The sequence below is a fragment of the Maribacter sp. Asnod1-A12 genome, assembly GCF_045063735.1.
Lineage (GTDB): Bacteria > Bacteroidota > Bacteroidia > Flavobacteriales > Flavobacteriaceae > Maribacter.
This window is the reverse complement of sequence record NZ_JBEFNZ010000006.1, coordinates 3,426,104-3,483,774: the sequence shown is the minus strand read 5'-3', so window position 1 is coordinate 3,483,774 and position 57,671 is coordinate 3,426,104. Positions and strand designations below refer to the sequence as shown.

Sequence of the window (57,671 nt, the reverse complement as noted above, 5' to 3'; positions counted from 1 at the left end):
TGCTTGTTCTATATTACTAACCGAAAGTCCAATAATTTTATTATCACCCAATAATCTTCTAGCGATGTGATAAGGCATATCGGACTGACCAATATGTACCCCGTCTGCACCTATGGCTAGCGCAATATCTAATCTGTCATTTATTAATAATGGAACTTTATACGCATCGCATAATTCTTTACATCGTAATGCACGCTGACAAAAAGTTAAGGTGTCAACCGTTTTTTCTCGTAATTGAATGATGGTTGCACCACCTTTTAAAGCCTCTTTTAAAATAATAAAAAACTTGTTGTCATCTTTTATGCTATCATCGGTTACAAACATTAAAGCATAGTCTATTTTAAGCATTTATTTTCACTTTTGCTTCTAAAATTTCGGGTGTAATCTCAAATAAGCCATCATAGAAATTCATTTGAAAACTACCAGGTCCGGCGCTCTTTCCATTTGCTAATTCTCCAGCTACGCCCATAATGGCCATGGCTGTTGTAGCTGCCAAATGTGAATTTTCTTCAACACCTAAACATGCACCGACCATTGCAGTTGCTGTACAGCCCATACCTGTTATTTTTGCCATAAGCGGACTCCCATTTTCTATCTTGCTAACAGTATCTCCTGTAATAATATAATCGGTTTCACCACTGATGACAACAGTGTTATTGAATTTTTTTGATAAAAGGGTAGCGCCTTCGATTGCATCTTGAGTATCTATTGTACTATCTACCCCTTTTGTTGAATTGGTCAACTTTGCCAACGCCATAATCTCTGAAGCATTGCCACGAATAACATTTGGTATAGCCGCATTGAGAATCATTTGTGAAACTTCTGTTCTATATTGAGATGCACCAACACCAACAGGGTCAAATACAAAAGGTGTATTTGTTGCCTTTGCTTTCTCGACCGCCAATAACATACTTTCTACCCATTTCTCGCTTAACGTACCCATATTAATAACTAGTGAAGATGAGATTGTAACTATATCTTCTATTTCTTCAATAGCGTGTGCCATAACGGGCGATGCACCAACCGCTAACAATGCATTCGCGGTATTATTCATTACCACATAATTAGTAATGTTATGCACTAACGGACTCCTTTTCCTAATTTCTTGTAATACGGATGTTATACTGTTCATGTAATTGTTGAATTCAATTATTTAAGAATTCAACTAAGTTCGTCATTTTCCAAAAAACAGGAAACAGTATTAAATTACTATTGTATTAAGTTATTAACGGAAATGCTTTTGAAATATCAAAGCCGAAACCATTAATTCTTTCTAGAACATTAGTTTCGGCTTTTCACTATAACTTCATACTATTAAAATGAAATTATGTATTTTTCTATTTAATTAAATCGTTCTTAGAGAAATACCCTTCATTAGATACAGCAGCATCACTAACAGATATACTCGCTGTTTTAAACCATACTTCTGCATAGTTACCATCTGCGTATTGTTTTTGAATATCACCGCCATGAGTTTCTGCACCTGAACACCAATTTTTATTAACCTCAGGAGATTTACCATTCGTTTGATTGTAAGCACCTAGTTTAAAAAAACAACCTTCACCGGTATATGCTTCTTTTCGCTCTACACCATCTTGACCGACAGGAAAAAACATTTCTTTGGTCTGTGAAGGAACATCGGCTATCGTAGTATATTCAGATTGTAATAAATTCTTTGTAAATGTTTTAGTCTCATGACCATCACTCATAAATTTCAAGCTCATAATGCCATCTTTAACAACTACTTCATAACTAAATTCTTCCCCAAAGGCTATACCGTCTTCTGGCTCTTCTGGATATGTATTTTCACCTGTTCCAATTACAGAAAAATCATCGCCCCATACTGCGTTCGAATAGTCCCACCTTTTGGCATTGTCATCTCCAGCAGTATTAATTTCGTAATGCCAAAAAACAGATCCTTTTGTATGACCGGGATACTTTTTATAGAAAATTTTAAGCGGTTCATTTTCAAATGCATCTGCACTATGAATTTGCCCAACGACTACAGCGTGAGATGCTGCAACACGGGCATCACCAGTAGCAGATACATTCATAACTTTAAGTGTAGCTGTCAATTTATCATCGGCAGTCTTTGGATACCATTTTTTTATTTGAGCTAACTCTGTTCTTGTGTTATTTGAAGTACCATGTGTACTACCAGCATTAGGCGCTTTAAAAACAACCCATTCTTCACCGTCTTCATTTTCTGTGTAAAAAAAGTCTTTATTCTCAAAATCATTGGCAATACCGACATTTGTACCATCGCCCAAGATTAATTTCCAATCATCGAAAAACGAAATTACATCACTTGCAAAAACAGTTTCTTTTTGCATTGCTACATCTGTAGCAGTCTTTTTGTTAGCATCTTTGCAACTTGTAAGAGTAATTCCTAAAAGTAGTAGTGTTGATAGTAAGCTGATTCTTTTATTGGTCATTTTAATCTTCTTTGTTTATATAAAAGATTAAGATAGCAATAGTTTGTAAATTTTCCGGATTTATTTGTTAAATTATTAATTTAACAGGTGTAAAATTGAAAATATAACAAATATTTTACGAATCTATAAATACACATTCAAATAACTTAATGCGGTACTATTATCTTACATTCTGTTTCACTTATAAATGCAAAATATAATTACATGCAGTTGCTTAATTTCTCATCTATTTGAGACATTAAAGCCCATAAGTAAATATGGTAATCTTTAGGGTGGTAGCCCCAATTATCATAATTAGGATTGCTCTGTTCACTCTCTAAATCGTTAGGTCGTTGGTCTCCTGCTAATGGATTGTAAGCTACACTTAATGCTAATTTTTGCTTGTTTACTCTACGTTGTCTAACCGTATACATTTCATTAAAAGCGATAAAGTTTGCGCCGTTTCCTAAATCATAACTAGAATTTGGTGAAATGTAATTATCTAATAGAGTAGTGGTTTCGCCATAATAACTAGCATCTTGCACAAACCAATCTTGATCTTCATTAAAGGCTCTGTAAACCAATCCGCTATTAATTAAATAAGGGTTGAATTCTGGTAAACCGTAGTTTATATCAATAATAGTCTGCTGTTCATCAAAAGTAGCCCAGTTGTTAATACAACCACATTCACTAGTAGTTGTACATAAAGGTATGTTCTGCCACCATCCGCCAGCATATGTTCCTTCTTCAGCATATACGTAACCCATGCCACCTAAGGCAGCGGTTACCAACTTACTTCTTAAACTTGCATCATCGTCAAATACATCTCTTAAAAGCATACCTAATAAATATGAACCTTGTGAGTGCCCAGCTAGAATAATTTTATTACCGTTATTATAATTTTCCAAGTAATCTAAGAAAGCCGCTTTTACATCGCTATACGATGTTGCAATAACATTTGCCTGCAATTCTTTTTCTACTGTGTCTTGATAGGTTACCCCTGTAGATTGTCTATACCTAGGCGCATACATTCTACCATATTTAGATAACAAACCACCCTGAGCCAAAATAGTTAAGGCTATTAAAGTACTTGGTTGGTCTTCAATAGCTATAACTTCAACAGCAGAATTATCGGTTATTTGAGTTGGGTGAACCCAAAAAACATCTATACCTGTATCGGTAGTGGAGTTGTTGATAATTTCTATGGTTTGGTCTACCTGTAGGTTTTCATCAATAACCTCTATATCTAAATTGTAATTATTTAAGATTGATAGTTTATTAGGATGATAGGCCCAATTATCCATAGCGCTATAATCCACCGTAGATATCGGTATTTCTATAGTTTCAAGATTTTCTTCTTCAACTTCATCTTCCTCAGTAGGGTCTGAATCATCAACAATTTCTTCATCATCAATAATTACTTGAGCTTCTTCATTATCACTTGAAGAACAGGAAAACAATAGTATAACAACCGAAAGTAGTAGTATATTTTTCATTAGAAGATAAATTTAATACCGATTTATATTTCAACGTAATATATTTACTGTTAGTACTTTAGGTTGATTTTTTTTTTACAACAACCTATCAACTATATAATTAAGCAAGTACATAAACTTTCTAAAAAATAAAGCACCTATAACTTAAAGTCATAGATGCTTTTAAATGATAATATTCGTAATTTATTTTGCCTTTACTGGACAACCAATAGCTTTAGTGAAATTAAGTTCAGGACTTTCCCCTTTCTGTAATGAATGAATGGCATTTTCAACGTACTTAACATTTGCTTCATCTGCTGATCTAGGGTTGTTATCTATAGTGCCAATATATTGTACTTTTCTTTCTTGATCTAATAAAAACACATGTGGAGTACGAACCGCACCGTACTTAGGAAAAACATCATGATTTTCATCGGCTAAATAAACATAAGGAAATTGCTTTTCTTCAGCTCTCTTTTGCATAGAAGCTAAATTCTCACGGTCATTATCTTCACTCACATTAGGATTAATGGTTACAACCGAGTAACCCATTGGAGCATAGGTGTTATGAAGTTCAATCAAGCGATCTTCATACATTTTTGCAAACGGACATTCGTTACATGTAAATACTACAATATAGCCTTTTGCATCTTTTATATCCGCTAAAGAGAACATGCTACCATCAACATTTTTAAGTTCGAAGTCAGCGGCAACATCACCAATTTTGTAACCACCTATTTCCTCTAAAGTCTTTGTTTGTTCTGGACTATGTGCACCTCCAGGAGGTCCTTTGCGTTCACCATTTTGCGGTGGACCTTTTCTGTCTTGTGCCGTAACTACACCCGAAAACAAAAAGGTTCCTAAAAATAGAACTGTTGTAACTATTAGATTCAACTTTCTCATATGAATTAATTATTAATGGATTTATGTATTGCGTTTTTAAAATCTTCCATATTGCTAAAAGCACGTTCATGGTACGTGCGCTTTTCCTTATTGAAAATGATTGTAAAAGGTATGGCTCCAGACCAATTCGGGTCTACCTTATCAATCCAACTATTTGCATCGGGGTCATCTAATAAAACTACTTTAGAACTTATTCCTTTTCTTTTCAGAAATGGTTTCAATTTAGTTTCTATATCCTCAGGGAAGTCAAGACTTACTAGTATGACTTTGCTTTCTGGATTATTTTTTTGATATTCTTCTAAAATAGGAAGTTCTTTTATACAAGGTGCACACCACATTGCCCAAAAATTAATGATATGAATGGTATCATCATCTGTGTATAATAGCGGTTCTAAGGAATCAAAATTATAAACCGGAATATCTAAATCATATCTTTCAAAAGTATTATCCTTTGAAAAACTAAACACTAATAAAGATAATATTACAACTAAAAAACTTCTTTGTACTTGCATAAATTTTACTATAGTCAATATATAAGACATCCTATAAACAAAAAGGTTTAATACAATTCGAAGAAATTAAAACCACTTCTTTTTTGAGCCTATGTAAAACTAAGACTTCTTCAATTTATCCATTAAAAAATCATTGTTAAACAATGTATAAAATGATGAATAGTTTGCTATTTCAAAAGTGCAATTATTGCTGTATTTCCTTGCATTTGAGCGTGTTTCAATGCTGTGTTTCCTCTATTATCCATAATTGAAGTATCTGCTTTATTTTTAAGCAGGTAATCAGCTATTTCAGTATGACCAAAAGTACTTGCATAAATAAGTGCTGTAGCATCATTGTAGTTTTGTAGATTCACTTCTGACCCATGATCAATAAGCATTTTAGCGATTTCAAAATTTCCTTTAAAACAAACCCCCATTAAAGCGGTATTACCCGATGCATCTTGTGCATTTACATTACTCCCTTTTTCTAATAAGTATGCGACAACCTCTTTTTGATTATTATAAGCTGAAAGAATTAAAGGGGTAAATCCTTTATTGTCAACCGCGTTTATAGCATCTTTATTTAAGTCATATATTTTTTCAAGAGAATCGATATCTCCACTACGTGATACTTCAAAAATATCTTGAGCGCTACTTGTAATTGTACTGATCATAATTAATAGTATTAGTATATTTTTCATAATTTTTAAATATTAAAGAGGGGATGCTACTAAGCATCCCCTTAGTTAATTGTTACTTCTATTCTAGTGCATAAAATCTTTTTGAGAAAAGCCTAGTTCTTTTGCTATTCTCATGCCAAAATCGCTATCTGCTTGATAGAAATAACCTATCATTTTCATTTGAATGTTTCTATCTGTAACCTGACCTAAATCACCCTTCAAATTTTTAATTAAATTGTCCTGCTCTTGTTTTGATAATGATCTGTAGAAATCACCTGCTTGTGCAAAATCGTTAGTCTTTGTGATTTTCTTTTGAGTAATGGTCACATTTTTCAAAGTAGTTTCTGACTGTTTATACTGAGGGTCTTCTTTTAATGTAGCCTTAGAACTTGGCTGATAATTTACATCCGGATTTTCAAATCGTTTATTTCCGGCACTGTTCCAACTATCAGAATTATAATTCTTTGGATCTTCTAATGGTTTGTTTATCTCCAATTGCAAGAAATTAGGACCTAAACGATGTCTTTGTGTATCAAAATAAGAGAATAATCTACCTTGTAATAACTTGTCTTCTGATGGTTCTACACCCGGAATCAATGCACCAGGAGAAAAGGCTATACTTTCTACTTGTTCAAAATAATTTATAGGGTTCTGATTTAAAGTCATAGTACCAATCTTTATTTTCTCAATCTTATCCTCTGGCCAATCTTTGGTGGCATCTAAAGGCCAAAAATCAAAAGAATGTAAATCTTCTGGTTTAATCAATTGAACATAAAGGTCCCATTGCGGAAAATTCTTATCATTAATATCTTTTCTTAAGCTTACCGTAGCATGTTGCCAATCTTTACCTTGTTGCGTTGCAGCTTCTTCAATTGTTAAGTTTTTTTCACCCTGTTTAGATACCCAAGCATATTTTACATAGGTTACTTTTCCTTCACTATTAATCCATTTATAACCATGAACACTACTACCGTTCATAAATTGATATCCTTTAGGAATGCCTAAATCAGTATATAACCTAGTAAGCATATGTGTAGCTTCGGGTACATGTGAAAAGAAATCGAAAAATCTGTTAGGATCTTGCTTGTTGGTTTCTGGAGATGGTTTTAAGGAATGTACCATGTCAGGAAATTTGATAGCATCTCTAATAAAGAAAATTGGTAAATTGTTACCTACAATATCATAGTTTCCTTGTTCGGTGTAGAATTTAACAGCAAAACCACGTGGGTCTCTTGCTGTTTCTGGAGATCCTTTGCCATGTATAACTGTAGAAAAACGTGCTGCTAATTCTGTCTTTTTACCTACATTGGAAAATGGAACTGCTTTAGTATAAGCTGACATATCTTTTGTCGCTTCAAAATATCCTGAAGCTCCCGCACCTCTTGGGTGAACTACTCTTTCTGGAATTCTTTCCCTATCAAACGCAGCTAATTTTTCAACTAAATAGATGTCTTCTAATAAAACCGGACCATATTCGCCTACGGTTTTAGAGTTTTGATTATCACCAACAGGTACACCACCATTAGTGGTAATAGTTTCGTTGGTTTGGGAGAAACCCATTATACCAATTGAAAGCACGATAAGTGATGCTAATTTTTTCTTCATTTTAAATAGATTTAATTTATATGGTTGGTGCAAAATTCAATTACATACCCTTATTAATCAAATTAATACTTTATATACTTGTATTGATAAAATTAATATCTGCTATAAATGACCATTCAACAATTAGAATATGTAATTGCATTAGATACTTATAGACACTTTGTTACAGCTGCAGAAAAGTGTTTTGTTACACAGCCCACTATTACAATACAGGTGAAAAAATTAGAAGAGGAAATAGGTTTTTTAATTTTTGACAAAAGTAAATCACCATTTAAACCGACAGATTTAGGAGAAGTTTTCATTTTGAAGGCAAAAGTGATTCTTCATGAAGTCAAGGAATTGAAAAATATGGTGAACGTTGAGCGCGATAATCTTGAAGGAGAATTTAAAATGGCTGTTATACCAACAATTTCATCTTATCTTATTCCAATAATTTCGGGTACGTTCTCTAGAAAATACCCAAATACTATTTTGAAAATTCAAGAAATGGAGAGCGACCAAATAATTTTGGCGCTGCATAAAAAAGAAATAGACTTAGGTATATTAGTAACACCATTGAACGAACCCTTTATTAGAGAAATTAATCTATACAATGAACCATTCATTTTCTACGGACAGGAAGATAGTTTTGAAACCGATAAGAATTCTATTAATGTTGAAGAAATAGAGCATCTTGATAATATTTGGCTGCTAGAAAACGGGCATTGTTTTAGAAACCAAGTTTTAAATATTTGTGGTCATAGCGATAATAACAAAAATATCCAATTTCAAAGTGGGTCGATCGAAGCACTTAAAAGAATGGTAGACAATTACGGTGGATATACCCTTGTGCCGGAAATGGCCGTAAGTGCTACAGATAAAGGACGTATACTACATTTTAACGAACCAAAACCTATTCGCGAAGTAAGCTTGGTGACACATCATACTTTCTCTAAAGACGTTTTAATCGATGCCCTTCGCCGAGAGATTTTGGATAAGACACCAAAAGAATTTAAAAAAAACGAACGCTTTATTAAAATTAATTGGAGATAATTTTCACTTCTACTTTACTTCATTTTTTAATTCTTTACCATTCTTATAAGCGGCAACATTATCTAATGTCGTTAGAGTTATTTGATTCATTGCTTCTTTAGTGAAATATGCTTGATGAGATGTAATTAGTACATTAGGAAAGCTTAATAACCTCAATATCATATCATCTTGAATAATATGCTCAGATAAATCTTCAAAAAATAGATTTTCTTCTTGTTCATATACGTCAATACCTAAATATCCTATTTTTCTATTTTTAAGTCCCTCAATAGCATCTTGAGTTTTAATCAAAGCGCCTCTACTGGTGTTGATTATCATAACTCCATCTTTCATCTTAGCAATCGATGCTTTATTGACAATATGTTTGGTATGTTTGTTTAAAGGGCAATGCAGTGAAATAATTTCCGATTGCCTGAATACGTCTTCTAAAGATAAAAATTCTACTCCTCCGGCTACTAGTTCATCATTCTCAGCGATATCAAAAGCAATAATTCTACAGCCGAATCCTTTTAAAATGGAACAAAATGTTTCTCCTATTTTTCCTGTTCCGATAACTCCAATTGTCTTATTACTTAGGTTAAAACCAATAAGGTTCTTTAATGAAAAATTACCTTCTCTAACTCTATTATAGGCTTTGTGGGTTTTACGGTTAAGGGTTAAAATTAATGCTAAGGCATGTTCGGCAACAGCCTCTGGTGAATATGCGGGTACTCGAACAACTTTTATATCAGCTTTCTCGGCAGCTTCTAAATCAATATTGTTATAGCCTGCACAGCGTAGCGCTATAAGTTGAATACCATTTGAGGATAGTATTTTAATGGTTTCTTCATTGACCACATCATTTACGAAAACACATACCACATCGCAATCTGCGGAAAGTTTCGCAGTATCAACATTTAATGCCGTCTCATAAAATGAAAAGTCATAATCGTAATCGGTATTATACTTTTCAAAATACTCTTGGTCATAAGATTTGGTACTGAAAACAGCTATTTTCATAAAATGTGTGTAGTAAATTAATTATCATTCAAAGTTACTTTTAGATACTTAAAGCTATATGATATCCATCAGTTTTGGATACGTATTATGAATTCTTAAAAAACCAGTGGAAGTAACTTTTAGTAGCTAATGGGTAATTCAACCCTATCCATATCCCAAGCTATATACATTAATGCAACACCTTTCGCTGAATCTTCAAATTGTATCGAAAATTCTTCAACTGGCTTTTTATTATGTAAAACATGCGCTTCTACTCTTAATACATCGTTATGTTCATCGTAACTGTAATGTCCCCATTGATCTACATCATTACTAAAAATTATTGTCCAAATATCCGCTGTAGGTATTGCATACATGGTATACGTGCCTTTTCGCAGTAATTTCCCTTCGATCTTTACATCTTTATAGACCTTGATTTCTGTTGCCTCATTGGCACCTAATCTCCAAATTTCATTGTATTTGACTATACCATCAAAAACCACACGACCATTTTTTTGAGGTCTACTATAATCTACTCTAAGAATGGGAGAATCGGGTAGGTTCCTTTCAGGAGCAAATTTTATATCGTGGGCAAAATGATCTGGTAAATAGACTCTATCTAAAGGGCTTTTATCAAGACCTCTAAAGTTTTGAGAAAAACTAATAGAAGTAAAGAGACTAAAACATGCACAAAAGAGCGTAATTTTTTTCATAATAAAAGATGCTTATATGGTTAGTCATTTAACTCTTAAATTTAATAATTATAAGAACTAAATACTCATCAATAGTGCAGAATAATTATTAATAGAAAGATTTATAGCATTAACCCTCCAGTTGCTTCTATACGCTGACCATTAATCCAACCGGCATCTTCCGTACATAAAAAAGCAACAATTCCACCAATATCTTCTGGTTCACCAACTCGACCAAGTGCTGTGTTACTGCTAATTTTTTTACGTCTTTCCTCATTGTCCTTATTTGCCCCACCACCAAAGTCTGTTCCTACAGCACCAGGAGCTACTACATTTGCACGTATTTTTTTATCACTTAATTCCTTTGCCAAAAATCTTGTTAATACATCTATACCACCTTTCATACTTGCATAAGCAGAAGAGCCAGGTATCGTTACCCTTACCAAGCCAGATGATATATTAATGATTCCGCCACCATCATTTATTTGTTCAACGGCATGCTGAGTTAAGAAATAAACGCCTTTTAAATGAATGTTCATCATAGCATCAAAATCGGCTTCGGTAGTTTCTAGAAATGGCTTGTAAATTCCCGTTCCTGCATTATTTATTAAGTAATCAAATTTAGCGGTACGGTAATTTTCATTCAAATACATGGAAACCGTTTTAAAGAAACTAGAAAAATTGGAGGTGTCACTGGTATCTAATTGAAACGCTACTGCCTTTTGACCTAGTTTTTCAATTTCTTTTACAACCTTCTCAGCAGCATCTTTTTTAGAGTGATAGGTTAAAATTACATTTAAACCTTTTTCTGCGATTTTTAATGCTATATTTTTTCCAATTCCTCGACTACCACCGGTTACCAATGCTATTTTCGTTCTTGACATAATTTATTGTTGTTTGTAGTTCTTTTAGCTATTGTCTTACTCTAAAGTATCAAAATCAACACTGATTATAAACCTAACTACATTATATTAACATTAAAGATATATTCATTATGTTTTTGGATCACGCCTAAACAATTGTATCAAATCAAAGACAAGTACACAGAAAACTACCCAAATAAATCCGGCTATAAAACCACCTGCTATATCCGAAGGAAAATGGACTCCCAAATAAATTCTACTTATTCCAATGCTTAAAATAATAACTATTAAGGCGATAATCAATACATATTTCATCACTTTCTGAACATTGAACTTAGTGACCAGAAAAATTAGAAATCCGTAGAATGCCATCGCGCTCATTGCATGACCGCTAGGATAACTCAACGTTTCTACAGAAACTAAATGTTCAATACCTGGTCTTGAACGGTCAATAAATCTTTTCAATACCATATTAGAAATGGTAGCCAAAGCTAATATCAATGTTGCCTGTACCACGTATTTCCAACGTTTAAAGACTAAAAGTGAGATTAAGAGAAATACCACTAGTACTATTAAATATCCATACACATCACCAACAAAGGTCATAAATTTAAAGTAAGATGTTAAACTGGGTGTACGATAAGAAATTACATAATCTGTAATTGCCGTGTCATAAGTGGCAAGGGTTTCTGTCTTTAAGGTTTCTGTCAATTCTACAAATAAATTAATTCCGCCAACGACGATGACCAAAGCAATTATTACTGTAATAACATAGGGTAGTGTTGTGTTGTATTGGTTTAATTTATTCGCTAAAAATTCACGAAGCGATTTTATAAAAGTAAAAAGGGATTGTTTCATGAAATGTACTGTTGTTTGTGCTGTAAACATAGCAGTAATTGGGCATATCTACTGTTTCAAAGAAATCGATAACTAACTCGATTGAGTTAATTACTATATGTTAGGTTCTTTAACAGCATCTTCAAATTTGGACAGGTATACTTTGAACCCTTATCTTTATACGATAATAGAATTGTTAGAAATTATGAAATCACCCAATTGGAAAACAGCTATAGAATTTGATGATATTACATATAAAAAATGTGACGGCGTAGCGCGTATTGCATTTAACCGTCCTAATGTGCGAAATGCTTTTAGACCACATACTACAAGTGAGTTAATTAAAGCTTTTTACGATGCTCAAGAAGATACTTCTATTGGAGTAGTTTTGCTTTCTGCGGAAGGTCCTTCTACTAAAGACGGAATATGGTCTTTTTGTTCTGGAGGTGATCAAAAGGCTAGGGGAGAAAAAGGCTATGTTGGTCAAGATGGTCAGCACCGTTTGAATATACTTGAAGTACAACGTATGATTCGTTTTATGCCGAAAGTGGTTATTTGCGTGGTACCTGGTTGGGCCGTTGGTGGCGGACATAGTCTGCATGTGGTTTGTGACATGACTTTAGCTAGTAAAGAACATGCTATTTTTAAACAAACGGATGCGGATGTTACCAGTTTTGATGGTGGATATGGTTCAGCTTACTTAGCTAAAATGGTGGGACAGAAAAAAGCACGTGAGATATTCTTTTTAGGCAGAAACTATTCTGCACAAGATGCTTTTGATATGGGTATGGTAAATGCCGTAATACCTTATGATGAGCTAGAAAACACTGCTTTTCAATGGGCACAAGAGGTTTTGGAGAAATCACCAACTTCTATAAAAATGTTGAAGTTCTCTATGAACCTAACAGATGATGGAATGGTGGGTCAACAAGTATTTGCAGGTGAAGCAACAAGACTAGCCTATATGACCGAAGAAGCAAAAGAAGGTAGAAACGCTTTCTTAGAGAAACGTAAACCTAATTTTGGTAAGGATAATTGGCTACCGTAAATTGGTTGTTCGTTGATGGTTGATGGTTGATGGTTGATGGTTGATGGTTGATGGTTGATGGTTGATGGTTGATGGTTGATGGTTGATGGTTGATGGTTGATGGTTGTATTAAAAAAGTTCATTTTTTCAAAAGAAAAAATGAACTTTTTTAGGCTAAAGGCTTAAAGAGATTGTTTGAACGCGAAGCGTTTCCGAATTAATTAAGTAGTACTTAATACTTAGTACTTTTTTACCTGAAAACTGATACCGCCAACTGAATACTAAAAAATGCCCTAAACTAAAAAGAGTCCGATCAGTGAAGATCAGACTCTTTTACGAGAACACTATATGAAAATGAAAAATTTTTAATTCGTTTTTAATAACACTGTAAATGTATTTATCATTTAGGGTTCTTTGAAACTATTGTTGCCACACAAGAGAATTTTGTTGTGAATTGCTTAAAAAATGTGGTATTGTATTGAAAAGGTTAAAATTTCGCTCCTTTTATCGAATTGAAGCTATTATTTCTTTCAATAGTGTGTTGAATTGTTCATCGGTCTGTTCTTTTAGTCCGGTTCTGACGACCACAAGATCTTTTGAGGGTATTATGAAAATGCGTTGCCCTTGAAATCCGTTTACAGAATACAAGTCTTTAGGAATGTCTTCGTACTTTCCTTCGGCATTTAGCCAAAAATGTGCACCATAAGTTCCGTTAGAATGGATTGTAGGTTTTGCTACATAGTCTGACCAGGATTCTGAAAATATACGGTTACCATTCCAATCTCCCTTATTCAGATATAACAGTCCAAATTTTGCCCAATCTCTGGTAGTTGCCCAACCGTATGAAGACAAAATATAGTTGCCAGATAAATCGGTCTCCAAGAGCATGGAATTCATTCCTATTTTATCGATTAATTCTTTATATGGAAAATCTAAATATTCTTGATGGGAGCTGAATTGCTCTCTTAGAATACCAGAAAGCAAATTTGTGGTACCAGAAGAGTAGTTCCAAATTTCTGTTGGCTGTGCAATTATACTTTTATTACGTTGAGACAAGGTCATGTCAGAATCTAAGAATAGCATTCGAGTAACATCGGAGATTTTGAAATAGTTCTCGTCCCATTCCAATCCACTTTGCATACGTAAAAGGTGATTCAATGTTATATTCATTTTCGGATTCTTCATGCTGATTTCTCCAGAAAACGGCTTGTACACCATGTCAATTTTATCTTGATATTCTAAAATACCATAAAGCGTAGATAAAATACTTTTGGTCATTGACCATCCAAGAATTTTTGTGTCTTTAGAAAATCCGCGAATGTAACGCTCCCCAATAATTTGATTTTTATGAACAACTAAAAGAGATCTTGTTTTTTGTTCTGGATCCTTAAAAGCATTTTCAAAGGCAACCTCTAATTTATCATAAGCTACATTTTCTAAAATAGTATCGATTACTCCGTCATTTCCATAAGGGAAAGGCAATGTATCTTTCACAATAAATCTATTGGGAATAATATCGAAATTATGTTTAGAATACTCCTTGTTGGTCAGTACTGCACCAAGCCCTTCTTTATACACCGTTGTTCTTGGCATTAACCCGTATACTTCGGAAGTTGCATATTTATTTTCATCTGACACCTCAGAATCCGCTAATTTTATCAACGGCATATTATTATCGTTTAGAGAAATATCATCAGCATCTCTACCCGCAATAAAAACACTAGATACCATATTTTTAGAAGCATAGCCAGATATTAGATTTAGTTTTGGGTAGTTAAAATATGCAGCGGCAATTATACCTACTAAGACAACGCCTAAAAGCAGTTTTGTTTTCTTCATTCTTATTGTGTTCTTTATAAAATTAAAATGTGTTCAAATTCTACTTTGACATATACCGCTCAAATTATCTGAATTACTTCAATTTCTCCCATGTTTTATTTGATGTAAGCTTAAAACTACCAACATAGTTGAAGTTACATTCTTGAGGTAAAATCAATGATAGAAATGTGCTTTCATCTTTTGCTTTATACAAATGATATTCTTTACCAACAATAGGCTCAAAACTGAATTTAGCACTATATACAAGATTGTTGTATTCAAAATTGTCCATCAGTTTTTTAAACGATTCTTGTAATGCTTCATATTCTGCCTTAAATTGATTATTGGCACTAACAATATGTGTGTTTTTCCAAGAGGTTACATCCGGCGGAGTAATTTTTGGAGCCGATACTTCTGTTGCAAAAGGTGATAGTTTACCATGATACTCTTGGGTATCTTCATTGAAAACTACATTATCAGGTTTTTTGTCTTTTTTCATAGCACTACAAATTTAAAGAAAAGCCTGCATTTATCACTTGCAAGATTATATGGGTATAGGTATCTTCCATTCTTTAATTCCGTATTCAATAATACTATCTAATTTTAATGGATTTTAAATCATTTCTTTACTCTATTTTATTCTGTTTGTTTTTATCATGTAATACAGATAAGCCTTCTAAAGAAGTTGTTCTTTACAATAGCTATTGCGCTAGTTGCCATGTAGCTCCAGATATTCAATCATTACCTAAAAATATTTGGCAAGATTATGTTTTACCAGAAATGGGAGCTAGAATGGGTATTATTACTCCAGAAAAACACCCCTACTATAAATTACCTTTTCGTGAACAAATGGCGGTTATCAAAACTGGTGTTTATCCATTAAAACCTTTAATATCTTTAGAAGATTGGAATTTATTGCAAAAATATATTATTGAACTTGCACCAGATAGTTTAAATAATGACAATGCCATTGCAGAAAGTACACCGTTATCTCAATTTAAAACCATGCCCATTAGTCTTGATAGTTTAGGAGGTAGCTTAATTACCTACATAAAAATAGAAGACGATTCAAAAAATATAATTACGGGTACTCGTAACGGACAGTTAAACGAGTTTAACCTTAATACAAAGACTTCTAAGTTATTAGGAGATTTTAATTCTGCCATAATTGATGCTAGAATACTTAAGGATAGTATTTATGTCACAAATATGGGTAAGATGGACCCTAATGAAATCCCTAGAGGGCAATCTGTATTAAGGCATGGTAACGCTACCGCTGTTCTGCAAGATTCATTACACAGACCTGTACATACCATCTATTCTGATTTGAACAATGACGGAAATGAAGAAATTGTTATTAGCGAATTTGGAGATTTAAAAGGGAAACTGACTTTACTGGAAAAAGATAATTATGGTTTTTATAAAGAAAGTACACTATTAGATTTACCAGGTGCATTAAGGGTTATACCTAAAGATATGAATAAAGATGGCAAAGATGATTTAGTGGTCATGGTGTCGCAAGGTGATGAGGCTGTTTATATTTTATATCAAGAGGATAACTTAGAATTTACAGCAGAGAAGGTAATACGCTTTAGTCCGGTTTATGGGTCTAGCTGGTTTGAATTAGTAGATTACGATGGTGACGGATTTGATGATATCATTACCGTAAACGGCGATAACGCTGATAAGTCATTTGTAAACAAACCTTACCACGGTATGCGTATTCATTTAAACGACGGTAAAAATAATTTTACAGAAACCTATTTTCATCCTTTAAATGGCGCAACACGAGTAATAGCAAATGATTTTGATCAAGATGGCGATTTAGATTTGGCTCTTTTAGCTACTTTTCCTGACTATCAGCAACATCCTGAATATAATTTTGTGTATTTAGAGAATATAAACAGTTCGCAATATGAATTTAAGCAGCAACATTTTAACGACGTAAAAATGGGGAGGTTGTTCTTAATGGATGCTGCGGATATTGATAGTGATGGGGATCAAGATATCGTTTTAAGCTCACTTACTTTTTCTTTTACACCCGTACCAGAATATTTAGAAGAAGCCTGGAAAGAAAGCAAGACCGATCTTTTAATTTTAGAAAATAAACTACATTAGTAGGTATGATAAAAAGATTATCCATCGTGTTTATTCTTGTTACAACTTTCAGTTGTAAAGATAAACCCATGGATGATAAATATAATTGGGTACCGTTACAAGTGACAGCTACAGCTTATAATTCGCTTCCATATCAAACATCTTATGAGCACCCTGCAATTGCCGCTTGGGGAGATTCTATTAAACCCGGTCAAAAATGGATTGCAGTATCTAGAGATTTACTAAAAAAGGGATTAGTATATAATACTATGGTTAAAATCGACACCTTTAAAGGGGTTTATATTGTAAAAGATAAAATGCATTCTCGTTGGCGTAACAGAATAGATATTTATATGGGCGAAAATGTTAAAGAGGCTAAGGAGTGGGGAAGACGGAAAATTACCATTTCGTACGCCGTAGAAAAAGATAGTTTAGAAATTATTGAATGAAGAAAAGTAGTATAATTTATTTTATTTCGGGTTTGATATTAGTATCATGTACTTCTACAAAAACAATTGTGGAATACCCTATAACCTTTAATGAAGAACGCAAAATATTGACCTTAGCGTATCTTCAAAACAGATACGGATTAGAGCAAGATACTCCAAAAATCGAACCTAAAATGATTGTTTTACATTGGACGGTCATTCCCACTTTCGAAAAATCATTTGAAGCCTTTGACCCGGTAACCTTACCTAATTGGAGACCAGATATTAAAAATGTAAGCGGCTTAAATGTATCTTCTCAATTTATGGTAGATAGAGATGGTACTATATATCAGTTGCTACCAGAAACTACCATGGCGCGCCATGTCATTGGTTTAAATCATTGCGCCATAGGAGTGGAGAATGTTGGTGGTACTGAAGAGCTACCTTTGACAAAAGCACAGTTGAATTCTAATATTTGGTTGGTAAAGTATTTGAAAGATAAGTATGATATCGATTATTTAATCGGACATTATGAATACACCCTTTTTGAAAATCACTCACTTTGGTTAGAAATAGATGAAGGTTATAGAACTGTGAAAACCGATCCGGGAACTGAGTTCATGGGCAAGGTCAGGAATGCGGTCAAGAAATTGAATTTTAAAGAGTTACCAAAAACAAAATAACATTAAAATAGAAGAACTATAAATGAAAAAATTATTACTCTCCATACTAAGCTTATGCACGTTTTCTGCAATTGGTCAATCAGATAATATTACCACTCAGTTGTATGACACTTATGAGAATTACAAAGAAAGTACCATCGGTAAAAGACGAATTAAAAGAAACGACATACAACCCCTTATAGATAAGTTTTCTGGCAATAATAAATTTGAAGTAAATACAGTAGGTAAATCTATTGGTGGTAAAGATTTAAGCTTGATCAGTATAGGATCTGGCGATACCAATGTTTTTCTTTGGTCTCAAATGCATGGGAATGAACCAACGGCAACACAAGCTATTTTTGATATTCTTAATTTCTTTGATAGTGCAGATTTCAAAAATGAGAAGGAAGCTATTCTTGCTAACTTAACCGTACATTTTTTACCAATGCTCAACCCTGATGGAGCAGAGCTTTATCAAAGAAGAAACCTTTTGGGTATTGATATAAATAGAGATGCACTACGTTTACAGTCTCCTGAATCTCAAACCTTGAAAAGAGTTAGAGATAGTCTTGATGTCGATTTCGGATTCAATCTTCATGATCAAAGCACTTATTATAATGCGGAACGCACGGAAAAACCAGCTACAATCTCTTATCTAGCTCCTGCTTATAATTATGAAAAAGATATTAATGAAACTCGTGGTAATGCCATGAAGATTATTGTTTTTATGAACGATATTCTTCAAAAATATGCTCCCGGGCAAGTAGGTAGATATAATGATGATTTTGAGCCAAGAGCTTTTGGGGATAATATTCAAAAATGGGGGACAAGTACCATTCTTATTGAATCTGGCGGATTTCCAGAGGATGTTGAAAAGCAAGAAATTAGAAAACTGAATTACACCTCTATTTTATCTGCCATTTATACTATCGCTCAAAAGTCTTATGAAGCTATCGATATTGATGAATACGAGAAAATTCCGGAGAACGATAGAAAGCTGTTCGATTTAAAAATTGTTGGAGCTAATTACGAACTTATGGGTAATACCTATAAAATAGATATAGGTATGAACCAGATTGAAGTTGATTACCCTGACCATAACTCTTTCTGGTATAGTAGTAGAATTTTAGATCAAGGTGATTTATCAACGTATTATGGTTACGAAACGTTAGATGCTAGTGGTTATACAATCAAACAAGCAAAAGTGTACCCAAAGACTTTAAATAACTTTAACGATGTACAAGGATTAAATTTTACCGATGTATTAAAACAAGGTTACGGTTACTTACGTTTATCATCGTTCCCTGCTAAAAATATTAACTCACCTTACCCTGTTCATTTAATTGGAGAAAAATATACAGTTCCAGAATTGAATTTAATGCCGGGAATCAACCCGACTTTCTTTTTAGAAAAAGAAGGTGTTATTGAATATGCAGTGATTAACGGATTTTTGGTCGATTTAAAAACCCCCGAAATAACAGTGCCAAACGGAATGATCTTTAGGTAACAAATTTAAATGTACATCATAAAAAAAGGGAAGCGATCGCTTCCCTTTTTAATTTTATATAATTGTACCTCTTACATTGTATCTTCTGCATCTAAAAGCGCAAAAAACTTATCTAGATTAGGTAAGATGATAATCTTTGTTCTTCTATTCATCGCCATGTTTTCTTTAGTATCGTTTTCTACTAAAGGTAAGTAGCTACTTCTACCAGAAGCGATAAGTTGAGAAGGTTCAACATCATATTCTTTCTGTAGTTTACGAACAATTGAAGTTGCACGTTTTACACTTAAATCCCAGTTATCACTAACCATTGGAGTATTAATTGTTCTAGAATCAGTATGACCTTCAACCATAACTTCCATACTTGGCTCAGACTTAATTACATCAGCCAATTTTTTAAGAATATTATCAGCTTTATTGCTTACTCTATAACTAGCAGTATTAAATAATAGCTCATCAGAGATATTAATCATAACTACAGTTTTGTCAATACTCACATCAATATCTTCGCCTTCTTCCGAAATTGATTGTTTTAACTTATAAGAAACAGCCAAATTCATTGAATCTTGTAGTGTTTGTGCACCAGCTAATTTTGCAGGATCTACATTTTTCAATGTATTTCTCATCTTAGCTTTTGTATTGTTACTCATAACGGCAACATCATCAACACTAGTGAACTGGCTATCGTTCATCTCTTTTAATGAGTTGATTTTTGAATTGTACTCTTCTACACGAGCTTCAATTTTTGTCATTTGAGCTTGTAGCTCTTCTTTCTCAACTTGAGTCTTTTGTAAACTACTTTGTGTTTGAGATAGGTTATCTTCTAAAGCAACATATTTCTTTTTAGAAACACAAGACGATAAAAGTGCTACCGATACTATAGTAACTAAGGATAATTTTTTCATTTTGTTCTTTTTAATTAATATTAGTCTAATCGGTTTTATATACGTCCTAAATCGATAAACGGATGTTTGATTTTATTGAACAACAAGCTTCGCCCTGCATTTATATGACACAACAAAATGATTATCAATATGTTGTTGATTTCAATTTAAAGCAAAAAAAAGAAGCACTATCTGTGCTTCTTTCTATATTTTAAAAGTAAGTTAACTATTCGCAACCTCCTGTAAATCCGTTTGCACTAAAACTTGTTTGTACTGCTCCTTGTCTAGAACCGGTATTAATTTCAATTGCCAAATTATTTTCACCACTACCATCTCTTTTTGGACTACAGTATTCAAATAAGTAAAAGCTATTGGCTCTTTCAGATACTTTTTCAGATATCTCTCTAAAAGTAATTTCTAATTCATCTTTATTCGTTGCAAATACACTAGCTGTTTTACCAATAGCAGTTAATACTTCGGTATCTATTTCTGCTCCCAAACCAATACTGAAAAAAGAAATATTAGAATCTGCTTCATTTACTTTCTTTAACGCTGCATCTTCTGTATAACGAGAAGCTTGATCTGTACCATCGGTAAAAATTACAACAGAAGCTGCTCCTATCTTATCATCTGCAGTAGACACTTGAACCAAATCAGACGCTATATCTGTTGATTTTATTACCGCGCCATATAAATCTGTAGAAGGGTCATTACTGATGTCATCAGTAATTCCATCAATGGCATCTGTTAGTTCAACCCTTGATGATGTTAATTCATTTAATAAATGTAGCTCATCTTCTCCGTCAAACCAATATATAGCCATTTTCACCGATTCAGATGATGTAGTAGGCATTACTGCTTCAATAAAACTTGTCGATGCTATTTTTAATTCATCTAAGCTACTGCTCAATACACTATTACTTAAATCTAAAACTAGCAATGTGTTATTTGAGAAAATTTGTGAGTTTGGCGATATACGTGCCGATGATTCTGATGTAGATATGGTATTAAAACAATCGTCATTTCTGCCTTGCTCATAAATTGTAAATTGATCTGCCGTTAAGCCAGGCACAGGGTTTCCGCCAGTATCGGATACTCTAAAAAATACAGAAACTTTTCCTGGTAACGTAGTGTATTGATCTTGTATAGATAGAACAAGTTCACCTTCTTCTAGTCCTAAACAATCATCTACCACGGTACCTTCTCCTAGTCCGTCTCCTGTATTTAAGTTCAAACTAACATCATCATCTGCATTACCACAAGAAACAAATAGTGTTATCATAAACAATACACTAAAGGACTTCAAGAAATTTTTCATATTAATTAATTATAGGTTCAACTAGCAGAACGGTCAAAGTTTATTTAAATTATGGGGAATGAAAAAATAAATGTTAAAGATTGTTAAAGCCGAAGAAATTAGGTATTTAAAATTATGTAAACACCTTTATTTCTTTGGCTTTAAGACGAATAGGCTTTAGGAATATATGCATTAATTTTAGTACTTTAGAAGGTGTAAAATCTATGGTTAATGACTCACGAATTCAAGAAAATAATTAAGGAGTACAGCATTGCTAAATTGGCAAATTTGAAGTGTGTGCTTGCAACGGTCGTTGATTTAGATGGCTCTTCTTATCGGAAACCTGGGGTTCGTATGCTTATTCGTGAAGATGATGTAATGATAGGTGCCGTTAGTGGTGGTTGTGTAGAGAAAGAAGTTTTGTTTCAAGCACAATCAGTATTTGAGAATGGAATTACAAAACTAATGACCTATGATGGTAGATTCAGATTAGGTTGTGAAGGTTTACTTTATATCTTATTGGAATCCTTTTCACCAGAAGAGGCTCTTATTACCGATTTTAAATTCGTTATAGAAAATAGGAAATCGTTCAAGCTTAACACATCTTATATAAAAGAATATGGCGATTTAGAAGGATACGGTACATTTATAAGTCTAAATTCTGTTACCTATACATTTAATTCTAGTACTAAGGAACAACAAAATAGTCTACACTTTTTGCAGACATTAGAACCTTGCCAACGACTTTTATTGATAGGAGGTGAGCATGATTCGGTTCAACTAGCTCATTTTGGATTGGGTATGGGATGGGAAGTGAACGTTGCCGTAACACCAAAAGAGAATAAAACTATTGCTGATTTTCATAGTATTGATAGATTATTAGACTTTGAACCAGAAGAATTTCCTGTTGAAACCATAGATAAGAATACCGCTGTTCTTTTAATGACGCATAGTTATGTAAAAGACTTGAAATATTTAATGAGATTAAAAAATAGTAAACCTACGTATTTAGGAATTTTAGGACCAATTAAAAGAAGGGAGAAATTGCTATCTGAATTATTGGAACATGATATGGATATTGATTTAGGCTTTATTGAAAACATTCATGGTCCTGCAGGATTAAATATTGGAGCTGAAACACCGCAAGAAATAGCAATATCTATTCTTGCAGAAATATTGACCGTAATTAGAAAAACACAACCCGTAATGTTGAAAGACAAATTGAAATCTGTTCATTGAAGAAAGATGTACATATAGCAGTTCTTATTATGGCAGCTGGTGCTTCTAGAAGAATGGACGGCATCAAGCAGTTAATGCCATGGAAAGATTCTAATTTCTTAATGGAAACCATAAAAACTGTTCAACAGACCAATGCAACATCAATTCATGTCGTACTAGGCTCAAACGCTGAATTTATTAGTGCTGAGTGTAGTTTGAAGGAAAAAAATATAGAAATAATCGTAAATTCTAATTGGGAAAATGGGTTAGGCGAAAGTATTGCCCATGGGGTTAAAGTGTTAATTAAGCAAACACCTAGCTTGGAGGGTGTTTTAATTTGCCTTGCAGACCAGCCATTATTGAGTTCTGCATACTTAGATTCATTAATTGAAGAGTTTACAAAACATCCATCAAAAATCATTGCAACAAACTATCATAAAAAAGTGGGTGTACCCGCATTGTTTCCTAAATTGCTATTTGAAAAATTGAGTACATTAAAAGGAGATTTCGGTGCCAAGGAAATTTTAAACAATGAAGGCAATGCAATTATTTCTTTGGATGCAGCAGATCAAATGATTGATGTGGACACAAACCTAGAATACCAAAATCTATTAAAGCGAACCAATAACACACTTAACACCTAAGATGATCAAATTAAAATATACCGTTTTTGCTATACTAACGTTAGTACTAACTACTACTATAACAGCCCAAGAAATGGGTTTTGAAGAATATAACCCTACATCTACATTGGTGGTGCCTGGTGGCGAAATAACCAAAGCTAAATTTCCTTTTATAGACGTTCATAGCCATCAACGAGATATGTCGGTCGAGGCTCTGAACGAATTAATTTCTCATATGGATGCTATGAATGAAGCCATTATGGTGAACTTAAGTGGAAGGTCAGGAGAAAGTCTCAAGGAGAAAATTGATAATATCAATAAAAGTTACCCTAATAGGTTTGTAGTTTTTGCCAATGTAGATTTTGAAGGAGCTAAAGATATGGAATGGGGAAAACAGGCTGCAGACCAATTAGAACAAGATATTAAGAACGGAGCTAAGGGATTAAAGATTTTTAAAAGTTTAGGATTACGAAATAAAGATGCAGATGGTAATCGTTTGGCAATAGATGACCCCCGTTTAGACCCCATTTGGGCTAAATGTGCAGAAATGGGAGTACCGGTATTAATTCATGCTGCTGATCCAAAATCTTTTTGGGATGATATGGATGCTGATAACGAACGTTGGTTAGAATTAAAAACGCACCCTAGAAGAAAGCGTACAGCTAAAGACCCTGCGCCTTTCGAGCAAATTATTCAGGAGCAACATAATGTGTTCAAAAAACATCCGAATACCAAATTTATAAATGCTCACATGGGTTGGCATGCTAACAACCTTAAAAAATTAGGAGAGCTATTAGATGAAATGCCAAATATGAATGTGGGTATATCAGCAGTAATTGCAGAACTTGGTAGACAACCTCAGAATGCTAGGGCATTCTTTATTAAATATCAAGATAGGGTATTGTTCGGTAAGGATAGTTGGAAACCAGAAGAATTCCCTACGTACTTTAGAGTATTGGAAAGCAACGATGAGTATTTTCCTTATTACAAGAAATATCACGCATTTTGGTCCATGTACGGATTGAACCTACCTGATGATGTGCTGAAAAAACTATATTACCAAAATGCGTTAAACCTAATTCCAGGTTTAGACGTTTCGCTGTTTAAATAGTAGTTATACTTTTTTAAGTACAACCGCTTCTTCCTTAAAAGGAATATCTTTTACATCTTGAAAAATACCACAAGAAACTTCTTTTTTAACTAAGTTTTGTGTGGCTTTCCTTTTAGTCAATGCTTCAATTTCCGGATTTAAAAACTTCATATCAGAACATTTTTTAATAAAACGCACATACATATCTCATGTTGTATGAGTTAGCATGTTTTTACTTTAATTTAAAAAAGAATTTACTTTAAAGTGTGACAAACTATACAAAAGACATACTAATGGGTAAATAGATTTTTATAAATGCAAAAAGAAGAAGTCTTTACTGAATTAATACAAGAGCATCAGGCATTGTTATATAAGGTGACTTCTATCTACACCGAAAACAAAGAAGATCAAGAAGACCTATTTCAAGAAGTGGTCTACCAGCTTTGGAAATATTTTGACTCTTTTCGTAACGATTCAAAAATAACAACTTGGATGTATCGCGTAGCTATGAATACTTCAATCACATTTATTAAGAAAAAAAAGAGAAGACCAGATTCCGTACCCATTGCAGATGTTTTTTTAAAGCAATCAGATAATAATGATGATGCGTATGACGAGCGATTAAAACTACTTTATCAGCATTTAAAGCATTTAAACACCTTAGAAAAGGGACTTATTTTTCTCCTATTAGAGGGTAAAAGCTATAATGAAATAGCAGACATTACAGGCTTGAGTGCTAGTAATGTTGGTACGAAGATATCTCGAATAAAGAAGAAATTAAAAACGAACATGACAAAACAATAATCATGGAACTAGAGGAACTAAAGTCCGCCTGGACACAATTAAGCGATGAACTAAATCATCAAAAAAAATTAACGAATAAAATCATATTAGACATGACCAAACAGAAATATCAAAACAAATTCACTACCATTACAAAGTATGAAACCTTAGGCGCTTTTGTCTGTTTTGCCATTGCATTTTTTGTTATTCTAAACTTTGGTAAATTAGATACGTGGTATTTGCAAGTTTGTGGCATACTTACTTTGTTATTTTTAATTGTATTACCTGTTATGGTGCTAACTACCATAAAAACAATAAAGAACATTGATATTTTAAACGGCTCATATAAAGACAATTTAAAGTTTTACTTAAAGACTAAGAATAGACTTTTAAAATTACAACAAGTTGGCATAGCTATTGGTTTTGTTGGACTCTTCTTTATAGTACCGGTTACATCCAAAATTATTTCCAATAAAAATGTTTTTCTAACCAGTTTAAAAACAGAACAATATGTAATATTTGCTATTACTATGATTGCTATGGTGTTTTTCTGCAAATGGGCATATAATGGCTACCTTAAAGTAACCCGTTCTGCACAAGAACTATTACAAGATTTAGAGTAGTTTTTACTCGGTAAGTTTCTTTTGAACGTAATTTAAAATCAACATCCAATTCATCTTTAGTAGGAGGGAAGCCGTGGGTACGTTATCGTCTGCAATTGCTGAAATAATGGATTCATGTTGATTGTCAGATTTATTATAGAAAGAGTCATCATTTGTAAAGGCACGTTCATAAAAAAAAATACGTGTCTTTAGATCATGTAGTATTTTTAAAGCCAAGTCATTTTTGTAATTTTTGGTCAATAATCTATGAAACTCCAAATCTGCCTGTATTCTAGAAATAGCATCTTTGGCATTTTCAAATACCTCTTGCTGTTCCTTAAGTTCAATAATATGTTCTTCGGTAAACTCTGAGTTTTCAATGGCCATGACCTCTAAATTTGCAACCAACTCATACAAATCTTCAGCCTCTTCTACATCTAATTCTGCTATTATAAATCCTCTATTGGGTACAGCTTTTATAATATGGGATTGTTGTAATTGGGTTAAAGCCTCTCTAATAGGAGTAACACTAACTTTTAAATGCCGTGCTAACGCTGCTAAATTAATGGTCTTTCCTGTTTTAAGATTACCTGTTGTCATTTCAGATAATAGATAATCCCGTACTTGATCTCTTAAGTTCATTTTTACCAGCATACATCAAATATAATATATCGTATACGATTTAAATCGTTTTACGCATAACTTTTATAATCAAGTTCTATTTCATCGAAAATACAGCGTTAATGTGCCTTCTATCGATACTATAATCCATTATTGAACGTTCCAAGAATTCAACCTACAAATAAGAAAAAATGAAATATTTAAAGTGGATATTCAAAAAGCCTATTATATTAATTACTGTTGTAGTTTTTGGTTATAGCTGTAGTGATGATAATACTGTTAATGAAGAAGTTAGTCTGACCCAATCAGATTTGAAAGCAGTATTAGAAATTGATGAAATTACCAATGGTGTTGACTTAGCACTTTTTAATTTAAATACCAATGCTGAATCTACTGGTAAATCCTACAGTTTTGATTGTTATTCTGCCGTATATTCAGAAACCGGTTATGTTGCTACATTTAATAATTGTGTACTTAACGGTACTGAGAATGTAAATGGGGAGCTTACCGTAACTTATAATTTAGAGGATCAATCTGGTTCTTTTACTGTAAGTTATGATGATTTTTACATAGGAGACGTAAAAATAAACGGTTCAAGGTCGTTCGCATTTACCTCTAATATAGATAGTAGTGCAATAACCTTTGCGGTTACAAGTGATATGATTGCAGAGATGGAAGATGGTTCTATTATTTCTGATAATGGTGTAAGGGCCACTACTCTAATTTTTGGAGAAGTAACTACTACGTCTAGTATTACGGGGAATTGGACAGTACAATATAAAGGGAACACCTATAATGTTACTGTAAATAATGCACTAACCAGCGCTATTATCTGCTCTTATGTATCTGGAGGAGATATGGATTTAACAAAAAACGGATTAACAGTTAATGTTGATTTTGGAGATTCTACATGTGATGATATAGCTATGTTAACTTACCCTAATGGAGTAGTAGAAGAGATTACATTAGAAGATTAAAACAATAATTTTAAAAGAAAAAAAAGGATAAGGCCTACAGGTTTTATCCTTTTTCTTTTTTAGACTTAATCTCCGTCTAATTTATCCGTGTCTATTTAAAATACATTTTGAAATAGAAGCCCATATTTAGATTCATATAAATTAGTGGGTATGATTTCTACTCGCAACCCATTGAATGCGTTTTCTATTTTTAAAACTTGAGAAAAATGTATTTCTTCTAGATTCTGTCGGTGTGTTTCTGATAAAAGTTCTCATGATGTTCGTTTTTTAGTCGGTGATTAGCCGAATTGATTAATGATTAAATTTTGAATGAGGTATTCTTAGTGTGTATGATGCCTAGACGCTACCCATTGTATTCGTTTACTGTTTTTAAAATTGGTAAAAAATGTATTTCTTCTAGATTCTGTTGGTGTGTTTCTGATGAAAGTTCTCATGATGTTCGCTTTTTAATTGGTGATTAGCCGTGTGATTGATGAATGATTGATGTTTTACTAATGAGTGTGATTTCTTGATGCTACCCATTGTACTCTCTTACTGTTTTTAAAACTTGAAAAGAAAGTGTTTCTTCTTGTTTCTGTTGGTGTGTTTCTAATGAAAGTTCTCATGTTATTTGTTTTTAGTTTCGGTGATTAGCCGTGTGATTGATGAATGATTGATGTTTTACTAATGGGTGTGATTTCTTGATGCTACCCATTGTACTCTTTTGCTGTTTTTAAAACTTGAAAAGAAAGTGTTTCTTCTTGTTTCTGTTGGTGTGTTTTTGATGAAAGTTCTCATGATGTTCGTTTTTAGTTTCGGTGATTAGCCGAGTGATTGATGAATGATTAATTAAGGTATTATTAATGAGTGTGATTTCTTGATGCTACCCATTGTACTCTTTTACTGTTTTTAAAACTTGAAAAGAAAGTGTTTCTTCTTGTTTCTGTCGGTGTGTTTCTGATAAAAGTTCTCATGATATTTGATTTTTAATTGATGATTAATATTTTTCTTATACTTACAAGACGACGGATGTTTTATTTTGTTACAGTACTATGCATAAAAAGGTACTATTTTTAACAAATTAATTTTATATTTTTAGTTCAAAATACTAATAATCAGCATTTTATGCTTTTGATCAAAAAATTAATTTTAACAATTCTTTTTTAATTTTCATTTATGCTATAAATAATGGAGTAGGAGAATGGGCAAAAAACATTAAAATTTTGCTTTATAAAGTGATGATATATTCATTTTAAAAGGAAGTAGCTTAAAACTTTGATAGTTTGAGTCCCTCTAATGCTAAATAATTGAAATACAAATCATATCTTTGTAGAACTTTAAAGGGATGCACATAATTCTTGCAATGACCTTACAACAAACGGAATAATAGTTTACTCAAAAACTTACCGTTCGTTATACACGTCAACACGTATTTCAATTCCTTTAGTGCAAAATCTATTATTATCATTAAAATTACGAATGGCAAAATCGCAACAAACATTTAATAAAACTGAAAAAGAAAAAAAGCGCTTAAAGAAGCGTGAAGAAAAGAAGAAAAAAATGCTTGCTCGTAAAGCAGCTGCAAAAGAAAATGGTACTTCTGGTATTCCATTAGCTTATGTAGATTTCAACGGTAACTTAGTTGACACACCACCGGACCCTTCAATGAAGGTAGAAGTAGAGGCTGAAGATATTGTTTTAGGTATTCCTAAGAAAGAAGAAGGTGATGTTGAAGAATTTGATCCAGTAAGAAATGGAAAGGTTTCTTTCTTTGATACTACTAAAGGCTTTGGTTTTATCATAGACGCAGAGAACAATGAAAAATACTTTGTTCATGTTAGTGGTCTTATTGATGAAATTATGGAAAACGACAAAGTTTCTTACGAGTTAGAAAAAGGCATGAAGGGCATGAACGCCGTTCGTGTTAAGAAGATTTAGTTTTAAATATTTTTAATGGTGAAAATGCAACGCAACACCGTTCTGGTAGTATTGTCATTTTTTGCCATTTATTTCATTTGGGGATCCACCTATTTATGGAATAAAATTGCAGTAACGGAATTACCTGCCTTTATGTTGGCAGGTATTCGTTTTGTTACAGCCGGTAGTCTAATTTTTATAATATCTAAGATATTAGGCTTCTCCCTTAAAATTACCAAACAGCAATTTAAGAATACTATTCTTGCAGGTTTTCTATTCCTAACATTTGGGAACGGAGTAGTTGTATGGGCGCTGAAATTTGTAGATAGCGGCTTTGCTGCATTAGAAGTTTCTGCACAGCCATTAGTTGTTTTACTAATGATGCGGATTTTACAAGGCAAGAAAATACAACCTATGTCCATTATTGGAGTGATCTTGGGTATTACCGGTATTTCTCTCCTAGTTGGTCAAGATGATATTATTGCCCAAGACGGTGCTGTTTTAGGTATGGTACTCATATTTATATGTATGCTTAGTTGGTCTTATGGTAGTTTATTTGTTGGTAAGGCAGATTTACCTAAAAATTTCTTTGTGAATACGGGTTATCAAATGCTCACTAGCGGTATATCCTTATTACTCATAAGTACTTTATTTGGTGAAGAATGGATATCTCCTGCTCACTGGAGCACGCCTGTTATAACTTCCATGTTGCTACTAATTATTTTTGGTAGTATTGTCACCTTTACCGCCTTCAATTATTTGCTACGAATAGTTTCGCCAGAGAAAGTGGCCACATCCTCATATGTAAACCCAATTGTAGCTATGCTTTTAGGTTGGTATTTTCTAAGTGAGGATATTACTTTACAATCTGCAATTGCATCGGCTGTGCTTTTAACGGGAGTCTACTTTATAAACAGCAAAAAGAGTCTTACTATTTTTTCCCGTTTTTCAGGAAAGAGAATTCCTAAGAAAGCGGTGGAAAATCTGAAATAGGCACGACTTGATTAGGTTGCATTTTTTCTAATGCTATATCACCAATTCTTACCCGTATTAAACGTACTGTTGGAAACCCTACGGCTGCCGACATTTTACGTACTTGACGAAACTTACCTTCTGTAATTACAATACGTATCCATGAGGTGGGTCTGTGTCTACCAATTCGTAATTGTACATCAGCATCGGGCAGGGCAGGAGGTTCATTTAGTATTATTACATTACATGGTTTGGTCATATACCTTTTGCCGAATATGCCAATAGCTACTCCTTCAGATATTTCTTTTACAGCTTCTGAAGTTATCAGACCATCCAGCTGTGCTAGATATTCTTTTTCTATACCTGCTCTATTTATAGTATCGCTTAATTTTCCATCCGTTGTCATTAACAAAAGACCTTCAGATTTTTCATCCAATCTACCTACAGGCATTATTCCCTCTGGAAAATCATGAAGTTCTGTCAAAAATCGTTTTTTGCGACGTTGACGGTCTTCACCAGAAGTCATTTGACTTAGCATACCTACTGGTTTGTACACTTTATAATGTAAATGTTCCAATAATTTATACGCTTACGGTTAATATAGTTTACACATGGTCGCAAAAGGTACCCTTTTTAACCCATGTATTAGTAATGTTTTGCAGAGAATGTTACCTTTGTAAACTCCAGAGAAGATTTTATGCAAGAGACAGTTTTTGAATTACAAGATAGAAAGACCGATAAGGAACTTTACAGCTATCAACAAGGAGCTATTCAACAAATTTTTGACAAGTTCGATTCAGAACGGGAAGATTATCACCTTCTATACCAATTGCCTACCGGTGGTGGTAAAACAGTGATTTTTTCGGAAATGGTACGTCAATACCTCAAAAACCACAATAAGAAGGTTTTGGTAATGACGCATCGTATTGAACTTTGTAACCAAACTTCTGCCATGCTTACTAGTTTTGGCGTTGTTAATAAAGTAGTAAACAGCAAGGCTAATCTTGATGACCATGAACGTTACAGTTGTTATGTAGCCATGGTAGAAACCCTAAACAATAGGTTGAACGATGACCAACTAGATATTTCTGATGTTGGTTTGGTTATTATAGATGAAGCTCACTATAATTCTTTCACAAAACTTTTTAAGTTCTTCGAAAATTCTTTTGTTCTTGGTGTTACGGCAACTCCGTTAAGTTCTAATAAGGACTTACCAATGAACAAAAACTATGATGAGCTTATACCAGGTGAAACCATAGAAAATCTTATTGCCAATGATTTCTTGGCAAGGGCAGAAGTATTTCAGTACGACATGGGACTTACGTCTCTTGAAATTGGATCTAATGGTGATTATACCGTAAAATCTTCGGCTGATCTATATACAAGCCCTGCAATGTTAAGTAAGCTATTAGAAGCTTATACCAAACATTCTAAAGGTAAAAAGACATTGATTTTCAACAATGGTATTGAAACCTCTATACAGGTATACCATACTTTTCAAGCTGCTGGTTTAAATATTATGCATCTTGATAATACCGCTACCAAAAAACAGCGTAAGCAAATATTAAAATGGTTTAAAGAAACACCTGATGCTATACTAACATCCGTAAGTATATTGACCACAGGTTTTGATGAGCCTACTATTGATACTATTATTTTAAATAGGGCAACAAAATCTCTTACTCTTTACTATCAAATGATTGGTAGGGGTTCTAGGGTTTTGAATAACAAATCTAAATTTACGGTTATAGATTTAGGTAACAACCTTTATCGTTTTGGACCATGGGGTGCAGATTTAGATTGGGGAGCTATTTTTAAGTCTCCTAATTTCTACATGGACCGCATTAAGGATGATGAGGATATTGAAAGTGATTTTAAACTTGAGCTTTCCGAAGAAGTAAAAGCAGAATTCAAGAACTCAGAAGACACTTATTTTGATATTAAAGAAACTTATGAAACGGCTACGTTTGCTGGTGAATCTTCTAAAGTTGTTTTAGAACGTTCTATCGCTCACCATGCCTATATGTGTATCGAAAATAGCGAAGATGTTTATGATGCATTGGCTTTAGCCAAATTACTAAAAGAAGATATTGATAATCGTATTCATGTATATGGAAAATGCATAAGTAAGAGTACTTATAATTTCTTAAGCTGGCTGAAAGCTGATTACCAAAAGAAATTGAATGCTTACTTACGTGAAAATTTTGATAGGGTATTTGAAGATATTCACGGGCATCCGCCAGAAGATTAATCAAAGAAAATAGTTTTCTATTTCCATAGATATTATAAAACGAAAAGGGCTGTTCTTTAAGAACAGCCCTTTTCGTTTTATAGCTAATTACTTCTTATTCAACAATAAGACTGTATTGCGGAGTTGGGTTTAAAGGACAGAAATATACATATTCTCCTTTTTCCAATTTCGTTTCCTTAGAATGACCAACAGTATTATTTTTAACCGCAGCAGTTACATATGCCGTCTGAATATGATTTTCTGGTTTAGAAGCATCCATTCCTTTTTTAACCAATACCAAACCAACATCTTTACCCACGTTGTTGTTCGCAACATCAAAAACATAAGTTCCTTCGCTAACTGTAATTGATTTTTGTGTAAACTCACCAGTTGTTTGCTCTAAAGCAATTTTCTTAACTGGTTGCTTCATCATTTTGTCTTGAGCGTTTGCGTTGAAAGAAAATGCTAATACGATTACTAAAATTGATAATACTTTTTTCATGTGTTTAAAATTTAATGAGCTTTTGCTCTAATGGATAGATTAATAATTATTGTTTGTAAAATTGTATTTATAAAGCAACTGCTTCAGGAAAATCAACTGGCACCTGAGTAGTGCTATGTATGTAGTTTGATATTGTCTTGTCACCTACTATTGAAATGGTGTCAATTAAATTTGCTTTTGTATAACCAGCAGCAAAATAATTTTCTAAAACTTTTTCATCTGTACGTCCTCTATTCTCTGTAACGTTTTTTGCTAATTGAGCCAAAGCATCCAATTTGGAGTCAAAAGATGCTTTACCTGCTCTTAGTTCAAGAATTTGGTCATCAGTAAATCCGTTCATTTTACCTATTGCCGTATGTGCAGACAAACAATAGACACAGTTATTTACTTCACTAACCGCTAAATTGACAACTTCTTTCTCTTTAGCTGATAATGATGTTTTTGCGTTGGCAAAATTCAAGTAGTTTTCTAATGCCGTATCACTATTTGCATATGTTGCATATAAGTTAGGAACAAAGCCCAAAGCTTTTTCTAAATTATCGAAAATCGCTTTATTGTTTTCGCTTACATCTTCTCTTGTTGGTATATTAAATGTGCTCATATTTTTATGTTTAATTATTATTGATTTGTTCTTTAAATTATCTGGTACAAAGGTAGCTTCACTATGGAACTCTTATTATGTAGAGACTTCCTTTCTACATGTCAATTTTTCCTTTATAAAAAAGAACCGAATGCTTTGGTTAGTCTTGAAGTACTATCAGAATCACAATAGTAATCTGACAGATGATTATGTTGACAATGCTTATCTACATTGATAGTGTTAGGTATAACCGTCTTCTTAGACGTAAATATTTCAATTAAATTGAAGATTGATTTGTGTTTTAAGTTCATGTCTTTGATGTTTTAATTCTACACTACAAAGATCTAGGTATTAAGAATCTTAAAACGGGCAATTTTACCCGAGGTATTGTCAATTTTTCCCTAAAATGATTTTTTAAGTTGTTTCTTGAAATCAGACGGAGATTGCTGAGTTTGCTTTTTAAATAAGCGACTTAAATATGAGGCATCTTCAAAACCAATTTCATAAGAAATTTCTTTTGTGGTCTTATCTGTATAAATAAGTAATCTCTTTGCTTCAAGAATAATACGCTCATGAATAATTTGTAGGGGAGTGGTATTAAATTTTGAGAATGTGTTTGAAAGTGTTTTAGGAGATTTAAATAATTTATCGGCATAAAAAGCAACCGAATGTTCCGATTTGTAATATTCTTCAACCAGCAAATTGAAGTTTCTAAGCAAATCTACTTTTACATCATTGGTAGCTTCGCTAAATCCTTCTTTTGCTTTAAGCAGTCGCGTACTCATAATCATAAAACGAGCCATAAGCATACGAAGCATTTCTGCTTGTATAGTATCTTCGGTTTCTAACTCATCAACAAATACCTCGTGCAGCGTATCAAACTTTCGTTGTTCTTTTTCACCTAAATCTATAACAGGAATATGTGCATTACTAAAAAACAGTAAGCCAGCGCAACTTACTTCTTGATCGTGGTCCTTTATACAGTAAAACTCTCTGTTAAATTGATAGACGATTAAATTGCTGCCTTTTGTATAATGTAAGAACTGAATTGGTATCAATGCCAGTAAACTATGTTCAGAAATGGTATATGGAACACCATCTACTTTTATAGAAGCTTTTTGAGTAGTGGTTCTTATAAAAATATAGATTCCGGCTTGCTTTGGTTTTCTGTAAGATTCTAGTAATAATTCACTACCAATCTTCAGTAATCCACCAGTACTAAAATCTTTAAAAACTTCTTGCATGCTGCATTGGTCTAAAAAAAGGTTGATTCATTACAGAAGTAACAAATCAACCTTTTAAAGTTCTTCAAACGAGAAACTTGTTTAAAACGTCACAGAAACCTTACCTCTTAGATAAAATGGCGTACCAGGAGTAAAATGAATTTCTTCTACCGATGCAGTTTCATCGAACAATCTACTTTCGGTAGCGAACTGAGTTTCGTTCCATTCGGTATCGAATAAATTTTCAACAATTACACCAACTGTCCAGTTTTTGATATGGTAGTTCAGGTTTAGGTCGGTTACAAAATATCCTTCTGCAACAATGCTATTATCTTCATTTGCAGCTCTATCACCCAAATATCTATAATTTAAGTTACCTGAAAAATTGCCAATATCACTAAAAGACAATCCGCCTACAGCAGTAAAATCTGGCGCTAAAGGAATATAATCTTCACCATCAGCTTCTTCTGTACTTCTAGCATAGGTATAATTAACATCACTATATAAATACAACCAATCTAGCATTTGATATCGCGCACCAACTTCTACACCAACTCTTCTAGTTTTTCCACTTGGTTCAACAATACCTGCATCACCAACATACACAAACTCTTGATCTAAAAATAATCCCCATAATGTTGCGTTCAACACCAATTTATCCATTGGCTTGATTATAGTTCCAAAATCAACACCATATGCTCTTGGAAGAATATCTCTACCTTCGTTTGCCGTAACTACACGAGCATCGTTTGAATGAAAACCTAAGCCAGTTTTCAAGAATAACTGCCAGTCTTTATTTACTGCATAAATGGTGTTCAATTTAGGACTCACTATAGCCTTGCTTTCGCTTTTATTATCATATAATTCACTTAGTTTATTTTCATAGTCAAAGTTGAAATAGTCGAAACGAACAGACGGATTAAATGTCCAGTTACCTGTTTTATACTCTCCGTCAACAAAACCGTACATATTGGTTTCATCTACATCACCAAAAGCATATTGTTCTAAAACTGTCTTCCTGTTTAAAGTATGTTCTAAGGTTACATCATCTACGTTATCGTTTCTAAATCCTATTCCCGCAGAATATTTAAACCTGTCATCTGCACCAACGGATATATCAATTTGTTCAAAGACAGTTTCAGCTCCCATTATGGTTCTATCTTCATACTGGCGTATTTGATCTCCATTTACTGGGTCTTCTAAAAAGAAGGTGAAATTTGAGAACAGTTCAAAATCATATTTACTAACAAAAGCCCTTGTTTTTAAAAATTGATCTTCACCTAAAAATTTAGTGTGATTCAACATTAAATTTGTTCTACTAGTTTGTCCGCCTTCAGTATCGTCTATAGCACCAAAACGACCTATTATACCTTGATCAATTGCGCGTTGTGGAATTTGTCCAGAAGCATCCCACTTACTTTGAAAATGCGATGCAGTTAAAGTTAATTCTTCTTTCCCTATATCCTTATAATTATATCTTCCTAGTATATTTACACGGTTAAAATTCTGTGGAGAATCAAATGGACCGTCAGTTAAATACACCTCAGATGCTACGTATGCGCTACTTTTACTGCTTTCTGAAATATTGAAAAGACCTACAAATCTATTTGTATTAAATTGTCCCGCTTCGTAAGAAACCATACTCTTATCAACGCTTTTCTTAAGACTCAAATCTACATATCCGGCTGTATTGAAATCGCCTTTGTCCGCATAATAAGGTCCTTTACCAAAGTTGATATTATCTATAGTTTCTGGTATTACAAAGTGTAAATCGGCATACCCTTGACCGTGTGCATGAGATACCATATTTACCGGCATACCATCTACACTTATGGCTACATCGGTACCGTGATCAATATCAAATCCTCTTAAAAAAATCTGCTCAGCTTTACCACCGCCGGCATGTTGACCAATTAACAAACCTGGTACTTTTCTAAGAATCTCTTGTGAGGATTTTACAGGGTCGTTCTGTACATCTACATTTACAATTCTACTCATGGCATCAACTTTAGAAACGACCACAACCTGATCTAAATTAATACTAGATTCATCAAGAACTATACTTACACCATTATCAACATCATTTTGTTCAACTACCAAAACATAAGTCTTAAAACCTAAATTTGAAAAATATACCGAGTCATTTACTTTAGTTGATGGAAGAGAAAATACACCTGATAAATTTGTGTGGCTATGTTGACCTGATGATTGATTGAAGATACCTACATTTTCTAAAGCTATACCATCTTTATCGGTAACTGTACCTTTTAAGTTTTGCGCAGTTATAAAACTCGATGCACTAAGTGAAATAATAAATAATAGAATTTTTAATATTCGATTACAGCAATAATTCATAATATAAGTTTTAGATAAGGTTTGTTTTCAAGAATACTTACGACAAAAATTATCAATGGTTTTAAAGAGTTAAAAAATAATTTGCAATATAAATAATCTCTAAAACCATACATATCTTTTACGTTTTATAACAATGTTTTAACGATTAGAGTCAATCAGTATAACTAGATAAACTGAATATTGTACAACTATAATTTATAATATTAAATGAGCACGCAATTTTTATTAACACCTTTCCATAAAAATTTAGGTTTGAAAAATAGAGTTGTCATGGCGCCAATGACAAGAAGTAGAGCTGCTAATGAAGGTAATATCCCTACAGAAGATTTACATGTTCCCTATTATACGCAACGAGCTTCCGCAGGATTAATTATTACTGAAGGATCGCAGGTTTCTAAAGATGCCGTTGGTTATGTAAATACAGCCGGTATTTATTCTCAAGAACAAGTAGAAGGCTGGAAAAAAGTAACGAAAGCAGTAAATGATAAGGGAGGTAAGATTTTCATACAACTTTGGCATGTTGGTAGAATGTCTCACCCAGATTTTCATAAAGGTGAATTGCCTTTAGCGCCATCTGCCATAAACCCGAATGCACAGTCATATACTCCAGAAGGATTTAAAGATACGGTTACACCAAAAGCCATGAGCATTGAAGATATCAAGCAAACGGTAGCAGATTTTAAAAATGCTGCTGTAAATGCTGTGGAAGCTGGATTTGACGGGGTAGAAATTCATTCTTCCAATGGTTATTTATTTCACCAGTTTTTTAACGGTAACTCAAATATTAGAACTGATGAATATGGAGGAAGCATCGAAAATAAAACTCGTTTTTTTATTGAGGTGCTTAATGCAATAAAAGAGGTAATTCCTCAAGAGAAAATTGGTGCACGGTTTAACCCTTCTTTAGACGGAATGTTCGGTATTACTATGGACGAGGAAACGATACCAACATTTGAATATATCATCAAAAAATTGAACGATTATAATTTGGCATATATCCATTTATCAGAACCTTTTACTGATGTTTCTAATGTACCATTTGCGATAGCAAATATTGCGAAGCATTTTAGACCTCTTTATAATGGAACCTTAATGATCAATGCCGGATTTGACCAAGAATCTGGGAATAAAGTTATTGAAGAAGGCAATGCAGATTTGGTTGCTTATGGTAAACTCTATATCTCCAATCCTGATTTGGCGGAACGGTTTAAACACAACTACCCATTAGCAGATTGGGATACTGATACCTTTTACACACCAGGAAAAGAAGGATATTTAGACTACCCAACTTATGAAAAGAATAATTAAGAAATAATGTATAAAAAAAGGGCAGCCAATGGCTGCCCTTTTTAATGTTGTGTAATAACACTAATTAAATATCATCGTTATTATGTTCTAAATTTTCATTTTCAGCACCACCTAAACTATATAACTGGTTCTCTTCATCTTTTATAGATTTTGAAACCTTATTTTGAGGAAGACTTCTACCAGGTATATCTAAATCTTTTCCAGCAAAATCAACTTTTCTATTTCTGTCATTTAATTGGCTATCATCACCATTATCCGTACGGTTGTTTTTCACCTTTTCTCCTAAAGCTTGTAAATCTTCTTGGGTAATATCAGAATTATAAGTCTCTGTTTTATTTTCAGTCTTCATATGTATATTTTTTTTTAAAAATTACCTTTTCTTATTTGTTCCTGTTAGCACAAAACAAATGGTTATGAGCTCAATTAAATAGGTTAGCTAAAAATGAGGAAACAAACGTTTAGCATTAAGATTTTCTTCTTACGAATTAATGATAGCTGTATATTTTAGCCAACTTGCAAAAGAAACAATCGAAAATGGAAAATGTGTTAGTAGCTGGTGCCAACGGTACCACAGGAAAAAAAATAGTAAATCTTTTAAAAAGTTCTCAATACTTTGAGCCTATAGCAATGGTTAGAAAAGAAGGGCAACGAGAGCAATTTAAAAAAAACAATATAAAGACTGTTTTAGGTGATTTGGAAAAAGACTTATCACATACTGTAGAAAATATTGACAAAGTAATATTTGCTGCTGGTTCTGGTGGTAAAAAAGTTGTAGAAGTTGATCAAGAAGGTGCCAAAAGTTTAATTGACGCATCTAAAAATGCAAACATTAAAAAATTTGTGATGTTAAGTTCTATGGGGGCAGACAATCCTGAAGAAGCCAGTGATCTAAAGGATTATTTAATAGCTAAGCACAATGCCGATGAATACCTTAAATCTAAAAATTTAATGCACGCAATAGTAAGACCGGGATCATTGACCAATGACGCTGGTACAGGTAAAATCGAACTTAAATCAAAATTGAATAAGCAAGGCTCCATTACTAGAGATGATGTTGCACAAACACTGGTAAGGTCTTTACATAACGATACTGCCATAAATAGTACTTTTGAAATTATACAAGGAGACACCCTTATTGGCAAAGCTATGGATGGCAACTCTTAAATATTAAAATATTGTTTGGTTGGTTAAAGTCTGTCATAACTTGGTTATGACAGACTTTTTTTTAATTATGATAATCTACATCTCACTTTATAAAATCTTGATAGTAAATCCTGTTGTGTATCTTCGTATCAAATTAAACCACCTCTATATGAAAACTTCATTTTTAAAATTAGCTATGGTTTTGTCCGTAGTTATAGCATTACACTCTTGTAAAGAAAATAAGAAAGAAAACAATGATAGTAAGGCAAAAGAAATTGAACTTGATAGTACAGATTTAGCGTTACTAGATTTGAATCTTCCAGAAGGTTTTCAAATTGATGTATATGCTAGGGGAGTAGACGGCGCTCGTTCTATGGCAATGGGTGACAACGGCACTTTGTTTGTAGGCACAAGAACAGAAAATAATGTATATGCCATACAAGATACTAATGAAGATTTTAAAGCTGACAATATTATAGTGCTTGATACTATGGAAGTGCCAAACGGAATCGCCATGAAAAATGGTGATTTGTATGTTGCGCAACCAGGTAGCCTTTGGAAATACCCAAATATTGAAGACCAGTTAGGTGGCGATTTAGAAAAGGAATTGATCTATGATGATTTTCCGACGGAATTTCACCACGGGTGGAAATACATAGCCTTTGGACCTGATGATAAATTATATGTACCGGTAGGTGCACCATGTAATATTTGTAACCGTACCGATGAAGATGAACGTTTTGCAACTATTTCAAGAATGGACCCTGACGGTAGTAATCGTGAAATTTATGCTAGAGGTGTTAGAAACACTGTTGGCTTTACTTGGCATCCCGATACAGGGCAAATGTGGTTTACCGATAATGGTCGCGACATGTTAGGTGATGATATTCCGCCTTGCGAATTAAACACAGTTACCAAAGCCGGTCAGCATTTCGGATATCCATTTTGTCATGGTGGTATTGTAAAAGATCCAGAATTTGGTGATTTACACCCTTGCTCTGATTTTGTCGACCCTGCTTTGCAATTAGATGCTCATGTGGCACCATTAGCGATTAAATTTTATACAGGTGATATGTTTCCTAAAGAATACAAGGGTAAAGCTTTCATTGCAGAACACGGTTCTTGGAACAGAAGTAAGAAAGTAGGTTATAGAATTATGATGGTTGACATTGAAGATGGTAAAGTTATTAATAGCGAAATTTTTATTGATGGTTGGTTAGATGAAGTAGCCCAAAAAGCTACTGGAAGACCTGTTGATTTATTAGTATTAGAAGATGGTTCTATGCTTATTTCTGATGACTATGGAGATGCAATCTATAGACTTTCGTCCAGCAATACATCCGTAGCGGTTAACTAAAAAATGACTTCTTATATTTTAAAAAAAGCAGCCCTTAAAGGCTGCTTTTTTTTGTTACTAAATGTTCATGTTCTTGTCGTATCCTTTATATTTATACTCCTTATTCATTTTAGAACATCTCATCATGAACGACTCAAACTCTCGTAGAACATTTTTAAAGCAAACAGGTGTACTTTCGGTAAGTTCAATACTACCATTATCGGTGTTACCTATCGATTACAAATATAAAATGGGGTTACAATTGTTCACCATTCGCGATGCCATGGCCAAAAACCCAATTCAGAGTATAAAGTATGCACGTAAAATGGGTTATGAGGATGGGGAAATTTACGGCTATGATGTTAATAATGATACTTACTACGGTATTAAATCAAAAGAATTTAAAAAGCAATTAGAAGATCTTGATTTCACAATTTCTAGTGGTCATTATGATTTTTCCAGTTATTTTAATGATTCGGCAGAAACACTTGAAAGATATGTAGGTCAGTGTATTGAAGGTGCTCATAATATAAATAGCAAATTTATTACATGGCCGTGGCTAGCACCAGAATATCGAACTTTGGAAAATTTTAAAGTTCTACCTGATAAATTGAACAGAATAGGAGAGCAAGTAACTAAAGCTGGGTTACAATTTGCTTATCACAATCACGATTTTGAGTTTACTGACCATAATGGTGAACAAGGCTATAATATAATTTTATCAGGTACAGACTCTGATTTGGTAAAGTTGCAAATGGATATGTATTGGGTAGAACATTCTTCCGATAAAAGTCCGGCAGAATTAATTGCCGAAAATCCTGGTCGTTATGTTATGTGGCACATAAAAGACATGGACAAAGTAACTCGCGACTATTCTGAAATGGGAAATGGTTCTATAGATTACAAGAAAATGCTTTCTAGTATAGAGAAAGAAGATCTGCAATATTATTACATAGAACAAGGTGGCAATTTTGCTGAGAATTCCATGAAGAGTATTACCGACAGTGCCATATATTTCAAAAAACACCTACAAAGATATCTTTAAGCCCTATGAATTACCCGAGTAAAGTTTATCTCAACGGACAAATCGTAAATCAACAAGAAGCCAAGGTTTCTGTGTTCGACCGCGGATTTATTTTCGGTGACGGTCTTTATGAGGTCATGGTTCAAATAAACGGAAATTTCTTTTATGAAAAAGAGCACCTAGCAAGACTACAATTCGGTTTACAAGAAATCAATATAGATTTTGATTCAGACATTCTTAAAAACGAAATACCCAAATTACTGCTAGCTGCTCAGTTGACAGATGTTGACTGTATGCTTTATATACAGATTACTAGGGGAGTGGCCCCACGTCAACATTCTTATCCGTCAAACATAAAACCAACAGTAATGATGTATGCTGTGCCAAAAGTTTTACCTGAAATAAATAAGATAGATGCCCTTGTAATTTCAAGAAATGATTTCAGATGGTCTCGATGTGATATTAAAATGACCTCTCTTCTAGGAAATGTAATGTTGAACGAAGAAGCTATGCAAAATGAATGTTATGAAACCATATTACATAGAAATGGAGTTTTTACAGAGGCATCTCACAGTAATTTATTTTTTGTAAAGAACGGAGAAGTGTATACCCATCCAGCAGATGAGCACATTCTTAATGGCATTACCAGAATTATAGTAATTGAACTTTGCCGCTTACTTGACATTAAAGTTATAGAAAAGGCTATTAAGTTAACGGAAATTAAAAATATTGATGAAGCTTTCCTAACAGGTACCAGTACTCAAATTGCAGCTATTCAAAAAATTGATGATTACCAATTATATAAAGGAAATAAAAAAGGCCCTATTACTAAAAGATTACAAGAGGCCTTTTTGAAATTGAAATAGGTTTTAATCCACCATAAAATAGGTAAAGAACTCATCTGTATCTTTAACTTTAATAAGGTCTAAAATATAGCATACTTCACTTAAATCAGAAAAATCCAATCCGCCTTCAGCAACACTTTCATTTAAATATCTGCCGTCCATACCATTATATTTATTTCCTAAACGAATAGCAGTATTCCAAACTTTGGTCAAATGTTCATCGTTTAATTTAGATTCCCAATCTACCTTTACATCAGATTTAAAGCCCGGTGTACCATTGCCCACAGCATTACCATCAGCTATTTTATGATAGTCGGTTGCAGTTTTTACATACATTAACTTAACAGGCTTTGCGACAGATTCGTTCCAATCACTATGCTGAACCACATGAATAACATCTCTAATTTTTATCGAAGGATTCTCTTTTCTAATTTTCTTTACCCAATCTGCAGTAAAATCTGATTGCCCAGCTTCTGCTATCCAAATTGAACCGCCATTTTTAATAATATTCAATGCTTTACTCACCACTTTGTCGTTAGATTCTTCCCATTCCTTATCCGCATCTGTCCAATTACCTTTAAACGCCATTTTCATTAATTCATTTGGCGGAACATATAATCCTTTTTGAATACCATAAGTACCAGCAACAGCGAAGTAATTTAAATCTTTATAATCTGGGTGTTTTAAAATTGTTGCCAAACCGGCTGCTGTGTGTAAATCATCAACATCAGTTTTACAGTCTAACTGTAAAATTAATAAGTCTTTAGATATATCAAATTTTGATTCTTGGGCATTTATATTGATACAAAATAGAATTGCGAATAATATGGCTAATAAAATTTTATACATGTTGAGTAATCTTTTCATTTTAAGAAGAGTGATTTCATTGAATTGTTGTTCGCACTAAAGTATCGAATAATAATTTGATGGCAATAGAATGCTTATTAATTGAAAAACGGTATTTTAATTAAGTAAGCACCAAATATTAATTACAAATGCTACCCAAATCTTGTATCTTTCTGTCAAACAACAAAAATCAAATAATGAAAAGATCAATTTTAATTTTATTTACATTTCTGGTAATTAATCCGCTTTTAGCTATCGAACCGGAAATTAACTCGACATCTAATTACGATGAAGATGGTTATACATTAATTTTAGAAGGTTATGATTGGGGTCCGGCCGTAAAAAGTGTAGTTGTGCCCATGACTGATGCTGTATCAGAAGCTGCTGTAAAAGATTATAATATTTTAGTTGAAAGAAATGCTGACGGAGTAAAAATGTCTCCGGAAGAGGCAAAAGGAAAACGAGAAATACTTTTCACATACGTTTCTGATGCCAAAGGAAATAGAATACCTGAAGGAAATTATGTAACATTAGTACTATTAGTACACCCTAATAACCCATTAGATTCTCCCATAAAGTATGTGTATAAAGATGGAAAGGGCAGTAATCAATGGATAGATTATAAACTAATCATTACCCAATCATCAACTGGTAAAACATGGAATAAAGAAGCTTCTCGTATCTATGAAGATTTAGATCGATTTGATTTAAAAGGAAAATACTCAAGTAATGGTATATCATTAACTTATGCATCATATGAACCTAAAACTACTTCATCAAAATCTCCTTTAATAATCTGGTTACATGGTGGTGGTGAAGGTGGTACCGACCCAAGTATAGCTTTAGTAGCCAATAAGGCTACAAACTACGCAACAAATGAAATACAATCATTTTTTGATGGGGCATATATTCTTGTACCTCAAGCACCCACATTTTGGATGCAAGATGCCAATGGAGTTCATACTAGAGGTGATAATAATGATATTTATAATAAAACCCTATTCGACCTTATTGATAATTTTGTAAAAGACAATCCGAAAATAGATACACAAAGGGTTTATATAGGCGGCTGTTCTAATGGTGGCTATATGAGCCTAAAACTTTTACTTGAACACCCAAATTATTTTGCGGCGGGTTATATAAGTGCACTTGCTTATTCAAACTCAAATATTACCGACAAACAAATTGAAAGTATTAAAAATATACCAATTTGGTTCATCCATTCTAAAGATGACACCACTACTGTTCCAGAAGAAACCGTTGTACCTTTATATAATAGATTAATTGCCGCTAAAGCATTAAATGTTCATTTTTCATATTATGACCATGTTATTGACTTAACCGGATTCTTTGGTGGAGAAAACTACTATTTCCCTGGGCACTGGTCATGGATTTATAGCCATGATAACAATGCAAACTTTGATTTTGATAATAAACCCGTCTTATTGAAAGGTGAAAATGTGACTATTATGGAGTGGTTAGCTGCTCAGGAAAAGTAAGAATAGCCTTAACCAACCTTAAAACAAGTAAAATCTCTTAAAATCTTCACAAAAAACAGATATAAAAGAACTTTAAACGCTGTTTCTCAACTATTGGCGTCATCTTTGCATCTTAATAAGTATTATAAATTAAATTACATTACAATGAGTAAAGGAACAGTAAAATTTTTCAATGACACAAAAGGTTTCGGTTTTATCACTGAAGAAGGAGTTGAAAAAGACCACTTTGTACACATTTCTGGTTTAATCGATGAGATTCGTGAAGGCGATGAAGTTGAATTCGAACTTAAAGAAGGTAACAAAGGTTTAAACGCAGTGAACGTTAAAGTTATCTAAGACATATATACTTTCAAGTTTAAGAAAAAGCCCTTCATTTCTGAAGGGCTTTTTTATTATCGCTCTTTTTTGAGTTTATCAAAATCTTGTGCTAACTGAAATAATTTTTCTTCTAAGTTAAAGTTGGTCTCCGGTAATCTATGATAAAATACATACCTAACACGCCACATCTCTTTAATCTCTTTTAAATCAAGTAAGATATCATCAACATTTTTATGTTCGGCACGTAGTACAAAATTATCATTTGTAATAAATAATCTTCTTAAAATGATATTTTGATTGGTAACCGTAAATACTAAAGTACCATTATTCAGTTTAGAATAAACCTCAGGCGGTATTAATTCACCAATAACAATATCCTTAGGAAACATGCCAGATTCGTTCTTGCTCATTTCTAAATTCTGCACGGTATAAGCTCTAAATTTTTTATCAGGATTTATAGGTAATGATAAAAAAGGTAAGTCTTGTATGTAAGAATCTTTACTGTAATACTTAAGATAATCACTTTGATTTATTGCGGTAATACAAGGTACTTTTATAAAAAATTCTTGTTCACCTAAATCTTGTTCTACTGTTAAATTGCCTTTGAATTTTAATAAATTATTGACCGTTAATTCAGTTGTAAGTAGGTCATCAATAGGTATGCTAAAATAATTAGCAATTTTTATTAGTGTCTCTAATTTAGGTTCACTTCTTCCTTCTTCATATGCACCTAAAGTCCCTCTTTTAAGGTCAAATAGCTCAGCAAATGCCTGTTGGCTAAGGCTTTTTAAGCTTCTAATTTTTCTGATATTCTTCCCGAAGTATGACATTTTTTGCTAATAATATTTGCAAATACTAAAAATAGTATTATATTTGTCTAACAAAATTAGCAATAAATATTTGAATTGCTATTATTTTGAGCTGTTATTTTTTATTAACCAATTTAAAACACAATATTATGTTCATCGTCGTTGTTTACATTTTAGCGTTCTTAATCTGATTTTAAGAAAACACACCAATAATATGTTGTATTATTGAATCTAAGAATCCACCTACAAAAACTAACCAATATGAAAAACCATTTTAATATAACCAGAGATTATCTTCTTCAATTAAACTTTAATATCGTTAAAGAGAATAGAGCAGACGGTATTTTGGTTGTAGAGAAAGAAGATTTCGGAATTAAAAATCTCATTCTAGGAGTATCACCACCAATTTTGATTATGGAACAATTTATATTTTCTGTTCATAATCAATCTGAAAAGATATTTAAAAGTTTACTACAGAAGAATAGAGATATCATTCATGGAGCTTTCGTTCTTGATGAAACCGCAAACAGGGTCATATTCAGAGATACGTTACAGATTGAGAATATGGACCTAAATGAAATAGAAGCCAGCTTAAATTCTCTAAGCTTGTTAATGAGTGAATACTCAGATCAAATAATTGAATTTTCTAAATACTAAAAATAAAAAATCATGAATATATTTAAAAGACTATTTAAAATAGGAGAGGCTGAAACTAATTCAGCAATTGATAAGATGGAAGATCCTATTAAGATGACCGAACAAGGCATTAGGGATATGAAGCTAGACTTGGAAAAAAGTTTAGAGGCTCTTGCACAAGTAAAAGCACTTGCCATACGTTCTAAGAACGATCAAGATGTTTATAAAAATAAAGCAAAAGAGTATCAAGATAAAGCCATTATAATTTTAAAAAAGGCCAATAGTAAAGAAATGGACGCTGCTGAAGCGGACAGACTTGCTAAAGAAGCTTTAATGCAGAAAGAAACCAATGAAAAGCAATTAGAAGCTACAAAAACCGAAACTGAAAAATTTGAAGCTAATGTGAGTCAAATGCAAGGTAATGTAGAAGCTTTAAAAGCAAACATAGGCAATTGGGAGAATGAGCTTAAAACACTTAAAGCACGTGTAAAGGTTAGTAATGCCACCAAAAACCTAAACAAGCAAATGGCTGAATTGGATAGCACCGGTACTGTTTCTATGCTTGAAAGAATGAAGGAGAAAATTGCGCAAGAAGAAGCCTTGGCAGAAGCTTATGGTGATATCGCAAATTCGAGTAAATCTATAGATGAAGAACTTGACAAAGCTGCTGATACTACTGAAGCCGCTGCAGATGATGAACTTCAAAAACTTAAAGAACAACTAGGGTTTAACAAATCCAAAAAATAAAAATTTGAATCAACTAATAGACATATTATTTTCTGAGGTAAATATCACGTTAACCTTATTATTGATACTCCTTCTGGTGTATTGGATCATAACCATGATAGGTGGTCTTGATTTTGACCTAGATGTTGATGTCGATATAGATGTAGACGCCGATGTAGATCTAGACGCTGGTATTGAAGGTGGTAATCTTGATTTTGAAGATATTTCTAACACTGAAGTCAACCAGGAAGATGTCATAGGAAAGAGGCGTAGACCACTAAAATGGTGGCAAATATTCCTTATCTATTTCAACTTTGTAGGACTGCCTTTTATGTTTACGTTTACCTGCTGGATATTTGTTTGGTGGTTGATTACAACTTTAGCGACCACATTGACGTTTACCTATGACAATTATATAGGATTCATTATTATGATCGCTGCGCTTTTTCCAGCATTGTTCGTCAATAAATTATTTACCACCCCGTTTAAGGGCTTTTTCAAGCAACTGAATAAAGATGGTGATGCTCCTGTTGATTTTTTGGGCAGGCAAGCCACTTTACTATCTAATATTAGCGAAGATAAAATGGGTAATGCAGAAGTAAAAGCAGATGGTAATAGTCATTCTATCTATGTAAAATCTTTGGATCGTAAACCGTTAACCTACGGTAGTTCGGTTTTAATCATCAAACGATCTGCGGATCACACACACTTTTTAGTACAATCTTATAACCAATAAAACTTAAATCATTTATGGAATCCATCTTTTCAATTATCGGTATAGGTTTGGGGGTAATCCTCTTCCTTATCATTGTTTATTTTGCAATCATTGCAATGTTCTACAAAAAAGTTCATCAAGGTCAAGCCTTGGTAAGAACCGGATTTGGAGGAACTAAAGTAGCTACGGACAAAGGTCTGTATGTAGTGCCAGTATTTCATAGAGTTGAAGTAATGGATATTTCAGTAAAGAAAATTCAAATTGAAAGATTGGCGACAGAAGGTCTTATCTGTAAGGATAATATGCGTGCAGATATTAAAGTAGCATTCTTCGTTAGGGTAAATAATGAAGTAGACCTTATTAAAAAAGTTGCTCAAACCATTGGTGTACAGAGAGCTTCTAGACAAGAAACGCTTGAAGAGCTTTTTGAAGCCAAGTTTTCCGAAGCCTTAAAAACCGTTGGTAAAAAGTTCGATTTTATTCAATTATATGAAGCGCGTAGAGAGTTTAGAGATGAGATCGTTGATATTATTGGAATTGACCTAAACGGCTATACCTTAGAAGATTGTGCCATAGATTATCTGGAGCAAACTGCCGTGGCGCATTTGAAAGCAGATAATATTCTTGATGCAGAAGGTATCAAGAAGATTAATGATCTTACGGCTGCTCAAAATGTAAAATCGAATCTTATTAAGCGTGACGAGGAGAAAACTATTCGTAAACAAGATGTAGAAGCTCGTGAAGCTATTCTAGAGCTAGACAAGCAGTTAGCGGAAAAAGAAGAACAACAAAAAAGAGAGATCGCAAATATAAAATCTCGCGAAGAGGCAGAAACTTTAAAAGTATCTGAAGAAGAGCGTTTGAAGTCAGAAACTGCTCGTATTGCTACCCAAGAAAAAGTAAAAGTTGCTGAAGAGAATATGGAGCGTCAAATTATTGTCGCTTTAAAAAATAAGCAACGTACAGATGCCGTAGAGACGGAAAGAGTAGAAAAAGACAGACTTTTAGAGGCTACGGAAAGAGAAAGAGTAGTTACGCTGGCACAGATTGAAAAAGAAAAAGTTGTTGAAGTAGAGAAAAAGAATATACAAGATGTTATTCGTGATCGTGTTACTCTTGAAAAAGGAGTAGTGGAAGAGCAAGAGAATATGAAAGATATCCAAGCTTTTAAAACTGCAGATAGAGATAAGCAAGTAAAAATAACAATTGCCGAAGCAACTGCTCAAGAAGACCTGATCAAAACGATTAAAGCTGCAGAAGCGCAAAAAGAAGCTGCCAAGCAAAAAGCCGAAGAGATTAATATTGAAGCACTTGCTCATAAAGAGGCTAGTGAGAAAGAGGCTGAAGCGCGTAAAATTTTAGCTGAAGCAACAGCGAAAGAAGAGGCAACCGTTGGTATGTCTGAAGCTCAAGTTATGCATGCTAAAGCGGATGCCTTTGAACGTGAAGGAATTGTACAAGCTATCATCATTGAGAAGAAAGCCAAAGCTGAAGCTGTTGGTATTGAAGCAAAAGCCGAAGCCAAGCGTAAAGATGGATTAGCAGAGGCTGATGTTATCAAAGAAAAAGCGATGGCAGATGCTGCTGGTATAGAAGAGAAGGCAAATGCAATGAAGAAATTAGATGGTGTTGGTAAAGAACACGAAGAATTTAAACTGCGTTTAGACAAAGAATTACAAGTTGATCTTGCCCACATTAATATCCAGAAAGATATTGCCGATGCACAAGCACAGGTTATTGGTGATGCATTAAAAGCTGCCAAGATTGATATTGTTGGTGGTGAGACCATGTTCTTTGATCAAATTATCGGTCAAATAACCAAAGGTAAAGGCTATGATAGATTGGTTGAAAACAGTACTAACATACAAGATGTAAAAGATGCTATTTTAGGCAGCGATGATGTCAAAGGGAATCTTTTGGAAAAGGTAAAAGAATTCGCTGATAAATATGGTATCTCTACTGAAGACCTTAAAAACGTAACTATAGCAAATTTACTGATGGACTTAAAATCAAAGTCTAACGATAGTGAAGAGCAAACACTGTTTAGCAATCTATTTAACCTTGCAAAAGGGTTAGGTATGGGCGATAAAAAGTTGAAATAGACGCTTAACACTTAGAGTTTTAAAGTAATTTATTAATGTAGTACTAAAGCCTAGTTATTTTTATGGCAGAAGAATCCCGAACAGACAAAACGGAAGAACATATTTTAGATGGTGGTACTTATGATGTGATTAAAAACCGACTGCAAAAGCAGAAGGAATTGTTACAGAGTAAGCTAATTAATCTAAACGATGATAGAAAAACCGTTTTTGGCTCATTAGAAACAAAGCTTATTGCTAATGACAGAATCAATACAGAGAATAATTGTATAGCAAGAGATATTGTTTCTTTTGGCGACACTTGTCTGTTCGGGTATAATGTTCATTTTGGTCTTAGAACCGAGATAACTATTAAAGACGTTTTTAGCGCTTATAAGTTTAAAGAAAATAGTTTTAAAGCTTCTACTCTTGATATTTTAGATGACGAAACTTTTAGATCTGACTTTACCAATTTATATAAATACTATAGAAATACGATATTTTCCAACTTCGCCGTAATTGGAAATTATCTACATATGGTTTTTCAGCTAAGTGAGAGTCCTACAGATATCAAAACCTTTAAATGGTTAGTGGTAGACAATTCGCTAAAATATATTGATAACCGTAGCGAACATGAATACAAATTTCCTGTTCAACAAGAGTTTAAATGGCAAGAGGCTACGAGAGATATGCAACGTTATGGAGAACATCCTCATGTGTCTATAAAAGACCGGGTGTTTGTAGAAACCATTGGTGGCGACCTTACTATAAAAATTGAGGATAACACTACAGAGGGCAAAGGTATTTTAGATGAACCCGTAGAATATGTTGACCAAACTTTAGATGACGGTCAATATCGTTTTGGAGATTTAGGCAACCTTTTAATTTTAGAAATAAAGCCATTTCAAGAAGCTGCCCGTTATTTTGTTTTCAATGATAAAATGCGAGAGGTTCAAAAAATTGATTCTGTTAAAGATGCCTGTATTTTACTGCCAGATGATCAAGGTATCATCTTTCCAACGGGTTATTATTTACAGACAGGAGAGTATCATATTTTTGATAATGCTATCCCTAATGTAAAATTTCAAGAACGTATTATTTCTCCGAATGGAGAAGATTTTCTGTATGTTTTCTATTCTGCTGCCGAAGGGTTATATAACCTTATGTCTTATAATATCATAAGCCAGGTTATTAAAACGCCTATCATCTGTAATGGATTTACAATTTTAGAAAATGGTGAACTTTGTTATTTCAAAACAGAGCAAGAACAAACCAAGCACCATGTTGTTCAAATTTGGCAAACACCTTACTTAAAAGGTGATTACGTGCCTTCACAGCATGAAGATACACTGCTATATAAAATAGGGAACAAAGATATTGTAAAGGCTATGGCAGAAGTCAATGGCTTAATTACATTGTTGAATAAAAACGACAACTATGCCGGACTATATAGTGATATTGCAAAGTTTTCGAAAGATATTTTAGATGCGTATTATTGGTTGCCAGAGCCAGATACACATCAATTAAACGAGCCTATTGAAGAAATCAACAAAGCATCTAACGCTGCTATTGATGAGTTTGAAAAGGTAGTAGAACTGCGTAAAAATGCTCAAAATCAATCTAAACTAATTCAACAGAATTCTGAGGAGTTATTTAATAAAATCAAAAGCACCTCATTTAAAAGTATTGATGAGTTTGTTGCCTTACTTACCAGATTACGATCTTTAAGAGGTGAAGCTATTTCGCTTAAAGAAGTACGATATATTGATTTAGAATATATTGAGGTTCTGGAAGAACAAATAGGGGAGCAGACCAAAAAGATATCAGAACGTTGTGTTCAGTTTCTTTTAAACCCGAATGCATTACAACCATACCATGACGCTTTAAAAGATAAAAAAGAATTTATAGCTACTGTTGAAAAGGTAATTGTAGCTAAAGAGAAGGAAGATGAAATTAATGAGATCAGTACTCAATTAGAAATGCTGATCGATATTGTTTCTAATTTAGAAATTGAAGATACTGCCCATTCCACTAAGATTATCGATGATATTTCATTGATTTTTTCAACTATAAATGAACTTAAGGCTGCTTTAAAAAACAAAAGAAATTCTCTTGGTATATCTGAAGCCAAGGCAGAGTTTGCTGCACAACTAAAATTGATTGATCAGAGTATCATCAATTACTTAGATATGGCATCTACACCAGAAAAGTGTGATGAATATCAAACTAAAACATCTATTCAATTAGAGGAACTAGAGGGCAAATTCACCGATTTTGAAGAATTTATCGAGACTATTATTGAAAAGAGAGAAGAGGTTTATGCTGCTTTTGATGCTAGAAAGAACTCTTTAATTGAAAAACGGAATAAAAAATCTAGCGCATTAGCCAATGCATCAGCCAGGATATTAAAAGGGGTACAGAAAAAGGCACAGAGTTTTAATTCTGCCGTAGAAATCAACGGATACTTTGCTTCAGATTTAATGATCAATAAGCTGCGTGATATTATTTCTCAATTGCAAGAGCTTGATGATAGTGGTAAAGCTGAAGAGATTGAAACCCAATTGAAAACGGCTAGGGAAGATGCTCTTAGAAAGTTAAAGGATAAGTTAGATCTTTATGAAGATGGCGATAGTGTTATTAGATTAGGTAAACACAAATTCGGCGTTAACAAGCAGCAGTTAGACTTAACGATTGTTTTTCATGATAACGAACTCAATTATCATTTAACAGGAACCGATTTTTACAAAGTACTGAACAATGAAGAATTTGTCAAGAATAGGCACTTATGGAATCAGGAATATGTTTCTGAAACAGATGATATTTATCGTGCTGCATATTTAGCTTACAAAATATTTTCAAAGTTCACCGAAGAAGATTTACTTCCTTTAAGTGATGAAGAGTTGTTGAAGCTTGTTCAAGAGCAAAGTAGAAACGACTATTCTGAAGGCTATATAAAAGGGGTTCATGATGTAGATGCTTCAAGAATACTGAAGCTTTTGGTACATAAACACCATGAATTAGATTTACTTACTTACCGACCAGAAATTCGTGGGTATGCCCAATTTTTCTGGTATGATTTGGATAAAGATGTTAAAGCCGAATTAGATAAAGGTTTAAAAGCTGCAGGAGAGGTATTGCAATATTTTCCTGAATCTAAAGAATACGCTTCTATCATTGAAGGATTGAAAAAGAAAATAGAAGTCTTTTCTGAAGAAACAAAGCTATTTGACGCCCTATTAAGCGAAGATATTGCTGATTATCTGTTTGAAGAACTAAAATCGGATTCTGAATTCGTGTATAGTGGCTTTGCTATTCAATTAAAAGATGAATTTTTAAAATTACTTAAATCTCAAAATGCAGATTTAAAGTTTAAGAAAAGTGTTGAAGAAGCTCCAAAATTTTCATCGAAAGTTCGTTTGGTGAAACAATGGGTAGGTGCATTTTTAAAATCCAAAAAAGATGTCGATGCTAATACTAATTTAAACAGATATGAAAATGAAATTGTAGGAGCCATTTTGTTTAGAGATGAGTCTGCTTCTAAGATCAAGGCTGTTTCGCCGAATGAAAGTCTAAAAGAGCTGAGAGGTTCTCATGAAACTATTGTTGAAGGAGTTTATTCGTTCAATTATCATGATTTTATTTCTAGAATGAGCTTATTCGTGTCAGATGAAGTTCCGGCATTTTTAAAGTTTAAAAAGACAAAACACGAAATAACCGAAAAGCTGAAAATTGATTTAAAGTTAGAGGAATTTAAGCCAAGAGTGCTTACATCATTCGTACGTAATAAATTAATTGATGAAGTATATCTTCCAATTTTCGGTAACAATTTAGCGAAACAGCTAGGTACGGTAGGTGCAAACAAACGTACCGATAGAATGGGTATGTTACTTTTAATATCGCCACCAGGTTATGGTAAAACCACCTTGATGGAATATATAGCAAACCGACTTGGATTAATTTTCGTTAAAATAAATGGACCGGCAATTGGTCATGAGGTTACCAATGTAGATCCAGCCTCTGCAAAAAACAGTGCTGCTCGTGAAGAGCTTAAAAAGCTGAATCTTGCATTTGAAATGGGGAATAACGTGATGCTTTATATTGATGATATTCAGCATTGTAATCCGGAATTTTTACAAAAGTTCATTTCCCTTTCAGATGGTACTCGTAAGATAGAAGGTGTATACGAAGGTCAGCCTAAAACATACGATTTGCGTGGTAAAAAATTCTGCGTAATAATGGCAGGTAATCCATATACAGAAAGCGGAGACAAATTTCAGATTCCAGATATGTTAGCCAACCGTGCCGATATTTATAACCTTGGTGATATTATTGGCGAAACCGAACATTTATTTCGATTGAGTTTGGTAGAAAATTCGCTAACTGCAAATCCTATTTTGCAACAATTGGCAAGTAAAGAATTTGACGATGTGTATACTTTGGTTGAACAAATTGAATCTAAATCTGATGAGGGTCAATTAATTGGCAACCATTCTAGTCAAGAAGTTGAAGAATATAAAAAGGTTCTCGAAAAAGTATTGCGGGTAAGAGATGTATTATTGAAAGTAAATGCAACGTACATTAAAAGTGCCGCCATGCAAGATGAATACCGTACAGAACCTTCTTTTAAACTTCAAGGCTCTTATAGGGATATGAACAAGTTAGTTGCTCAGATTGTGCCTATAATGAATGAGCGGGAATTGAACACGCTTTTACGTTCACATTATGAGAATGAAGCGCAGACCTTAACTGGTTCTGCGGAAGCAAACTTGTTAAAGTACAATGAGCTGATTGGTAATCTTACTACGGAAGAAGATGCGCGTTGGAGTGTTATAAAGGAGCAATTTGTAAAGAACAATAAATTAAAAGGGTTTGGTAATGCCAATGAGATGGCTCAAGTACTTTCGCAGATGATGGAATTCTCTGATAATCTTGCCGGTATCAAATCGGTTCTTGAAAAGGGATTAAAAAATGATTAAGGTTTAAATTTATAAAATAGTTTTTCTTTTATTACTGAAATTCAAGCTTTCACGTCAAAATAAAGATGTAGTTTTGCACCCGCAAAAAAGCTGCATTATGAAGCGTATTAATGAATATAAGAAACTCTTCGGGGTTGAAAAAGAAATTGAACTTAAAGCTCTTAAGTCTACCTATAGAAAATTGGTAAAAGAATGGCATCCAGACAAATTTCAAGAGGGTGACGACAAAAGAGAAGAAGCAGAGGTTCAAAGCCGTCGTATTATTGACGGATACCACTTTTTAGTAAGTATCGCCCCTGAAACCAAAGAAGCTAATAAAGAAGTATACAACGAGTCTATAAACTCTGGCGTTGCCGATTTCCAGCATAATGGTTTAGTATTAGAAGTTACTTTCGTTGATGGTGCTACGTATGAGTATTTTGGCGTAACAAAACCTATTTTTCAGAAAATGATCAATGCTAACAAATTGAACAGATTCGCGAAAAGAACAATTTTCCCAAATTATCTATACAGAAAATCGAAACGTGACCTTCAAGAGGCATAATCGTATATAAATTAATGGTTATCAAAGACGCATGAAGAATCAAAAAGAGATTTTATCAAAATTGAATATTGATGCGTTAAATCCGATGCAAGAGGATGCGTTAGATGCTATCTCATCATCGAATAACACCATTTTACTTTCTCCGACCGGTACAGGAAAAACTTTGGCTTTTCTTTTACCGGTCTTGAATTTTTTAGACCATAGCAATCCTGAAGTTCAGGTATTGATTTTGGTTCCTTCCAGAGAATTGGCCATTCAAATAGAACAGGTTATTCGTAATATGGGTACCGGTTTTAAAGTAAATGCCATCTATGGTGGTAGAGCAATGTCTAAAGACAAAATAGAACTAAAACATACTCCTGCAATACTGATAGGTACTCCTGGTAGAATTCTTGACCATTTTTTTGCAGACCGTTTTACTAAAGACCATATTAAAACCTTGGTTCTTGACGAATTCGATAAATCTTTAGAAGTCGGCTTTGAAGAGGAGATGAGTGAGATTCTTGCGGAGCTTCCAAACCTTAAAAAGCGTATTCTTACTTCTGCAACTGAGGGGGTTAAGATTCCGAAGTTTGTGGGATTGGAAAATCCTAAGCGAGTTAATTTTCTTAAAAATGATAGACCATCACAACTTACTATTAGCACTGTTATTTCAGAAGAAAAGGACAAGTTAAAAACACTTGTGCAATTATTGAAATTTATAGGTGAAGCACCAGGTATTATCTTCTGTAATTACAAGGATAGTCTTGAAAGTGTTAGTGATTATTTAAGTCAGCAACGTATTCAGCATGAGTGCTTTTCTGGTGGTATGGAACAAAAAGAACGAGAGCGTGCTTTAATTAAATTCAGGAACGGAAGTAGTCGTATTTTGATTGCGACCGATTTAGCCGCAAGGGGAATTGACATACCTGAATTAAAATTCATTGTTCATTACGAATTACCACATCGTATTGAAGAGTTTACGCATCGTAATGGTAGAACTGCTCGTGTAAATGAAAAGGGAACTGCCTATGTTTTACAATGGGACAAAGAATCTTTACCCGAGTTCATCAAAAAGTCTAAAGGAATAAATATTAATAAAACGAATAGGCTAGGAGACCCTATTTGGGAAACTCTATTTATTTCTGGCGGAAGAAAAGATAAAATTTCTAAAGGCGATATCGCGGGACTCTTCTTTAAGCAAGGTGGTTTAAATAGAGATGAATTAGGTGATATCGAACTGAAACAAGATTGTGCATTTGTTGCTGTTCCCAAAGGCAAATCTGACCAACTGGTGAATCAACTAAACAATTCCCGTTTAAAAAAGAAAAAAGTACGTATTACCGTACTTTGATCATAGTTAGTATTTTTGCGCTTTTAAGGTAGTATGATGAAGGATAAACAACACGAAAACGAAACTGAAATCGATTTAACCGAGATTGAAAGTTGTATCGAAATTTTAAATCGTTTGGTTACGGATACCAATCAAATATTTGAAATTCCTGAAGATAGAAGAATTGCCTTAATTAA

57 protein-coding genes (2 of these 57 running past the window's edge) are annotated in these 57,671 nt (G+C 33.4%); 30 read left to right on the top strand and 27 right to left on the bottom strand.

Annotated elements, in window-relative coordinates:
- From thiE to ACJJVP_RS15025, 8 genes are all read right to left on the bottom strand, one after another.
- Positions 1–348 carry the 5' portion of a thiamine phosphate synthase gene (gene thiE, locus ACJJVP_RS15060; RefSeq protein ID WP_405414818.1) on the bottom strand. The gene continues 294 nt to the left of window position 1, outside the view, so only the first 348 of its 642 coding nucleotides appear in the window; it begins with the start codon at positions 346–348; its stop codon lies off the left edge, out of view.
- On the bottom strand, positions 341–1,132 hold the full coding sequence (gene thiM, locus ACJJVP_RS15055; protein WP_405414816.1) for a hydroxyethylthiazole kinase: 792 nt from the start codon (positions 1,130–1,132) through the stop codon (positions 341–343). The genes thiE and thiM overlap by 8 nt, the downstream gene beginning before the upstream one ends.
- A gap of 205 nt (positions 1,133–1,337) precedes the next feature.
- The gene (locus tag ACJJVP_RS15050; protein WP_405414814.1) at positions 1,338–2,435 is read right to left on the bottom strand and encodes a polysaccharide lyase family 7 protein; all 1,098 of its coding nucleotides are present in this window, start codon (positions 2,433–2,435) and stop codon (positions 1,338–1,340) included.
- A 200-nt stretch (positions 2,436–2,635) separates the two neighbouring features.
- A complete protein-coding gene (locus ACJJVP_RS15045; protein WP_405414812.1) occupies positions 2,636–3,910 on the bottom strand; it encodes a DUF3089 domain-containing protein in 1,275 nt (424 codons plus the stop codon).
- A gap of 183 nt (positions 3,911–4,093) precedes the next feature.
- The gene (locus tag ACJJVP_RS15040) at positions 4,094–4,792 is read right to left on the bottom strand and encodes a thioredoxin family protein (protein WP_405414810.1); all 699 of its coding nucleotides are present in this window, start codon (positions 4,790–4,792) and stop codon (positions 4,094–4,096) included.
- A gap of 5 nt (positions 4,793–4,797) precedes the next feature.
- The gene (locus tag ACJJVP_RS15035) at positions 4,798–5,304 is read right to left on the bottom strand and encodes a TlpA disulfide reductase family protein (RefSeq protein ID WP_405414808.1); all 507 of its coding nucleotides are present in this window, start codon (positions 5,302–5,304) and stop codon (positions 4,798–4,800) included.
- A gap of 167 nt (positions 5,305–5,471) precedes the next feature.
- Positions 5,472–5,984 (bottom strand): ankyrin repeat domain-containing protein, encoded by a 513-nt coding sequence (locus ACJJVP_RS15030; protein WP_405414805.1) that lies wholly within the window; start codon positions 5,982–5,984, stop codon positions 5,472–5,474.
- Positions 5,985–6,047: 63 nt separating this feature from the next.
- Positions 6,048–7,568, bottom strand: coding sequence for a catalase (locus tag ACJJVP_RS15025; protein ID WP_405414804.1), 1,521 nt, complete (start codon positions 7,566–7,568; stop codon positions 6,048–6,050).
- A gap of 108 nt (positions 7,569–7,676) precedes the next feature.
- Here ACJJVP_RS15025 and ACJJVP_RS15020 point away from each other — a divergent pair, with 108 nt between their 5' ends.
- Positions 7,677–8,600 carry a LysR substrate-binding domain-containing protein gene (locus tag ACJJVP_RS15020; protein WP_405414802.1) on the top strand — a complete coding sequence of 308 codons (924 nt, stop codon included), beginning with the start codon at positions 7,677–7,679 and terminating at the stop codon, positions 8,598–8,600.
- Positions 8,601–8,609: 9 nt separating this feature from the next.
- On the opposite strand, the gene ACJJVP_RS15015 is transcribed toward ACJJVP_RS15020, so the two are convergent.
- From ACJJVP_RS15015 to ACJJVP_RS15000, 4 genes are all read right to left on the bottom strand, one after another.
- Positions 8,610–9,599, bottom strand: coding sequence for a 2-hydroxyacid dehydrogenase (locus ACJJVP_RS15015; RefSeq protein ID WP_405414801.1), 990 nt, complete (start codon positions 9,597–9,599; stop codon positions 8,610–8,612).
- A 119-nt stretch (positions 9,600–9,718) separates the two neighbouring features.
- Positions 9,719–10,291, bottom strand: coding sequence for a DUF2911 domain-containing protein (locus ACJJVP_RS15010; RefSeq protein WP_405414798.1), 573 nt, complete (start codon positions 10,289–10,291; stop codon positions 9,719–9,721).
- Between the two features lie 101 nt (positions 10,292–10,392).
- A complete protein-coding gene (locus ACJJVP_RS15005) occupies positions 10,393–11,154 on the bottom strand; it encodes an SDR family NAD(P)-dependent oxidoreductase (protein ID WP_405414796.1) in 762 nt (253 codons plus the stop codon).
- 108 nt (positions 11,155–11,262) lie between these two features.
- Entirely contained in the window at positions 11,263–11,991 is a 729-nt protein-coding gene (locus tag ACJJVP_RS15000; RefSeq protein WP_405414793.1) for a phosphatase PAP2 family protein, read from the bottom strand.
- Between the two features lie 184 nt (positions 11,992–12,175).
- Here ACJJVP_RS15000 and ACJJVP_RS14995 point away from each other — a divergent pair, with 184 nt between their 5' ends.
- Positions 12,176–13,018, top strand: coding sequence for a 1,4-dihydroxy-2-naphthoyl-CoA synthase (locus ACJJVP_RS14995; protein ID WP_405414791.1), 843 nt, complete (start codon positions 12,176–12,178; stop codon positions 13,016–13,018).
- 483 nt (positions 13,019–13,501) lie between these two features.
- Here ACJJVP_RS14995 and ACJJVP_RS14990 read toward each other — a convergent pair whose 3' ends face one another.
- Positions 13,502–14,836, bottom strand: a complete 1,335-nt coding sequence (locus ACJJVP_RS14990) for a serine hydrolase domain-containing protein (RefSeq protein WP_405414789.1) — start codon at positions 14,834–14,836, stop codon at positions 13,502–13,504.
- Positions 14,837–14,909: 73 nt separating this feature from the next.
- On the bottom strand, positions 14,910–15,314 hold the full coding sequence (locus ACJJVP_RS14985) for a DUF2452 domain-containing protein (RefSeq protein ID WP_405414787.1): 405 nt from the start codon (positions 15,312–15,314) through the stop codon (positions 14,910–14,912).
- A gap of 107 nt (positions 15,315–15,421) precedes the next feature.
- On the opposite strand from ACJJVP_RS14985, the gene ACJJVP_RS14980 reads away from it, so the two are divergent.
- The 4 genes from ACJJVP_RS14980 (at position 15,422) to ACJJVP_RS14965 (ending at position 19,509) form a co-directional block, all read left to right on the top strand.
- Entirely contained in the window at positions 15,422–16,933 is a 1,512-nt protein-coding gene (locus tag ACJJVP_RS14980) for an FG-GAP repeat domain-containing protein (RefSeq protein ID WP_405414785.1), read from the top strand.
- A 68-nt stretch (positions 16,934–17,001) separates the two neighbouring features.
- Positions 17,002–17,361 (top strand): 3D domain-containing protein, encoded by a 360-nt coding sequence (locus tag ACJJVP_RS14975; protein WP_405414783.1) that lies wholly within the window; start codon positions 17,002–17,004, stop codon positions 17,359–17,361.
- The gene (locus tag ACJJVP_RS14970) at positions 17,358–18,023 is read left to right on the top strand and encodes an N-acetylmuramoyl-L-alanine amidase (protein WP_405414781.1); all 666 of its coding nucleotides are present in this window, start codon (positions 17,358–17,360) and stop codon (positions 18,021–18,023) included. Before ACJJVP_RS14975 ends, ACJJVP_RS14970 begins: the two co-directional genes overlap by 4 nt.
- A gap of 22 nt (positions 18,024–18,045) precedes the next feature.
- Complete coding sequence (locus ACJJVP_RS14965) at positions 18,046–19,509, top strand: M14 metallopeptidase family protein (protein ID WP_405414779.1); 1,464 nt, start codon at positions 18,046–18,048, stop codon at positions 19,507–19,509.
- A 71-nt stretch (positions 19,510–19,580) separates the two neighbouring features.
- Here the strand turns inward: ACJJVP_RS14965 and ACJJVP_RS14960 are convergent, their stop codons facing one another.
- Together ACJJVP_RS14960 and ACJJVP_RS14955 are read right to left on the bottom strand one after the other, a co-directional pair.
- Positions 19,581–20,411, bottom strand: a complete 831-nt coding sequence (locus tag ACJJVP_RS14960) for an OmpA family protein (RefSeq protein WP_405414776.1) — start codon at positions 20,409–20,411, stop codon at positions 19,581–19,583.
- A 205-nt stretch (positions 20,412–20,616) separates the two neighbouring features.
- The gene (locus ACJJVP_RS14955) at positions 20,617–21,708 is read right to left on the bottom strand and encodes a vWA domain-containing protein (protein WP_405414773.1); all 1,092 of its coding nucleotides are present in this window, start codon (positions 21,706–21,708) and stop codon (positions 20,617–20,619) included.
- Positions 21,709–21,918: 210 nt separating this feature from the next.
- On the opposite strand from ACJJVP_RS14955, the gene ACJJVP_RS14950 reads away from it, so the two are divergent.
- Genes ACJJVP_RS14950 through ACJJVP_RS14940 form a run of 3 tightly spaced genes read left to right on the top strand, consistent with a single transcriptional unit; the run spans position 21,919 to position 24,639 of the window.
- Positions 21,919–22,926, top strand: coding sequence for an XdhC family protein (locus ACJJVP_RS14950; protein ID WP_405414771.1), 1,008 nt, complete (start codon positions 21,919–21,921; stop codon positions 22,924–22,926).
- A complete protein-coding gene (locus ACJJVP_RS14945; RefSeq protein WP_405414769.1) occupies positions 22,923–23,549 on the top strand; it encodes an NTP transferase domain-containing protein in 627 nt (208 codons plus the stop codon). The genes ACJJVP_RS14950 and ACJJVP_RS14945 overlap by 4 nt, the downstream gene beginning before the upstream one ends.
- Before the next feature lies 1 nt (position 23,550).
- Positions 23,551–24,639, top strand: a complete 1,089-nt coding sequence (locus tag ACJJVP_RS14940; protein ID WP_405414767.1) for an amidohydrolase family protein — start codon at positions 23,551–23,553, stop codon at positions 24,637–24,639.
- 3 nt (positions 24,640–24,642) lie between these two features.
- Here the strand turns inward: ACJJVP_RS14940 and ACJJVP_RS14935 are convergent, their stop codons facing one another.
- On the bottom strand, positions 24,643–24,789 hold the full coding sequence (locus tag ACJJVP_RS14935) for a hypothetical protein (protein ID WP_405414765.1): 147 nt from the start codon (positions 24,787–24,789) through the stop codon (positions 24,643–24,645).
- Positions 24,790–24,933: 144 nt separating this feature from the next.
- Here ACJJVP_RS14935 and ACJJVP_RS14930 point away from each other — a divergent pair, with 144 nt between their 5' ends.
- Positions 24,934–25,422 carry an RNA polymerase sigma factor gene (locus ACJJVP_RS14930; RefSeq protein ID WP_405414763.1) on the top strand — a complete coding sequence of 163 codons (489 nt, stop codon included), beginning with the start codon at positions 24,934–24,936 and terminating at the stop codon, positions 25,420–25,422.
- Positions 25,423–25,424: 2 nt separating this feature from the next.
- Positions 25,425–26,024, top strand: a complete 600-nt coding sequence (locus ACJJVP_RS14925) for a hypothetical protein (RefSeq protein ID WP_405414760.1) — start codon at positions 25,425–25,427, stop codon at positions 26,022–26,024.
- Between the two features lie 3 nt (positions 26,025–26,027).
- Here ACJJVP_RS14925 and ACJJVP_RS14920 read toward each other — a convergent pair whose 3' ends face one another.
- Positions 26,028–26,645 carry a GntR family transcriptional regulator gene (locus ACJJVP_RS14920; RefSeq protein WP_245233023.1) on the bottom strand — a complete coding sequence of 206 codons (618 nt, stop codon included), beginning with the start codon at positions 26,643–26,645 and terminating at the stop codon, positions 26,028–26,030.
- Between the two features lie 170 nt (positions 26,646–26,815).
- Between ACJJVP_RS14920 and ACJJVP_RS14915 the strand changes: the two genes are divergently transcribed.
- From ACJJVP_RS14915 to ACJJVP_RS14905, 3 genes are all read left to right on the top strand, one after another.
- Entirely contained in the window at positions 26,816–27,601 is a 786-nt protein-coding gene (locus ACJJVP_RS14915; protein ID WP_405414758.1) for a hypothetical protein, read from the top strand.
- A 1,458-nt stretch (positions 27,602–29,059) separates the two neighbouring features.
- Positions 29,060–29,518, top strand: a complete 459-nt coding sequence (locus ACJJVP_RS14910; RefSeq protein WP_405414755.1) for a cold-shock protein — start codon at positions 29,060–29,062, stop codon at positions 29,516–29,518.
- An 18-nt stretch (positions 29,519–29,536) separates the two neighbouring features.
- A complete protein-coding gene (locus ACJJVP_RS14905; RefSeq protein ID WP_405416212.1) occupies positions 29,537–30,490 on the top strand; it encodes an EamA family transporter in 954 nt (317 codons plus the stop codon).
- Here ACJJVP_RS14905 and ACJJVP_RS14900 read toward each other — a convergent pair.
- Entirely contained in the window at positions 30,462–31,046 is a 585-nt protein-coding gene (locus tag ACJJVP_RS14900; protein WP_405414753.1) for a pseudouridine synthase, read from the bottom strand. The two genes, ACJJVP_RS14905 and ACJJVP_RS14900, sit on opposite strands and share 29 nt — an antisense overlap.
- Before the next feature lie 120 nt (positions 31,047–31,166).
- Between ACJJVP_RS14900 and ACJJVP_RS14895 the strand changes: the two genes are divergently transcribed.
- A complete protein-coding gene (locus ACJJVP_RS14895) occupies positions 31,167–32,720 on the top strand; it encodes a DEAD/DEAH box helicase (protein WP_405414752.1) in 1,554 nt (517 codons plus the stop codon).
- 94 nt (positions 32,721–32,814) lie between these two features.
- Here ACJJVP_RS14895 and ACJJVP_RS14890 read toward each other — a convergent pair whose 3' ends face one another.
- From ACJJVP_RS14890 to ACJJVP_RS14870, 5 genes are all read right to left on the bottom strand, one after another.
- Positions 32,815–33,201 (bottom strand): hypothetical protein, encoded by a 387-nt coding sequence (locus ACJJVP_RS14890; RefSeq protein ID WP_405414750.1) that lies wholly within the window; start codon positions 33,199–33,201, stop codon positions 32,815–32,817.
- Positions 33,202–33,268: 67 nt separating this feature from the next.
- Positions 33,269–33,802: a carboxymuconolactone decarboxylase family protein gene (locus ACJJVP_RS14885; RefSeq protein ID WP_405414748.1), complete on the bottom strand. Its 534-nt coding sequence runs from the start codon at positions 33,800–33,802 to the stop codon at positions 33,269–33,271.
- Between the two features lie 113 nt (positions 33,803–33,915).
- Positions 33,916–34,092: a hypothetical protein gene (locus ACJJVP_RS14880; RefSeq protein ID WP_405414746.1), complete on the bottom strand. Its 177-nt coding sequence runs from the start codon at positions 34,090–34,092 to the stop codon at positions 33,916–33,918.
- A gap of 90 nt (positions 34,093–34,182) precedes the next feature.
- Positions 34,183–35,025, bottom strand: a complete 843-nt coding sequence (locus tag ACJJVP_RS14875) for a helix-turn-helix domain-containing protein (protein ID WP_405414743.1) — start codon at positions 35,023–35,025, stop codon at positions 34,183–34,185.
- Positions 35,026–35,106: 81 nt separating this feature from the next.
- Entirely contained in the window at positions 35,107–37,359 is a 2,253-nt protein-coding gene (locus tag ACJJVP_RS14870; RefSeq protein ID WP_405414741.1) for a TonB-dependent receptor, read from the bottom strand.
- Positions 37,360–37,566: 207 nt separating this feature from the next.
- Between ACJJVP_RS14870 and ACJJVP_RS14865 the strand changes: the two genes are divergently transcribed.
- Entirely contained in the window at positions 37,567–38,667 is a 1,101-nt protein-coding gene (locus ACJJVP_RS14865; protein ID WP_405414738.1) for an alkene reductase, read from the top strand.
- Between the two features lie 64 nt (positions 38,668–38,731).
- Here the strand turns inward: ACJJVP_RS14865 and ACJJVP_RS14860 are convergent, their stop codons facing one another.
- Entirely contained in the window at positions 38,732–39,016 is a 285-nt protein-coding gene (locus ACJJVP_RS14860; RefSeq protein WP_405414736.1) for a hypothetical protein, read from the bottom strand.
- A 185-nt stretch (positions 39,017–39,201) separates the two neighbouring features.
- Here ACJJVP_RS14860 and ACJJVP_RS14855 point away from each other — a divergent pair, with 185 nt between their 5' ends.
- The 4 genes from ACJJVP_RS14855 (at position 39,202) to ACJJVP_RS14840 (ending at position 43,036) form a co-directional block, all read left to right on the top strand.
- Positions 39,202–39,831, top strand: coding sequence for an SDR family oxidoreductase (locus ACJJVP_RS14855; RefSeq protein ID WP_405414734.1), 630 nt, complete (start codon positions 39,202–39,204; stop codon positions 39,829–39,831).
- 148 nt (positions 39,832–39,979) lie between these two features.
- Positions 39,980–41,167 (top strand): PQQ-dependent sugar dehydrogenase, encoded by a 1,188-nt coding sequence (locus ACJJVP_RS14850; protein WP_405414731.1) that lies wholly within the window; start codon positions 39,980–39,982, stop codon positions 41,165–41,167.
- Positions 41,168–41,291: 124 nt separating this feature from the next.
- Positions 41,292–42,191 (top strand): sugar phosphate isomerase/epimerase family protein, encoded by a 900-nt coding sequence (locus ACJJVP_RS14845; protein ID WP_405414729.1) that lies wholly within the window; start codon positions 41,292–41,294, stop codon positions 42,189–42,191.
- Between the two features lie 5 nt (positions 42,192–42,196).
- Positions 42,197–43,036 (top strand): aminotransferase class IV, encoded by an 840-nt coding sequence (locus ACJJVP_RS14840; protein WP_405414726.1) that lies wholly within the window; start codon positions 42,197–42,199, stop codon positions 43,034–43,036.
- Positions 43,037–43,039: 3 nt separating this feature from the next.
- On the opposite strand, the gene ACJJVP_RS14835 is transcribed toward ACJJVP_RS14840, so the two are convergent.
- Positions 43,040–43,864, bottom strand: coding sequence for a hypothetical protein (locus ACJJVP_RS14835; protein ID WP_405414723.1), 825 nt, complete (start codon positions 43,862–43,864; stop codon positions 43,040–43,042).
- 194 nt (positions 43,865–44,058) lie between these two features.
- On the opposite strand from ACJJVP_RS14835, the gene ACJJVP_RS14830 reads away from it, so the two are divergent.
- A complete protein-coding gene (locus ACJJVP_RS14830; protein WP_405414721.1) occupies positions 44,059–45,360 on the top strand; it encodes a prolyl oligopeptidase family serine peptidase in 1,302 nt (433 codons plus the stop codon).
- 144 nt (positions 45,361–45,504) lie between these two features.
- Positions 45,505–45,696 (top strand): cold-shock protein, encoded by a 192-nt coding sequence (locus tag ACJJVP_RS14825; protein WP_027067037.1) that lies wholly within the window; start codon positions 45,505–45,507, stop codon positions 45,694–45,696.
- A 56-nt stretch (positions 45,697–45,752) separates the two neighbouring features.
- Here the strand turns inward: ACJJVP_RS14825 and ACJJVP_RS14820 are convergent, their stop codons facing one another.
- Positions 45,753–46,508 carry a helix-turn-helix domain-containing protein gene (locus ACJJVP_RS14820; protein ID WP_405414718.1) on the bottom strand — a complete coding sequence of 252 codons (756 nt, stop codon included), beginning with the start codon at positions 46,506–46,508 and terminating at the stop codon, positions 45,753–45,755.
- Between the two features lie 240 nt (positions 46,509–46,748).
- Between ACJJVP_RS14820 and ACJJVP_RS14815 the strand changes: the two genes are divergently transcribed.
- The 8 genes from ACJJVP_RS14815 to ACJJVP_RS14780 all read left to right on the top strand — a co-directional run.
- Positions 46,749–47,144 (top strand): molecular chaperone Tir, encoded by a 396-nt coding sequence (locus tag ACJJVP_RS14815; RefSeq protein ID WP_405414716.1) that lies wholly within the window; start codon positions 46,749–46,751, stop codon positions 47,142–47,144.
- A 12-nt stretch (positions 47,145–47,156) separates the two neighbouring features.
- The gene (locus ACJJVP_RS14810; protein ID WP_405414713.1) at positions 47,157–47,870 is read left to right on the top strand and encodes a PspA/IM30 family protein; all 714 of its coding nucleotides are present in this window, start codon (positions 47,157–47,159) and stop codon (positions 47,868–47,870) included.
- A gap of 4 nt (positions 47,871–47,874) precedes the next feature.
- Positions 47,875–48,585, top strand: a complete 711-nt coding sequence (locus ACJJVP_RS14805) for an OB-fold-containig protein (RefSeq protein ID WP_036154423.1) — start codon at positions 47,875–47,877, stop codon at positions 48,583–48,585.
- Positions 48,586–48,599: 14 nt separating this feature from the next.
- Positions 48,600–50,666 (top strand): SPFH domain-containing protein, encoded by a 2,067-nt coding sequence (locus ACJJVP_RS14800; protein WP_405414711.1) that lies wholly within the window; start codon positions 48,600–48,602, stop codon positions 50,664–50,666.
- 62 nt (positions 50,667–50,728) lie between these two features.
- Positions 50,729–55,618 (top strand): DNA repair ATPase, encoded by a 4,890-nt coding sequence (locus ACJJVP_RS14795; protein WP_405414709.1) that lies wholly within the window; start codon positions 50,729–50,731, stop codon positions 55,616–55,618.
- A gap of 97 nt (positions 55,619–55,715) precedes the next feature.
- Positions 55,716–56,162, top strand: a complete 447-nt coding sequence (locus tag ACJJVP_RS14790) for a KTSC domain-containing protein (protein WP_396634464.1) — start codon at positions 55,716–55,718, stop codon at positions 56,160–56,162.
- 31 nt (positions 56,163–56,193) lie between these two features.
- Positions 56,194–57,495 (top strand): DEAD/DEAH box helicase, encoded by a 1,302-nt coding sequence (locus ACJJVP_RS14785; protein ID WP_405414706.1) that lies wholly within the window; start codon positions 56,194–56,196, stop codon positions 57,493–57,495.
- A gap of 36 nt (positions 57,496–57,531) precedes the next feature.
- Positions 57,532–57,671, top strand: partial view of an SDR family NAD(P)-dependent oxidoreductase gene (locus ACJJVP_RS14780; protein WP_405414705.1) — the start only. Its footprint extends 1,411 nt past the window's final position; the window shows 140 of its 1,551 coding nt (coding positions 1–140); its start codon is at positions 57,532–57,534; its stop codon lies beyond the right edge, outside the window.

Coding starts and splice junctions, on each gene's coding strand:
- ACJJVP_RS14860 (WP_405414736.1), bottom strand. CDS start 39,016: ATGAAGACTGAAAATAAAACAGAGACTTATAATTCTGATATTACCCAA.
- ACJJVP_RS15045 (WP_405414812.1), bottom strand. CDS start 3,910: ATGAAAAATATACTACTACTTTCGGTTGTTATACTATTGTTTTCCTGT.
- ACJJVP_RS15015 (WP_405414801.1), bottom strand. CDS start 9,599: ATGAAAATAGCTGTTTTCAGTACCAAATCTTATGACCAAGAGTATTTT.
- ACJJVP_RS15050 (WP_405414814.1), bottom strand. CDS start 2,435: ATGACCAATAAAAGAATCAGCTTACTATCAACACTACTACTTTTAGGA.
- ACJJVP_RS15040 (WP_405414810.1), bottom strand. CDS start 4,792: ATGAGAAAGTTGAATCTAATAGTTACAACAGTTCTATTTTTAGGAACC.
- ACJJVP_RS14910 (WP_405414755.1), top strand. CDS start 29,060: ATGGCAAAATCGCAACAAACATTTAATAAAACTGAAAAAGAAAAAAAG.
- ACJJVP_RS14845 (WP_405414729.1), top strand. CDS start 41,292: ATGAACGACTCAAACTCTCGTAGAACATTTTTAAAGCAAACAGGTGTA.
- ACJJVP_RS14925 (WP_405414760.1), top strand. CDS start 25,425: ATGGAACTAGAGGAACTAAAGTCCGCCTGGACACAATTAAGCGATGAA.
- ACJJVP_RS14920 (WP_245233023.1), bottom strand. CDS start 26,645: ATGAACTTAAGAGATCAAGTACGGGATTATCTATTATCTGAAATGACA.
- ACJJVP_RS14885 (WP_405414748.1), bottom strand. CDS start 33,802: ATGAGCACATTTAATATACCAACAAGAGAAGATGTAAGCGAAAACAAT.
- ACJJVP_RS14820 (WP_405414718.1), bottom strand. CDS start 46,508: ATGTCATACTTCGGGAAGAATATCAGAAAAATTAGAAGCTTAAAAAGC.
- ACJJVP_RS14790 (WP_396634464.1), top strand. CDS start 55,716: ATGAAGCGTATTAATGAATATAAGAAACTCTTCGGGGTTGAAAAAGAA.
- thiM (WP_405414816.1), bottom strand. CDS start 1,132: ATGAACAGTATAACATCCGTATTACAAGAAATTAGGAAAAGGAGTCCG.
- ACJJVP_RS14940 (WP_405414767.1), top strand. CDS start 23,551: ATGATCAAATTAAAATATACCGTTTTTGCTATACTAACGTTAGTACTA.
- ACJJVP_RS15030 (WP_405414805.1), bottom strand. CDS start 5,984: ATGAAAAATATACTAATACTATTAATTATGATCAGTACAATTACAAGT.
- ACJJVP_RS14990 (WP_405414789.1), bottom strand. CDS start 14,836: ATGAAGAAAACAAAACTGCTTTTAGGCGTTGTCTTAGTAGGTATAATT.
- ACJJVP_RS15010 (WP_405414798.1), bottom strand. CDS start 10,291: ATGAAAAAAATTACGCTCTTTTGTGCATGTTTTAGTCTCTTTACTTCT.
- ACJJVP_RS14970 (WP_405414781.1), top strand. CDS start 17,358: ATGAAGAAAAGTAGTATAATTTATTTTATTTCGGGTTTGATATTAGTA.
- ACJJVP_RS14975 (WP_405414783.1), top strand. CDS start 17,002: ATGGATGATAAATATAATTGGGTACCGTTACAAGTGACAGCTACAGCT.
- ACJJVP_RS14850 (WP_405414731.1), top strand. CDS start 39,980: ATGAAAACTTCATTTTTAAAATTAGCTATGGTTTTGTCCGTAGTTATA.
- ACJJVP_RS14915 (WP_405414758.1), top strand. CDS start 26,816: ATGAAATATTTAAAGTGGATATTCAAAAAGCCTATTATATTAATTACT.
- ACJJVP_RS14830 (WP_405414721.1), top strand. CDS start 44,059: ATGAAAAGATCAATTTTAATTTTATTTACATTTCTGGTAATTAATCCG.
- ACJJVP_RS14935 (WP_405414765.1), bottom strand. CDS start 24,789: ATGAAGTTTTTAAATCCGGAAATTGAAGCATTGACTAAAAGGAAAGCC.
- ACJJVP_RS14835 (WP_405414723.1), bottom strand. CDS start 43,864: ATGTATAAAATTTTATTAGCCATATTATTCGCAATTCTATTTTGTATC.
- ACJJVP_RS14825 (WP_027067037.1), top strand. CDS start 45,505: ATGAGTAAAGGAACAGTAAAATTTTTCAATGACACAAAAGGTTTCGGT.
- ACJJVP_RS14895 (WP_405414752.1), top strand. CDS start 31,167: ATGCAAGAGACAGTTTTTGAATTACAAGATAGAAAGACCGATAAGGAA.
- ACJJVP_RS14800 (WP_405414711.1), top strand. CDS start 48,600: ATGGAATCCATCTTTTCAATTATCGGTATAGGTTTGGGGGTAATCCTC.
- ACJJVP_RS14880 (WP_405414746.1), bottom strand. CDS start 34,092: ATGAACTTAAAACACAAATCAATCTTCAATTTAATTGAAATATTTACG.
- ACJJVP_RS14965 (WP_405414779.1), top strand. CDS start 18,046: ATGAAAAAATTATTACTCTCCATACTAAGCTTATGCACGTTTTCTGCA.
- ACJJVP_RS14955 (WP_405414773.1), bottom strand. CDS start 21,708: ATGAAAAATTTCTTGAAGTCCTTTAGTGTATTGTTTATGATAACACTA.
- ACJJVP_RS14815 (WP_405414716.1), top strand. CDS start 46,749: ATGAAAAACCATTTTAATATAACCAGAGATTATCTTCTTCAATTAAAC.
- ACJJVP_RS14795 (WP_405414709.1), top strand. CDS start 50,729: ATGGCAGAAGAATCCCGAACAGACAAAACGGAAGAACATATTTTAGAT.
- ACJJVP_RS14855 (WP_405414734.1), top strand. CDS start 39,202: ATGGAAAATGTGTTAGTAGCTGGTGCCAACGGTACCACAGGAAAAAAA.
- ACJJVP_RS14865 (WP_405414738.1), top strand. CDS start 37,567: ATGAGCACGCAATTTTTATTAACACCTTTCCATAAAAATTTAGGTTTG.
- ACJJVP_RS15000 (WP_405414793.1), bottom strand. CDS start 11,991: ATGAAACAATCCCTTTTTACTTTTATAAAATCGCTTCGTGAATTTTTA.
- ACJJVP_RS14890 (WP_405414750.1), bottom strand. CDS start 33,201: ATGAAAAAAGTATTATCAATTTTAGTAATCGTATTAGCATTTTCTTTC.
- ACJJVP_RS14995 (WP_405414791.1), top strand. CDS start 12,176: ATGAAATCACCCAATTGGAAAACAGCTATAGAATTTGATGATATTACA.
- ACJJVP_RS14980 (WP_405414785.1), top strand. CDS start 15,422: ATGGATTTTAAATCATTTCTTTACTCTATTTTATTCTGTTTGTTTTTA.
- ACJJVP_RS14950 (WP_405414771.1), top strand. CDS start 21,919: ATGACTCACGAATTCAAGAAAATAATTAAGGAGTACAGCATTGCTAAA.
- ACJJVP_RS15005 (WP_405414796.1), bottom strand. CDS start 11,154: ATGTCAAGAACGAAAATAGCATTGGTAACCGGTGGTAGTCGAGGAATT.
- ACJJVP_RS14785 (WP_405414706.1), top strand. CDS start 56,194: ATGAAGAATCAAAAAGAGATTTTATCAAAATTGAATATTGATGCGTTA.
- ACJJVP_RS14930 (WP_405414763.1), top strand. CDS start 24,934: ATGCAAAAAGAAGAAGTCTTTACTGAATTAATACAAGAGCATCAGGCA.
- ACJJVP_RS14960 (WP_405414776.1), bottom strand. CDS start 20,411: ATGAAAAAATTATCCTTAGTTACTATAGTATCGGTAGCACTTTTATCG.
- ACJJVP_RS14870 (WP_405414741.1), bottom strand. CDS start 37,359: ATGAATTATTGCTGTAATCGAATATTAAAAATTCTATTATTTATTATT.
- ACJJVP_RS15020 (WP_405414802.1), top strand. CDS start 7,677: ATGACCATTCAACAATTAGAATATGTAATTGCATTAGATACTTATAGA.
- ACJJVP_RS14840 (WP_405414726.1), top strand. CDS start 42,197: ATGAATTACCCGAGTAAAGTTTATCTCAACGGACAAATCGTAAATCAA.
- ACJJVP_RS15025 (WP_405414804.1), bottom strand. CDS start 7,568: ATGAAGAAAAAATTAGCATCACTTATCGTGCTTTCAATTGGTATAATG.
- ACJJVP_RS14985 (WP_405414787.1), bottom strand. CDS start 15,314: ATGAAAAAAGACAAAAAACCTGATAATGTAGTTTTCAATGAAGATACC.
- ACJJVP_RS14875 (WP_405414743.1), bottom strand. CDS start 35,025: ATGCAAGAAGTTTTTAAAGATTTTAGTACTGGTGGATTACTGAAGATT.
- ACJJVP_RS15035 (WP_405414808.1), bottom strand. CDS start 5,304: ATGCAAGTACAAAGAAGTTTTTTAGTTGTAATATTATCTTTATTAGTG.
- ACJJVP_RS14810 (WP_405414713.1), top strand. CDS start 47,157: ATGAATATATTTAAAAGACTATTTAAAATAGGAGAGGCTGAAACTAAT.